59 protein-coding genes, 1 tRNA gene and 1 pseudogene (1 of these 61 only partly in view) are annotated in these 55,884 nt (G+C 50.6%); 49 read left to right on the plus strand and 12 right to left on the minus strand.

The window, feature by feature from the left end; genetic code table 11:
* Positions 1–293, plus strand: a 293-nt coding sequence (locus FYJ51_RS01370) for a zinc ribbon domain-containing protein (RefSeq protein ID WP_154502356.1), incomplete at its 5' end; no start/stop codon positions are given.
* A gap of 371 nt (positions 294–664) precedes the next feature.
* Here the strand turns inward: FYJ51_RS01370 and FYJ51_RS01375 are convergent.
* Together FYJ51_RS01375 and FYJ51_RS01380 are read right to left on the minus strand one after the other, a co-directional pair.
* Positions 665–1,090 (minus strand): flavodoxin, encoded by a 426-nt coding sequence (locus tag FYJ51_RS01375; RefSeq protein WP_154502359.1) that lies wholly within the window; start codon positions 1,088–1,090, stop codon positions 665–667.
* Positions 1,087–1,650: a DUF3793 family protein gene (locus FYJ51_RS01380; RefSeq protein ID WP_154502362.1), complete on the minus strand. Its 564-nt coding sequence runs from the start codon at positions 1,648–1,650 to the stop codon at positions 1,087–1,089. The genes FYJ51_RS01375 and FYJ51_RS01380 overlap by 4 nt, the downstream gene beginning before the upstream one ends.
* 126 nt (positions 1,651–1,776) lie before the next feature.
* Between FYJ51_RS01380 and FYJ51_RS01385 the strand changes: the two genes are divergently transcribed.
* The 28 genes from FYJ51_RS01385 to FYJ51_RS01520 all read left to right on the plus strand — a co-directional run bounded on the left by FYJ51_RS01385 (position 1,777) and on the right by FYJ51_RS01520 (position 27,181).
* The gene (locus FYJ51_RS01385; protein ID WP_205946103.1) at positions 1,777–3,723 is read left to right on the plus strand and encodes a BMP family ABC transporter substrate-binding protein; all 1,947 of its coding nucleotides are present in this window, start codon (positions 1,777–1,779) and stop codon (positions 3,721–3,723) included.
* Positions 3,720–4,391 (plus strand): metallophosphoesterase family protein, encoded by a 672-nt coding sequence (locus FYJ51_RS01390; protein ID WP_105304309.1) that lies wholly within the window; start codon positions 3,720–3,722, stop codon positions 4,389–4,391. Before FYJ51_RS01385 ends, FYJ51_RS01390 begins: the two co-directional genes overlap by 4 nt.
* Positions 4,392–4,431: 40 nt before the next feature.
* Positions 4,432–5,544 carry an alanine racemase gene (alr, locus tag FYJ51_RS01395; RefSeq protein WP_235897191.1) on the plus strand — a complete coding sequence of 371 codons (1,113 nt, stop codon included), beginning with the start codon at positions 4,432–4,434 and terminating at the stop codon, positions 5,542–5,544.
* Positions 5,545–5,687: 143 nt separating this feature from the next.
* Positions 5,688–6,161 carry a MarR family winged helix-turn-helix transcriptional regulator gene (locus tag FYJ51_RS01400; protein WP_154502368.1) on the plus strand — a complete coding sequence of 158 codons (474 nt, stop codon included), beginning with the start codon at positions 5,688–5,690 and terminating at the stop codon, positions 6,159–6,161.
* A gap of 216 nt (positions 6,162–6,377) precedes the next feature.
* A complete protein-coding gene (gene hisC, locus FYJ51_RS01405) occupies positions 6,378–7,454 on the plus strand; it encodes a histidinol-phosphate transaminase (protein WP_154502371.1) in 1,077 nt (358 codons plus the stop codon).
* Positions 7,433–8,026 carry an imidazoleglycerol-phosphate dehydratase HisB gene (hisB, locus tag FYJ51_RS01410; RefSeq protein ID WP_154502374.1) on the plus strand — a complete coding sequence of 198 codons (594 nt, stop codon included), beginning with the start codon at positions 7,433–7,435 and terminating at the stop codon, positions 8,024–8,026. The genes hisC and hisB overlap by 22 nt, the downstream gene beginning before the upstream one ends.
* A complete protein-coding gene (locus FYJ51_RS01415; protein WP_105304305.1) occupies positions 8,026–9,054 on the plus strand; it encodes an ATP phosphoribosyltransferase regulatory subunit in 1,029 nt (342 codons plus the stop codon). Before hisB ends, FYJ51_RS01415 begins: the two co-directional genes overlap by 1 nt.
* On the plus strand, positions 9,051–9,683 hold the full coding sequence (hisG, locus tag FYJ51_RS01420) for an ATP phosphoribosyltransferase (RefSeq protein ID WP_154502376.1): 633 nt from the start codon (positions 9,051–9,053) through the stop codon (positions 9,681–9,683). Before FYJ51_RS01415 ends, hisG begins: the two co-directional genes overlap by 4 nt.
* A gap of 2 nt (positions 9,684–9,685) precedes the next feature.
* Positions 9,686–10,969 carry a histidinol dehydrogenase gene (gene hisD, locus FYJ51_RS01425; RefSeq protein WP_205946104.1) on the plus strand — a complete coding sequence of 428 codons (1,284 nt, stop codon included), beginning with the start codon at positions 9,686–9,688 and terminating at the stop codon, positions 10,967–10,969.
* Complete coding sequence (hisH, locus tag FYJ51_RS01430) at positions 10,966–11,589, plus strand: imidazole glycerol phosphate synthase subunit HisH (protein ID WP_154502378.1); 624 nt, start codon at positions 10,966–10,968, stop codon at positions 11,587–11,589. The genes hisD and hisH overlap by 4 nt, the downstream gene beginning before the upstream one ends.
* Positions 11,586–12,308: a 1-(5-phosphoribosyl)-5-[(5-phosphoribosylamino)methylideneamino]imidazole-4-carboxamide isomerase gene (hisA, locus tag FYJ51_RS01435; protein WP_105304302.1), complete on the plus strand. Its 723-nt coding sequence runs from the start codon at positions 11,586–11,588 to the stop codon at positions 12,306–12,308. Before hisH ends, hisA begins: the two co-directional genes overlap by 4 nt.
* The gene (gene hisF / locus FYJ51_RS01440; protein WP_105304301.1) at positions 12,305–13,063 is read left to right on the plus strand and encodes an imidazole glycerol phosphate synthase subunit HisF; all 759 of its coding nucleotides are present in this window, start codon (positions 12,305–12,307) and stop codon (positions 13,061–13,063) included. The genes hisA and hisF overlap by 4 nt, the downstream gene beginning before the upstream one ends.
* Positions 13,060–13,395, plus strand: coding sequence for a phosphoribosyl-AMP cyclohydrolase (gene hisI, locus FYJ51_RS01445; RefSeq protein WP_154502380.1), 336 nt, complete (start codon positions 13,060–13,062; stop codon positions 13,393–13,395). The genes hisF and hisI overlap by 4 nt, the downstream gene beginning before the upstream one ends.
* Positions 13,383–13,907: an NUDIX hydrolase gene (locus FYJ51_RS01450; protein ID WP_154502382.1), complete on the plus strand. Its 525-nt coding sequence runs from the start codon at positions 13,383–13,385 to the stop codon at positions 13,905–13,907. The genes hisI and FYJ51_RS01450 overlap by 13 nt, the downstream gene beginning before the upstream one ends.
* 109 nt (positions 13,908–14,016) lie before the next feature.
* Positions 14,017–14,919, plus strand: a complete 903-nt coding sequence (locus FYJ51_RS01455) for a sensor domain-containing diguanylate cyclase (protein ID WP_154502384.1) — start codon at positions 14,017–14,019, stop codon at positions 14,917–14,919.
* 169 nt (positions 14,920–15,088) lie between these two features.
* Positions 15,089–15,301 (plus strand): FeoA family protein, encoded by a 213-nt coding sequence (locus tag FYJ51_RS01460; RefSeq protein WP_105304298.1) that lies wholly within the window; start codon positions 15,089–15,091, stop codon positions 15,299–15,301.
* Positions 15,302–15,320: 19 nt separating this feature from the next.
* The gene (locus FYJ51_RS01465; protein ID WP_105304297.1) at positions 15,321–15,539 is read left to right on the plus strand and encodes a FeoA family protein; all 219 of its coding nucleotides are present in this window, start codon (positions 15,321–15,323) and stop codon (positions 15,537–15,539) included.
* Positions 15,540–15,563: 24 nt separating this feature from the next.
* Positions 15,564–17,705, plus strand: coding sequence for a ferrous iron transport protein B (feoB, locus tag FYJ51_RS01470; RefSeq protein WP_154502386.1), 2,142 nt, complete (start codon positions 15,564–15,566; stop codon positions 17,703–17,705).
* Between the two features lie 64 nt (positions 17,706–17,769).
* Positions 17,770–18,033, plus strand: coding sequence for a metal-dependent transcriptional regulator (locus tag FYJ51_RS01475; RefSeq protein WP_205946105.1), 264 nt, complete (start codon positions 17,770–17,772; stop codon positions 18,031–18,033).
* A complete protein-coding gene (locus FYJ51_RS13670) occupies positions 18,030–18,407 on the plus strand; it encodes a heavy-metal-associated domain-containing protein (protein WP_235897192.1) in 378 nt (125 codons plus the stop codon). Before FYJ51_RS01475 ends, FYJ51_RS13670 begins: the two co-directional genes overlap by 4 nt.
* Complete coding sequence (locus FYJ51_RS01485) at positions 18,404–18,778, plus strand: heavy-metal-associated domain-containing protein (protein WP_154502688.1); 375 nt, start codon at positions 18,404–18,406, stop codon at positions 18,776–18,778. Before FYJ51_RS13670 ends, FYJ51_RS01485 begins: the two co-directional genes overlap by 4 nt.
* Positions 18,779–18,988: 210 nt before the next feature.
* Positions 18,989–20,329 (plus strand): ABC transporter substrate-binding protein, encoded by a 1,341-nt coding sequence (locus tag FYJ51_RS01490; protein WP_154502390.1) that lies wholly within the window; start codon positions 18,989–18,991, stop codon positions 20,327–20,329.
* Between the two features lie 107 nt (positions 20,330–20,436).
* On the plus strand, positions 20,437–21,279 hold the full coding sequence (locus FYJ51_RS01495) for a carbohydrate ABC transporter permease (RefSeq protein WP_105304292.1): 843 nt from the start codon (positions 20,437–20,439) through the stop codon (positions 21,277–21,279).
* Entirely contained in the window at positions 21,279–22,115 is an 837-nt protein-coding gene (locus tag FYJ51_RS01500; RefSeq protein WP_105304291.1) for a carbohydrate ABC transporter permease, read from the plus strand. Before FYJ51_RS01495 ends, FYJ51_RS01500 begins: the two co-directional genes overlap by 1 nt.
* Positions 22,116–22,258: 143 nt before the next feature.
* The gene (locus tag FYJ51_RS01505) at positions 22,259–23,281 is read left to right on the plus strand and encodes a LacI family DNA-binding transcriptional regulator (RefSeq protein ID WP_154502392.1); all 1,023 of its coding nucleotides are present in this window, start codon (positions 22,259–22,261) and stop codon (positions 23,279–23,281) included.
* Positions 23,282–23,296: 15 nt separating this feature from the next.
* On the plus strand, positions 23,297–24,814 hold the full coding sequence (gene malQ, locus FYJ51_RS01510) for a 4-alpha-glucanotransferase (protein ID WP_154502395.1): 1,518 nt from the start codon (positions 23,297–23,299) through the stop codon (positions 24,812–24,814).
* A gap of 60 nt (positions 24,815–24,874) precedes the next feature.
* Entirely contained in the window at positions 24,875–26,086 is a 1,212-nt protein-coding gene (locus tag FYJ51_RS01515; protein WP_105304288.1) for an ABC transporter ATP-binding protein, read from the plus strand.
* A 135-nt stretch (positions 26,087–26,221) separates the two neighbouring features.
* Positions 26,222–27,181, plus strand: coding sequence for an L-lactate dehydrogenase (locus tag FYJ51_RS01520; RefSeq protein ID WP_105304287.1), 960 nt, complete (start codon positions 26,222–26,224; stop codon positions 27,179–27,181).
* Between the two features lie 78 nt (positions 27,182–27,259).
* Here FYJ51_RS01520 and yfcE read toward each other — a convergent pair whose 3' ends face one another.
* Positions 27,260–27,802 carry a phosphodiesterase gene (yfcE, locus tag FYJ51_RS01525; RefSeq protein ID WP_154502398.1) on the minus strand — a complete coding sequence of 181 codons (543 nt, stop codon included), beginning with the start codon at positions 27,800–27,802 and terminating at the stop codon, positions 27,260–27,262.
* A gap of 291 nt (positions 27,803–28,093) precedes the next feature.
* Between yfcE and FYJ51_RS01530 the strand changes: the two genes are divergently transcribed.
* The 7 genes from FYJ51_RS01530 to FYJ51_RS01560 all read left to right on the plus strand — a co-directional run bounded on the left by FYJ51_RS01530 (position 28,094) and on the right by FYJ51_RS01560 (position 35,967).
* Positions 28,094–29,695 (plus strand): isopeptide-forming domain-containing fimbrial protein, encoded by a 1,602-nt coding sequence (locus FYJ51_RS01530; protein WP_154502401.1) that lies wholly within the window; start codon positions 28,094–28,096, stop codon positions 29,693–29,695.
* Positions 29,696–29,715: 20 nt separating this feature from the next.
* Positions 29,716–30,267 carry a prealbumin-like fold domain-containing protein gene (locus tag FYJ51_RS01535; protein ID WP_105304283.1) on the plus strand — a complete coding sequence of 184 codons (552 nt, stop codon included), beginning with the start codon at positions 29,716–29,718 and terminating at the stop codon, positions 30,265–30,267.
* Between the two features lie 780 nt (positions 30,268–31,047).
* Positions 31,048–31,854: an ABC transporter substrate-binding protein gene (locus FYJ51_RS01540; RefSeq protein WP_456243029.1), complete on the plus strand. Its 807-nt coding sequence runs from the start codon at positions 31,048–31,050 to the stop codon at positions 31,852–31,854.
* A 245-nt stretch (positions 31,855–32,099) separates the two neighbouring features.
* Positions 32,100–32,723, plus strand: a complete 624-nt coding sequence (locus tag FYJ51_RS01545; protein WP_154502404.1) for an ECF transporter S component — start codon at positions 32,100–32,102, stop codon at positions 32,721–32,723.
* Positions 32,720–33,913, plus strand: a complete 1,194-nt coding sequence (gene coaBC, locus FYJ51_RS01550; RefSeq protein ID WP_154502407.1) for a bifunctional phosphopantothenoylcysteine decarboxylase/phosphopantothenate--cysteine ligase CoaBC — start codon at positions 32,720–32,722, stop codon at positions 33,911–33,913. Before FYJ51_RS01545 ends, coaBC begins: the two co-directional genes overlap by 4 nt.
* A gap of 3 nt (positions 33,914–33,916) precedes the next feature.
* A complete protein-coding gene (locus tag FYJ51_RS01555; RefSeq protein ID WP_105304281.1) occupies positions 33,917–34,702 on the plus strand; it encodes a type III pantothenate kinase in 786 nt (261 codons plus the stop codon).
* The gene (locus FYJ51_RS01560) at positions 34,699–35,967 is read left to right on the plus strand and encodes an alpha-amylase family glycosyl hydrolase (RefSeq protein WP_154502410.1); all 1,269 of its coding nucleotides are present in this window, start codon (positions 34,699–34,701) and stop codon (positions 35,965–35,967) included. The genes FYJ51_RS01555 and FYJ51_RS01560 overlap by 4 nt, the downstream gene beginning before the upstream one ends.
* A gap of 35 nt (positions 35,968–36,002) precedes the next feature.
* On the opposite strand, the gene FYJ51_RS01565 is transcribed toward FYJ51_RS01560, so the two are convergent.
* Both FYJ51_RS01565 and FYJ51_RS01570 read right to left on the minus strand, forming a co-directional pair.
* Positions 36,003–36,076, minus strand: a tRNA-Thr gene (locus tag FYJ51_RS01565).
* 36 nt (positions 36,077–36,112) lie between these two features.
* Positions 36,113–36,676, minus strand: a complete 564-nt coding sequence (locus FYJ51_RS01570) for a Maf family protein (protein ID WP_154502412.1) — start codon at positions 36,674–36,676, stop codon at positions 36,113–36,115.
* Positions 36,677–36,818: 142 nt separating this feature from the next.
* Between FYJ51_RS01570 and FYJ51_RS01575 the strand changes: the two genes are divergently transcribed.
* A complete protein-coding gene (locus FYJ51_RS01575; protein ID WP_154502414.1) occupies positions 36,819–37,730 on the plus strand; it encodes a sugar phosphate nucleotidyltransferase in 912 nt (303 codons plus the stop codon).
* Between the two features lie 36 nt (positions 37,731–37,766).
* Here FYJ51_RS01575 and FYJ51_RS01580 read toward each other — a convergent pair whose 3' ends face one another.
* Positions 37,767–38,636 (minus strand): YitT family protein, encoded by an 870-nt coding sequence (locus FYJ51_RS01580; protein WP_154502416.1) that lies wholly within the window; start codon positions 38,634–38,636, stop codon positions 37,767–37,769.
* A 174-nt stretch (positions 38,637–38,810) separates the two neighbouring features.
* Between FYJ51_RS01580 and cdaA the strand changes: the two genes are divergently transcribed.
* The 3 genes from cdaA to glmM are packed head-to-tail and all read left to right on the plus strand — an operon-like array spanning position 38,811 to position 43,124.
* A complete protein-coding gene (gene cdaA, locus FYJ51_RS13675; protein WP_154502697.1) occupies positions 38,811–40,373 on the plus strand; it encodes a diadenylate cyclase CdaA in 1,563 nt (520 codons plus the stop codon).
* The gene (locus FYJ51_RS01590; protein WP_154502418.1) at positions 40,370–41,794 is read left to right on the plus strand and encodes a CdaR family protein; all 1,425 of its coding nucleotides are present in this window, start codon (positions 40,370–40,372) and stop codon (positions 41,792–41,794) included. The genes cdaA and FYJ51_RS01590 overlap by 4 nt, the downstream gene beginning before the upstream one ends.
* Positions 41,787–43,124, plus strand: a complete 1,338-nt coding sequence (gene glmM / locus FYJ51_RS01595; RefSeq protein WP_154502420.1) for a phosphoglucosamine mutase — start codon at positions 41,787–41,789, stop codon at positions 43,122–43,124. The genes FYJ51_RS01590 and glmM overlap by 8 nt, the downstream gene beginning before the upstream one ends.
* A gap of 36 nt (positions 43,125–43,160) precedes the next feature.
* Here the strand turns inward: glmM and FYJ51_RS01600 are convergent, their stop codons facing one another.
* Positions 43,161–44,363 (minus strand): metallophosphoesterase family protein, encoded by a 1,203-nt coding sequence (locus FYJ51_RS01600; RefSeq protein WP_205946107.1) that lies wholly within the window; start codon positions 44,361–44,363, stop codon positions 43,161–43,163.
* A 181-nt stretch (positions 44,364–44,544) separates the two neighbouring features.
* Here FYJ51_RS01600 and FYJ51_RS01605 point away from each other — a divergent pair, with 181 nt between their 5' ends.
* Genes FYJ51_RS01605 through FYJ51_RS01625 form a run of 5 tightly spaced genes read left to right on the plus strand, consistent with a single transcriptional unit; the run spans position 44,545 to position 49,959 of the window.
* Positions 44,545–45,207 (plus strand): response regulator transcription factor, encoded by a 663-nt coding sequence (locus FYJ51_RS01605; RefSeq protein WP_105304934.1) that lies wholly within the window; start codon positions 44,545–44,547, stop codon positions 45,205–45,207.
* Positions 45,207–46,631 (plus strand): HAMP domain-containing sensor histidine kinase, encoded by a 1,425-nt coding sequence (locus FYJ51_RS01610; RefSeq protein ID WP_154502424.1) that lies wholly within the window; start codon positions 45,207–45,209, stop codon positions 46,629–46,631. Before FYJ51_RS01605 ends, FYJ51_RS01610 begins: the two co-directional genes overlap by 1 nt.
* Positions 46,632–46,682: 51 nt before the next feature.
* A complete protein-coding gene (locus FYJ51_RS01615) occupies positions 46,683–47,447 on the plus strand; it encodes an alpha/beta fold hydrolase (RefSeq protein ID WP_154502425.1) in 765 nt (254 codons plus the stop codon).
* Entirely contained in the window at positions 47,444–49,033 is a 1,590-nt protein-coding gene (locus tag FYJ51_RS01620; protein ID WP_154502427.1) for a Mur ligase family protein, read from the plus strand. The genes FYJ51_RS01615 and FYJ51_RS01620 overlap by 4 nt, the downstream gene beginning before the upstream one ends.
* Positions 49,033–49,959, plus strand: a complete 927-nt coding sequence (locus tag FYJ51_RS01625; RefSeq protein ID WP_154502430.1) for an isoaspartyl peptidase/L-asparaginase — start codon at positions 49,033–49,035, stop codon at positions 49,957–49,959. Before FYJ51_RS01620 ends, FYJ51_RS01625 begins: the two co-directional genes overlap by 1 nt.
* A gap of 183 nt (positions 49,960–50,142) precedes the next feature.
* On the opposite strand, the gene tsaA is transcribed toward FYJ51_RS01625, so the two are convergent.
* The 5 genes and pseudogenes from tsaA to FYJ51_RS01645 all read right to left on the minus strand — a co-directional run bounded on the left by tsaA (position 50,143) and on the right by FYJ51_RS01645 (position 53,251).
* Positions 50,143–50,793: a tRNA (N6-threonylcarbamoyladenosine(37)-N6)-methyltransferase TrmO gene (tsaA, locus tag FYJ51_RS01630; protein ID WP_154502433.1), complete on the minus strand. Its 651-nt coding sequence runs from the start codon at positions 50,791–50,793 to the stop codon at positions 50,143–50,145.
* Positions 50,794–51,121: 328 nt separating this feature from the next.
* On the minus strand, positions 51,122–52,003 hold the full coding sequence (locus tag FYJ51_RS01635) for a tyrosine-type recombinase/integrase (RefSeq protein WP_235897194.1): 882 nt from the start codon (positions 52,001–52,003) through the stop codon (positions 51,122–51,124).
* Positions 52,004–52,033: 30 nt separating this feature from the next.
* A pseudogene (locus FYJ51_RS13900) lies at positions 52,034–52,162 on the minus strand (Arm DNA-binding domain-containing protein); the annotation flags it as partial.
* A gap of 19 nt (positions 52,163–52,181) precedes the next feature.
* Positions 52,182–52,634, minus strand: coding sequence for an HIRAN domain-containing protein (locus FYJ51_RS01640; RefSeq protein ID WP_205946108.1), 453 nt, complete (start codon positions 52,632–52,634; stop codon positions 52,182–52,184).
* 14 nt (positions 52,635–52,648) lie between these two features.
* The gene (locus tag FYJ51_RS01645; protein ID WP_205946109.1) at positions 52,649–53,251 is read right to left on the minus strand and encodes a LexA family protein; all 603 of its coding nucleotides are present in this window, start codon (positions 53,249–53,251) and stop codon (positions 52,649–52,651) included.
* A 143-nt stretch (positions 53,252–53,394) separates the two neighbouring features.
* On the opposite strand from FYJ51_RS01645, the gene FYJ51_RS01650 reads away from it, so the two are divergent.
* The 4 genes from FYJ51_RS01650 to FYJ51_RS01665 form a co-directional block, all read left to right on the plus strand.
* Positions 53,395–53,601: a DUF739 family protein gene (locus FYJ51_RS01650; RefSeq protein ID WP_154502445.1), complete on the plus strand. Its 207-nt coding sequence runs from the start codon at positions 53,395–53,397 to the stop codon at positions 53,599–53,601.
* A gap of 299 nt (positions 53,602–53,900) precedes the next feature.
* Complete coding sequence (locus FYJ51_RS01655; protein ID WP_205946110.1) at positions 53,901–54,095, plus strand: helix-turn-helix domain-containing protein; 195 nt, start codon at positions 53,901–53,903, stop codon at positions 54,093–54,095.
* Positions 54,096–54,542: 447 nt separating this feature from the next.
* Complete coding sequence (locus FYJ51_RS01660; protein WP_154502451.1) at positions 54,543–55,571, plus strand: ParB/RepB/Spo0J family partition protein; 1,029 nt, start codon at positions 54,543–54,545, stop codon at positions 55,569–55,571.
* Positions 55,571–55,884, plus strand: the 5' portion of a protein-coding gene (locus FYJ51_RS01665; RefSeq protein ID WP_154502454.1) for an ORF6C domain-containing protein. The gene runs 145 nt beyond the window's last position; 314 of the gene's 459 nt are visible here — the first part of the coding sequence; its start codon is at positions 55,571–55,573; its stop codon lies beyond the right edge, outside the window. Before FYJ51_RS01660 ends, FYJ51_RS01665 begins: the two co-directional genes overlap by 1 nt.

The following is a 55,884-nucleotide window of genomic DNA, read 5'->3' on the forward strand; positions in this document are numbered from 1 at the left end:
ACCTTGAAACAAAGCTGACGTATAAGGCAAATGAATCTGGCTCCAGTGTGCTGAAGGTAAACCCGCAGTACACTTCTCAGCGCTGTCCGAGATGCGGTGCTGTCGTAAAGGGAAACCGTGATCACAGCGAACACTTATACAGGTGCAGGCAATGTGGCTATACCAGCAACGACGATCGTATCGGGGCAATGAACATCTACACGCTTGGCACGCTCTGGGTCAGCGGAAATGAAAATCCGCAGTTCGATAAGATTAAGCTGATCGAGCCTGCGGAATCAGTATCAGTAAATTAAGCTAAGGCTTCGGTATACCGGAGCGCTATCAAACGGGTGTTGTCAATCATCCGGCGATGTGACGCCACAGGAGGTATAATCCTCGCTAGCAGAAACCAGGAGGCTTATATGAGCACGCTTGTACTGGTGGAGGCAGCCACAAGCCTCGGCCCTTTACGGGACGGGGTAATTGACTGGAGAAAAATCTGATATCGGAACACGAGACTGAATCTTCAGAGTTCAGTCTTTCTTTTTCTGCTCTGCAGCCAGACTTCTGATTCCTGCATGCAGGAACTTCATCACTTCTTTTCCAGTTCATGACCAGAGCATTCATGCATGCAAAAACCGGTCTTTCACAGACCGGTTTCAGGAATGGATTCATTCAGAACTGCTCAGCCGGCAATCGCCTTGCCGAGTTCTTCGCACGCAGATAATGCATCTGCGTCCGGGGCGTTGTTGGCGATGACGCCTTCAGAGACTAAGGCGATTCCATAGTTTCCGCATTCTGCTTCCCAGTTCTTCATCCAGGTGCCATCACCCCATCCGTAAGAACCGAACAGAGCGACTTTCTTTCCTGCAAGGGAAGGAGCGATGGAATCGAAGAACGGACGGAATTCTCCTTCTTCCAGTTCTTCAGAACCCATTGCCGGGCATCCCAGGGCAACGCCATCCGCATCGCTTACTGTGGATGCGTCTGCAGAATCAACGCGGACACATACCGTATCAGCGCCAGCCTTGCGGGCTCCGTCTGCGACTGCTTCTGCCATTGCTTCAGTGTTGCCTGACTGACTCCAGTAGATAACTGCTGCTTTGCTCATAAGTGATCTCCTTTTCTTGTTTTTCCAGCTGCCAGCTGGCATAAGGACACTCCGCGCTCCAGCTGCAGGATGCACGCATGCGTGCATCTGCGGTAGGCTTCAAAGCAGGCGATTGCTTCATCGACATTGCTGTAGACCTGCCACACGCCGCAGTACATATATGCCCTGTGCTCGAGGAATCCCCGGACATCTTCCGGCGGATAGCCCAGGAACAGTCCGATTTCATGAGGAAATTCCTTCTGATCAGAAAGCCGTTCCTGCAGTTGGATGAGACATTGTTCCATCTGCTCGGGGTCATAGCCAAGCGGTTCGAGGATTTCTCTGGCTTCTTTCCTGCTGAGGTCTTCGCGGAGGTCGTCAGGACGGTACATATAGATGAGCGTGCGGTCTTTCTTCTCCCCGAGCGGGCAGACCCGGACACTGTGATTCAGTTCCTGATTCAGCTGCCTGAGATCCGAGATCATTCCGGCGGAATCAGAAAACGGGAAGGAAAACAGATTCGCAGTCTTGAGCCCGGTCAGGACCGGAGCACAATACTGCACGACCATCTCATCCGGCATATCGTCCTCCTCAATTAGTTAGATTGCTCTAACTACAGCTAATGTACCGGAGGAATGTTAGGCTGTCAATGCTTCTGATCAGCGCTCATTGATGCTAAGATGGACGCGGGAGGGGACTTTCTGATTATGGATTTTGAAGAATATCTGAAAGCGAAGAAACTCGGGGATCGGGCCATGCATCGGGCAGCAGCAGCCGGACAGTATCCGTATCTGCCGGCTCTGGATGAAATTCTCGGAAAAGAAGGAAGCACACTATCGCAGGTGTCGCTGGGACTCAGGGATATTCCGATTTCATCGATTGCAGGCACGAAGACGGCCGGCAGGCAGATTGCCTTTGCATCGGATTTCATGCCGATTCTGGATGCGGATACGGAATTTGCCGGCAAGTGGATGCGGGTCTATCAGTATCAGATGACGGAAGGAATCAGCGATCCGATCATCGTCTATGAGTACATGATGAAGTTCTATGTGCGCGAGGGAAACAAGCGGGTTTCAGTCATGAAGTATCTGAAGATGCCGGAGATCGAAGCCGAAGTCACCCGCATCATCCCAGCCCGCACCAATGAAAAAGATGTCCGGATCTACTATGAATTCATGGACTTCTTCAAGGTATGTCCGATCTATGAGCTTTCCTTTACAAGAGAAGGAGCTTATTCAGAATTCATCGACCGGGTCGGAGAGTCTCATACGGTGCCATGGAGCAGCGATACGGTTCATATGGTAGAGGGGGCCTGCTATCGGTGGGAGACCTTATATGAATCTGTGGTCGGAGATAAAGTCCGGAACCTGACGGCTGGCGATGCATTGCTGGTTTATCTGAATTTCTATTCGCTGAAGAGCCTGCTCGATCAGCCGAGAAACGTGCTGGCCAAGCGGCTCGAACGCATGCTGAAGGAGTTCAGGCTGACGGCAGAAGACCATCCGCTTTCTCTGCAGGAAAGTCCTTCGGAGAAGCAGCCTGCATCGGGCAATTTCTTACAGAATCTCCTGCGGAGACCGACTGTCTTTACCGAAGAGAAACCGCTTCATGCGGCCTTCATCTATGATCAGGATCCGGATTCCAGCGGCTTAGTCAATGATCATGAGATCGGAAGATTCTATGTGTCTAATGCCCTGGAGGGAAGACTGATTACTAAGGCGTATTTCAATGCAGACAGCGATGAGGAAGTAAGAAAGGCGATTGATCAGGCAGTGCAGGATGGTGCGGAGGTGATCTTCACCGTTTCGCCAGTCCAGATGCCGGAGACGCTGAAGGCGGCGTTCCATTACCAGAATATCCATTTTCTGAACTGCTCCGTGAATCTGCCGCATAAGTCGGTAAGAACGTATTACGGAAGAGTCTATGAAGCAAAGTTCCTGATGGGAGCACTGGCGGCTTCGTGTGCAGACAGCCATCGAATCGGCTATGTGGCAGACAGTCCGATCTATGGCGAACTGGCGAGCATCAATGCGTTTGCGATCGGGGCAGCGATGATCGATCCGAAAATTCAGATTTCGCTGAAGTGGTCTTCAAGCAAGGCGCATGACTGGCGCCGGGATTTCCAGGATGAAGGTATTTCTGTGCTTTCTGGTCCGGATCTTGCCAAGCCGGAAGAAGATAATACGGAATATGGCGTATACCGCATGGAACCAGATGGGAGTGTGCTGAATCTGGCGGCTCCTTCCTATAACTGGGGAAAGTATTACGAGCTGATTCTGAAGACGGTGATCAGCGGAACATATGATGAAGATCTGAGTGTCTCTTCTCCGGCAGCCCTGAATTACTGGTATGGCATGTCTGCGGGTGTGATTGATGTCGTGCTGTCGGATCAGCTTTCATACTATACGAGAAAGATGGTGCAGTTATTCCGGAAGAGTGTCATGGAGGGAAGCCTGAATCCGTTTGCGGGAGAGCTGCGCAGCCAGGAAGGGCTGATCCAGGATGCCAGGGCCGGCAAGCTTCCGAATGAGAAGATCATTGAGATGAACTGGCTCAATGATAATATCCGCGGGTCGATCCCTGATCCTGACGAGCTGAATGAAAGGGCAAAGCGGGTCATGGAGATCAGCGGAATCAGGAAAGAAAGATCATGAAGATTCTGGCGGTAGCAGATGAAGAAGAAGCTTCCCTCTGGGATTACTATTCGCCTCGTATGACGGAGGGCGTGGATCTGATCATCGGGTGCGGAGACCTGAAGGCAAAGTATCTGGAGTTTCTGACGACGGTGGTCAACCAGCCGCTGCTGTATGTCCCGGGGAATCATGATCAGCGGTATGTCCAGGATCCGCCGGAAGGCGGCATTGATATTGACGGACAGGTCTATGACTTCCACGGCCTCAGAATTCTGGGTCTTGGCGGAAGCAGGAAGTATCGGAATGGTCCGTTCATGTATACCGAAGCAGAGATGAAGAAGCGGATTGCGAAGCTGGATCGTTCGATCCGGTTCATGAATGGCATCGATGTGGTCGTGGCCCATGCGCCGGTGAAGGGTTACGGAGATCTGGAGGATCTGCCGCATCAGGGATTTGACTGCTTCAATGATCTGCTGATGAAGTATCATCCGCAGGTATTCCTGCATGGTCATGTGCATCAGGCATATACCTCAGAGTTTCAGCGGGAGCGCGAACATCCCTCCGGTACCAGGCTGATCAACTGCGGCGGGCATGTGATCATCGATATTCCGGAGGGGTCTTATCCGGAAGAAGGACATACCGGTTCCCGGTTCTATGACTGGTATGTGGGATGGAAGAAAAAACGCTGAAGATCGATCGTGGTATACTGAACAATTGCAGGATAAGAGGATGAAAAGAATGTACAGAGATACCTGGATGGAAGTAGACCTGGATGCGATCGCAGATAATGTGCGCTCGATCCATCAGATCTGCGGCAAGCGGATCATTGCGGTGATCAAGGCAGATGCTTATGGATGCGGAGATATCCAGGTGGCTAAGGCATGCCTGGATGCCGGAGCAGAGATGCTTGCGGTGTCTTCTCTCGATGAGGCGATGATGCTTCGCAATGAGGGATATGGCGGCGAGGTGCTGATTCTCGGTGCGGTGAATCCGGAAGATGCTCTGGTGCTTTCAGAGAACGGGATCTCTACGGCTGCGTTCTCCCTGGATTGGGTGAAAGAAGTCGTGAAGCATGATTGTTCGGGCATGAAGGTGCATCTTGCGGTGGATACCGGCATGAACCGGATCGGCTTCCGGGAGATCCGGGAAATGGAAGAAGCGAGAGATATCCTGCTCCATGCAGGAGTAAAGCTGACTGGCATCTTCACGCACTTCTGCTGCACGGATACGAGCAGGGAGATGACCGACCGGCAATATCTGAAGTTTGCCGAAGCCGTCAAAGCACTGGATTATCCGTTTGAATGGATTCATTGCGATAACAGCGATGCGACGATCTTCTTCCGGGATTCTCTCAGCAATGCATGCCGGGTAGGCATCTCGCTGTATGGCATCTCCGGGTTTAAAAAAGATCTGAAGCCGGCACTCGGGCTGTATACGAAGCTGGTCATGTCGAAGCTTGTTCCGGCTGGTGAGACCATCGGCTATGGGGCAACCTATGAGACAAAGACGACCGAACGGATCGGAACGATTCCGATCGGCTATGCAGATGGCTTCATCCGAGCGAACCAGGGCAGAAAGGTCTGCATCGATGGCTGCTATGCTGAAGTTGTGGGCCGGGTATGCATGGACCAGACGATGATCCGTCTTCCAGAGGAGAAACAGATCGGCAGCGTCGTCGAAATCTTCGGATCGCATATTCCACTGGAGCAGATGGCTGCGGAACTGCATACGATTCCGTATGAGATCATCAGCCTGATCAGCGGCAGAGTGACCCGTCTCTATCGGAAGAACGGAAAGATTTCTTCAGAAAGCAATGAGCGGATTCTGAAGTCGGAGATCTGACCTTCAGAGATTGTTGCTTCTGGCAGCACTTCGGTGCTGTTTTATTTTTGCCCGAAAAATAATAGGTACCTATCGATTTGAACAGGAGATGGTGATCGGATCCCCTCTGTAATTAAATAGGTACCTATAGAAATGAAGGCGCTATGGAAGAAGAAAGACATCAGGGACACCCAATGAAAGAGGAATCGCCGCGGAATCTGCTTCATGCGATGTGTTTGTGCGGAGACTTTCTGAGCTACCGCAGAGGGCAGCGGCCTGGGCAGAACCGGGTGATGCTCATGCTGCATCGATATGGATCGATCACGCAGAAAGAGCTGCAGGAGATCCTGCAGATTCAGCAGGGATCTTTATCTGAACTGCTTTCGGAAATGGAAAGCTCCGGATTGATTGAACGCAAGCGGAATCCGGAAGACCGCCGGCAGGTTGTGATTTCACTGACCCCGGAGGGGAAAGAAGTCGAGCATGCCAATCATCAACTGGTCGCGCGGGAGAATATGGAACTGTTTTCTTCGCTGAGCCAGGAGGAACAGGACGAACTGTACCGGATGCTGAGGGTTCTGCTGGAGGACTGGAAAGCGAAGAATCCGCAGGCATTCCCGGAAGAAAAGCGAGGCTGAGAAGATGAAGAAATATGTGCTGCGCTACTGGTATCTGGGACTATTGTGCATGGCTGGCTAAGCCCTGGAAGTGCTTGCAGATCTGATTCAGCCGCAGTTTACTGGTCTGAATACGTAATGAAAGAATTTACAAATGCTGTAAGCTTTTCATAAATCAGTGAAACATGTTATGATAAGCCCACATTGATTCGTATTTTCAATGCGAGGAGAGCAGTCATGTCTGAATATCTGAATCAGCGCTATCGTAATCTCAGCCCTTATACCCCGGGCGAACAGCCCCTGGATAAGGACTATATCAAACTCAATACCAACGAGAACCCGTATCCGCCCGGATCGGGAGTTCTGAAAGTCATCAATGAAGCTGAAGTGAAAGATCTGCGGCTTTATGAGGATCBGGACAACCGGCTGGTCATCAGGACCCTTGCGGAACATTACGGGGTGAAGCCTTCTCAGGTCTGCGTGACCTGCGGCAGCGATGAGACCCTGGATCTTGCCATCATGGCCTTCGGCGAAGACGGGTTTGCTTTCCCGGATCTGACCTACAATTTTTATAAGGTATTCTGCCAGCTGCACCATACGGACATGCAGGTAATCCCTCTGAAGGACGACTTCACGATTGATGTGAAGGACTACCTGGGACTTGGAAAGGGTGTCATCCTGGCCAATCCGAATGCGCCGACCGGCCTTGTGCTTCCCAGAGAGAAGATCGAAGAGATCCTGAAAGCAGATCCGCATCATGTCGTGGTCGTCGATGAAGCATATATCGATTTCAATGAGGGCGGTTCCATGATTCCCTATGTCAACAAGTATCCCAATCTGCTCGTCGTGCAGACGTTCTCGAAAGCAAGATCGCTGGCCGGGGCCCGGGTCGGCTACGGCATCGGGTCAGAAGCACTGATATCCGATCTGGAGCGGATCCGCAATTCGATGAATCCGTATGGTCTTTCAAGACTCAGCCAGCAGGCTGCGATCGCTGCCGTACAGGAGCAGGAATACTATGATGAAAACTGCCGCAAAGTCATTGCCACGAGAACCTGGTTCATCCAGGAACTGGAAAAGCTCGGCTTTTCGGTGCTTCCTTCGCATACGAATTTCGTCCTGGCACATTCGGATCAGATTCCGGGAGAAGTGCTGTATCAGAAACTGAAAGACCATGGGGTTCTCGTCCGCCATTTCTCGGATCCCCGCATCGCAGATGCCGTGCGCATCTCGATCGGGACAGACGAAGACATGCATCAGGCGGCTGAAAAGATCAGGGAGGTTCTAGGTGAATGGAACGCATCGCAGAAGTAAAACGGACAACCGCAGAGACGGATATCTCGCTGAAGCTGAATCTGGATCCCGGACTGGCGGAGTCTTCGATTGATACCGGCGTCGGCTTCCTCAATCATATGCTGACCCTGTTTGCCAAGCATGGTTCCTTTGAACTGCAGCTGACGTGCCATGGCGACAATGAAGTGGATGATCATCACAGCACCGAAGATATCGGCATTGCCCTAGGAAAAGCATTTGCTGAAGCATTAGGAGACAAGCGGGGCATTCATCGCTATGCTTCGATCATCCTGCCGATGGATGAAGCTCTGGTATTATGTGCAGTGGATCTTTCCGGAAGAGGCGGATGCTATTATGACGTGCCGTTTCTGACGGAAAAGATCGGAACGTTTGATACGCAGCTTGTCGAGGAATTCATGCGGGCATTTGCGGTCAATGCCGGGGTCACGCTGCATCTGAAGAAGCTTGATGGAATCAACAGCCATCATGTCAGCGAGGCATGCTTCAAGGCATTAGGACATGCAATGAAAGAAGCAGTCGCGATTGATCCTATGCATGCGGAAGAAATCCCCTCCACGAAAGGAACCCTCTGATGCTGGAACAGAAACTCAATGCGCTTTTCGAAGCCTCCGGCTACCGGAAATTCCGGATGTCGAAGTTCGAGGAATATGACCTCTATGCAGAAAACCGCGACTTCCTGAAAAGCAGCCAGATCATCACGTTCACGGATCTGGACGGAAGCCTGCTTGCCCTGAAGCCGGACATCACGCTTTCGATCATCAAGAACAACCGGGGACAGGATGAGAAAGTCTATTACAACGAAATGGTCTACCGGCCGAAGAATCATCACTACTGTGAGATTCCCCAGACCGGCATTGAATGCATTGGGTCCATTCATCCGTATGAAGAAGCAGAAGTGATTTCGCTTGCGGCACATGCCCTTGCCTGCATCACGCATACGTATGCCCTGCAGATCAGCGATGCGGCGTATCTTCCGTTTCTATTGAAGCAGGCAGAAGTTCCGGAGTATCTCGGCGAGGATCTTCAGATGGCAATCCGCACAAAGAATACCGGGGCCATCCGGGAATTGAAACTGCCGGCGGAGATCACGGACAAGCTCTGTGCTTTCACGGAACTGCATGCATCCCTCAGTGATGGCATCCATGAAGCAGAACAGATTGCCGGTGCCTCAGAGATCACCGATCATCTGAAGCAGCTGGCCGGCATTCTCGAAGCGTTCGGAGTGCTGGATCACTGCTATTTGGACTTCTCGCTCGTGAATTCGATGGACTACTATAACGGCGTGATTTTCCAGGGGCTTGTTCCGGAAGTGCCTGCGGCCATTCTTTCGGGCGGCAGATATGATCGTCTGCCGGAGAAGATGGGAAGACACGTCGGGGCAGTAGGCTTTGCCATCGATATGGATGCGGTGGAAAACGCCTTCCCGGAGAAGCCTGCCGAACGGAAACGGATCCGCATCAGCTATTCGGAAGCAGATGATCTGAAGCAGCTGGCGTCTATTGTGACGTCTCTTCAGAAACAGGGATACCAGGTAGAAACCGGAACTTCGAAGAGCCCTGAAGCCATCAGTCTTGCGGAAGCAGAGGAGATGCTGAAATGATCAATGTAGCACTGCCGAAGGGCAGACTTGGAAATCAGGTATATAAGATTCTGGAAGCTGCGGGATATGAATGCCCGGAGCTGCTGGATTCTTCCAGCCGGAAGCTGGTATTCGAGAATGCGGACCGTGGTGTCCGGTATTTCTGCGTCAAGCCGACGGATGTGCATGTGTATGTCGAACGAGGCGCAGCAGATGTCGGCATTGTCGGCAAAGACGATCTGCTGGAATATGCACCGGAAGTCTATGAACTGCTGGATCTGAAACTCGGGAAGTGCCGGATGTGCATCTGCGGACCGGCCGGGTTTGAGGAAGACCGCAGCTGCACGCTCAAAGTTGCAACGAAGTTTCCGCATATTGCCCGCCATTACTACGAAGAACTTGGCCGGGATATCGATATCATCAAGCTGCATGGCTCCATTGAATTAGCACCGATTCTCGGATTGTCTGATGTGATCTGCGACCTCGTGGAAACGGGGACAACGCTGCGGGAGAACAATCTCGTGGTGCTTTCTGAAGTAGTTCCTATCAGTGCCCGCTTCATCTGCAATCCTGTTGCCTGGCAATTCCGGCATGAGGAGATCGGCCACATGAAACATGCACTGGAAGAAAGAATCGGGAAAGGAGAATGATCATGACGATGAAAATCTATGAACTCGGAAAGATCAGGGATGAAGAGATCTTCGCCCGCAGCACTGCCATGTCTGACGTGGAAGATGCGGTCAGCGAAATCATCCGGATGGTCCGGGAAAAGGGTGATGAAGCCCTGAAGGAGTACAGCCGGAAGTTTGATCATGTCGAGCTCTCAGAACTGAAGGTCACGCCGGAAGAAATCGGAGAAGGCGTAACAAAGGCAGGAAGTGATTTTCTCGCAATTCTGAAAGAAGCTGCTTCGAATATTGAAGCCTATCATCGTCATCAGGTCAGATCGGATTATCTCGTTGCCGATAAGCCCGGCGAGATTCTCGGCCAGCGGATTCTGCCGCTAGAGAGAGTCGGCGTCTATGTGCCGGGCGGAACGGCCGCATATCCTTCCACGGTGCTCATGGATGTCATCCCGGCAAGAATTGCCGGAGTAAAGGAAATCGTGATGACCACGCCACCAGGAAAAGATGGCAAGGTCAATCCGTATATTCTGGCAGCTGCTCAGGTGGCCGGTGTCACGACGATCTTCAAAGTCGGCGGCGCACAGGCAGTCGCAGCGCTTGCCTATGGCACGGAGTCTGTTCCGAGAGTCGATAAGATCATCGGACCGGGCAATGCGTTTGTCGCGGAAGCGAAGAAACAGGTATTCGGCCAGGTCGGCATCGATATGATTGCCGGTCCTTCGGAAGTCCTGGTCATTGCCGATGGCAATTCGAATCCTGCCTGGGTTGCGGCAGATCTTCTGTCTCAGGCAGAACATGACCGCAATGCAAGTGCCGTCCTCGTGACTGATTCGAAAGAACTTGCAGAAGCAGTCCGGAAGGAAATCGAAGTGCAGCTGCAGAAGCTGCCGCGGGAAGAGATTGCCCGGACCAGCATTGAGCATAATGGCAGGATCATTCTGGCACATTCGCTGGAAGAAGCAGTGGAGACGTCCAACCGGATTGCCCCGGAACATCTCGAAGTGTGCACGGATCATCCGTTTGATCTCCTGCCGCTGATCCGCAATGCCGGATCGGTATTCCTCGGCCGCTTTGATCCGGAACCGCTCGGTGATTATTTTGCCGGCCCGAATCACACGCTTCCGACCGGCGGCACGGCAAGATTCTACAGCCCGCTCGGCGTGGATGATTTCGTCAAGAAGATGCAGTTCACGTATTTCACGGAAGACGCATTGAAGAAGGATTATCAGAAGGTCGCAGCCTTTGCGGAAAAGGAAGGCCTGGAAGCTCATGCAAGAGCGGTGAAGATCCGCTTTGAGGATGACCTATGATTGCGATTATCGATTACGGAGCAGGAAATCTGTTTTCCCTGAAGTCTTCGCTTTCTTCCATCGGTGCCCAAGCAGTCGTGAGCCGGGATCCGGATACGATTCATGAAGCAGATGCCGTGATTCTCCCGGGTGTCGGTGCCTTTGGAGATGCGGCAGATAAGCTGGCAGAAACGGGCATGAAGCAGGTCGTCCTGAACGAAGCAGCCGCTGGAAAGCCCCTGCTTGGCATCTGCTTAGGTATGCAGCTGCTGTTTGATTCCAGCACGGAATTCGGCATGCATGAAGGGTTAGGCCTGATTTCCGGCCAGGTGGATGCCATTGAGCCGAAGCTGACCAGAAAGCTCGATATTCCTCATATCGGCTGGAATCAGCTCCATTTCGTGAATGAATCTCCTCTCTTTGCCGGAATCCGGGAAGGAACATATGTGTATTTCGTGCATTCCTATGCCGCATTCCATTGCGAGGACCATCTGATTGCTGAGACGGAATATGAGATCCCGCTGACGGCTGCCGTTGCCAGCGGCAATGTCTATGGCACGCAATTTCATCCGGAGAAGAGCGGACCGACGGGTCTTCAGATTCTGAAGAATTTCTGCCGGATCGCCGGAGAGCAGTTATGATCATCCTTCCGGCAATTGATCTCTATGAAGGAAAGGGAGTCCGTCTGACCCAGGGAGACTATTCCCGCATGACGGTCTATCTCTCTGATCCGGTCTCTGCCGCAAAGCAGATGGAAGCCGATGGGGCAGAATGGATTCACTTAGTGGATCTTGAAGGTGCGAAAGCGGGGAAGCCATGCAATGGACCAGTGATTGTTCAGATCCGGAACCAGACGCATCTGAAGATTGAAGTCGGCGGCGGCATCCGCAGTCATGAAGTGATTGCGTCTTATCTCTCTGCCGGCATCGATCGCGTGATTCTCGGTACGAAGGCATTGGAAGATGATGCATTTCTGAAGGAAGCAGCCCATCAGTTCGGAACCCATATCGCAGTCGGGGCAGATGTCAGAAACGGCATGATTGCCACCCATGGCTGGCAGCAGACCACCGGCACGAATCTGAATGAATTCCTCGATTATCTCGAAGAGATCGGGATCGATACCGTGATTGTCACGGATATCTCGAAAGACGGAGCCATGCAGGGAACCAACCGCTCTCTGTATTTATCTCTGAAAGACCGGAAGAACCTGAACGTCATCGCGAGCGGCGGCATCTCTTCGCTGGATGATCTCAGGGCATTGAATCAGATGAACCTGTACGGGGCAATTCTCGGCAAAGCGATGTATACGGGTGCAGTAAACCTGAAAGAGGCACTGGCACTCGGAAAGGAGGACGCATGATCACCAAGCGGATCATTCCCTGCCTGGATGTGAAGAACGGGCGGGTTGTCAAAGGAGTTCAGTTTGAATCGCTGAAAGATGTTTCTGATCCGACCGAGCTGGCGGCATATTATTCCTCCGGCGGAGCGGATGAACTGGTGTTCTATGACATCACGGCTTCGGCAGAGGGAAGAAGCCTGTTCACGGATGTGCTGCGCAGAACTGCTTCCAGGGTCTTCATTCCGCTGACAGTAGGCGGCGGCATCTCTTCGCTGGAAGACTTTGAGCGCGTGCTCAGCTGCGGTGCTGACAAGGTCAGCGTGAACAGCGGTGCGATCCGCAATCCAGATCTGATCAATCAGGCTTCCGAACGCTATGGAAGCCAATGCGTTGTGCTGTCTGCAGATGTCAAGCGGGTAGACGGAGCATTCCATGTATTCCAGAACGGCGGCAGAATTGATACCGGCATGGATGCGGCTGCCTGGATCGAAGAAGGCGTGAAGCGCGGCGCTGGCGAAGTGGTAGTCAATTCCATGGATACCGACGGCGTGAAGGAAGGCTTTGATCTGGAGCTATTGAAGGCAGTCAATGACAACGTGAGAGTGCCGGTCATTGCTTCGGGCGGTGCCGGTTCCATGCAGGACTTCGCGGATCTGTTCCATGAGATTCCGGAAATCAGTGCAGGACTTGCGGCATCAATCTTCCATTTCCATGAAGTGACGATTTCCGGTCTGAAGCAGTATCTGAAAGAACAGGGGATTGCAGTCCGCATATGATCACGCTCGATGATGTGAAGTGGGATGAACGGGGCTTATGTCCCTGCATCGTCCAGGACTATGAAAGCAAGCGGGTACTGACGCTTGCTTATATGAACCGGGAGTCTCTGCAGATTTCCCTGGACAGGCAGCTGACCTGTTTCTGGTCCAGATCCCGGCAGGAGCTCTGGCTCAAGGGAGAGACTTCCGGCAATTACCAGCATATCGTTTCGATGGAGCTGGATTGCGACCAGGATGCGATTCTCGTACAGGTCATCAAAGACGGACCTGCATGCCATCTCGGCCATGACAGCTGCTTTGATACGGAGTACCGGATGACATGGAAGAAGTAGAATACATCGATGTCTATGACATCCATCATGAACCGACCGGTCTGGTGATGCCTAGAAAGCATCTGGCTCTGAAGTCCGGTCAGTACATGCTGTACGTGCTTGCGATCCTCGAAGATCCCGAACATCGCTTTCTGATCACCAGACGGTCGCTGACCAAGAAATGGGCAGCCGGGGCCTGGGAAGTGCCGGGCGGCGGCGTGAAGAAGGGCGAGACTTCGAAGGAAGCACTGATCCGGGAAGTCCATGAAGAGACTTCTCTGGATGTCTCTTCGATCGTCTGTGATCCGATCTGGAGCTATGTCAATGATGATCCGGAAGGAGGAGACAATTATCTCGTCGATATCTATCATCTGCATCTGCCGATTCCGGAAGAATCCGTCAGCCTGCAGAAGTCTGAAGCGATTGACTGGAAGCTGGCGACGAGAGCAGAGATCGATGCGATGAATGAGAATTCAGAGTTCCTGCATTATAAGCGGCTTGCGACAGCACTGCAGCAGGAGAAGCAGCAGTGAGGGGACAGTTCGCTGTCTTCTTTTCTTTTTCTGAATCAATGATGAAAGCTGATCAGAACGATTACTTTTCCGGTCGGGATGTGCTTTACTACAGTTGCGGAGAAAACAGATGATCATACTGAACAGAGAACTGAAGCAGATTCTGGATGATTCGATGGTCGGAGTCTATATCGCGGATTCAGAGAGAAGAATCGTGTACTGGAATGATGCCGCCGAACGCATCAGCGGAAGAAGCAGAGAAGATATGATCGGAAAGAACTGCTTTGAAAGCGGTCTGGACCATATCGATCAGGAAGGACAGCGGCTGTGCACGTCGCTCTGTCCATATCTGAAGACGTATCAGGATGGCAAGATACGATCCGAGAAGGTCTTCTTGCGTCATCAGAACGGAAACCGGGTCCTGGTTCAGACGAAATTCATTCCGGTCTTCGATGAGACGCATCAGCTGGAGTTTGTACTGGAAGAGTTCTGCGAAGTCGGAAGTCCGCAGGTTGCGGATCAGATGGTGAGCCAGCTCAGCGATGTGGCTCTGCATGATCAGCTGACCGGCATCCCGAATCGCAGATCTCTGGACAATGCGCTGTCCTACCGGCTACTTCTGAGAAAGGAGACCGGGATGCAGTTTGCAGTGCTGTTCATGGATGTCGATAATTTCGGAAAGTTCAACAATGTCTACGGACATGAAGCCGGAGATCTCGTTTTGAAGAAACTTGCAGAAACCATCAGTGCAGTGAATCGCCGCAAAGATGTATTCGGCCGCTGGGGCGGGGAAGAATTCATGGGCCTCTACCGGATTCATGATCCTGCTGATCTCAAGGTCATCGGCGCCAAGTGCCTGGAAGCAATCCGCAGCATGGATGTCCTGTTTGAAGGTTCTCATCTGCATGTGACTGCTTCGATCGGCATCACCTGCATCCGTCCGGAAGATACGCTGGAAACTGTCACGGAACGAGCAGACTCGCTGATGTATCAATCCAAGACGCAGGGCAAGGATCGCTGCACGTCCGACTAAGAAAATTCCATGCATGAATACGAAGTCCGATGGAGAATCGGGCTTTTTTCAGCGCTGAAAGGATCAGAAATAAGTCTTCTGTTTGTCAAGAGATGTGCATTGACAAATACTGTTAGTCAGCATAAACTAACTCATGTTAGAAATAGCTAACACATGAAGGGAGGCACAGATGATGCCGCTGACATTTGCTCCGCAGAACGAAGTTCTATGTATTCAGAAGATCGGCGGGAACCCGGAGATGAAGAAACATCTCGAAGATATGGGGTTTGTCGTCGGAGGAAAAGTGACGGTCGTTTCCACGATCAGCGGAAACCTGATCGTCAGCGTGAAGGAAACACGGGTTGCGCTGGATCGTTCGATGGCTTCCCGGATCATGGTTTAGGAAAGGGGATCCTGAAAGTATGACACTGAAAGACGCAAAGATCGGTTCCACCGTCAAGGTACTCCGCCTGAATGGCGAAGGTGCTGTGAAGCGCAGAATCATGGACATGGGTATCACCAAGGGGGTTGAGATCTATGTCCGGAAAGTTGCTCCGCTGGGAGATCCGATTGAGATCACGGTCCGCAATTATGAATTGTCTATCCGCAAGAAAGACGCGGAAATGGTAGAAGTAGCCTGAGTCTGAAAGGGGAAGTAGAAGAATATGGCTGAATTGAAGATTGCCCTGGCAGGAAATCCGAACTGCGGCAAAACGACGCTGTTCAATGCCCTGACTGGCGCAAATCAGTACGTCGGCAACTGGCCTGGCGTTACGGTAGAAAAGAAAGAAGGAAAGCTGCTCGATCATAAGGATGTGATCATCGAGGACCTTCCTGGAATCTATTCGCTTTCACCATATACACTGGAAGAAGTTGTATCAAGAAACTACATCGTCAGCGAGAAACCGGATGCGATTCTGAATATCATCGACGGAACGAACCTGGAACGCAACCTGTATCTGACGACGCAGTTAGCAGAAACAGGAATTCCGATGGTCATCGCGCTGAACATGACGGACCTGGTCCGCAAAGCTGGTGACAAGATTGATCAGAAGAAGCTGAGCGAACGCCTGGGCTGCGAAGTCGTCGAGATCTCTGCTCTGAAAGGCGAAGGCATTCAGAAAGCTGCTGACGCTGCCATCAAGGCTGCCCAGCAGAAGACGAAGCCTGCCAAGATGATCTATACCGCTGACGTAGAGAATGCGCTGAAGACGATTGAGGGCCGCCTGAGTGTCGATGAAGATCAGAAGCGCTGGTATGCAGTCAAGGTCTTCGAGCATGACTCCAAGATCCTCGAAGAACTGAAGCTTTCAGAAGCAGATGACAAGGCATGCAGAGCAGCTGCCGAAGCCGTCGAAAAGAAAGAAGACGATGATTCGGAATCTATCATCACCAATGAGAAATATGAATACATCGCAAAGATCCTGAACGGGGTCTATAAGAAGGCTCATGCCGGCGAGATGTCCGTCTCTGATAAGATCGACCAGATCGTGACCAGCCGCTGGCTGGCTCTGCCGATCTTTGCGCTCGTCATGATGGGCGTCTACTACATCGCAGTTTCGACGGTCGGAACGGTCGTGACAGACTGGACGAATGATACGCTGTTCGGCGGCATCATTCAGCCGGCTGTCCAGACCTTCCTCGAGAATGCGGGTGCTTCTGAGTGGGTCGTTAGCCTCGTCGTGGATGGCATCATCGGCGGTATTGCAGCCCCGATCGGATTCGCACCGCAGATGGCAATTGTGTTCTTCTTCCTGTCATTGCTTGAAGACTGCGGCTATATGGCTCGTGTTGCCTTCATCATGGACCGGATCTTCCGTCACTTCGGCCTTTCCGGAAAGAGCTTCATTCCGTTCATGATTTCCTCCGGATGCGGCGTGCCGGGTATCATGGCTACGCGTACGATTGAAAACGAAAATGACCGCCGCATGACGATGATCACAACCACTTCCATTCCGTGCGGCGCTAAGCTTCCGGTCATCGCGATGATTGCCGGATATCTGATGGGCGGCGTCTGGTGGTTCGCTCCGGTCATGTATTTTGCCGGCATCGCAGTTGTCGTCATCATGTGCATCATCCTCAAGAAGACGAAGATGTTCGCAGGCGATCCGGCTCCGTTCGTCATGGAGCTTCCTGCTTACCATATTCCTTCCATGAAGGGTGTTCTGATGCATGTCTGGGAACGTGTATGGGCATTCCTCAAGAAGGCCGGAACGATCCTGTTCCTGTGCTGTGCTGTCATGTGGTTCCTCGCTTCCTTCGGATTCGCCGATGGAACATTCGGTCTTGTCGAAGAAGAGAATTCTCTCCTTGCAGTGATCGGCGGTGCCATTTCCTGGATCTTCGTTCCGCTGGGATTCGGTACCTGGCAGGCAGTCGCTTCTTCCATCGCAGGCTTCGTTGCGAAGGAAGGCATTGTCTCCACGATGGGCGTGCTCTCCGGTGTCGGTGAGATTGAAGAATATGAAGTCAGCATGCATCAGCAGTTCGCTGCCTTCTTCCCGACCAGCATCGCTGCGGTTTCATTCCTCGTATTCAACTGCTTCGATTCTCCGTGCCTCGCTGCAATCTCCAGCATGCACAAGGAACTCAACAACCGGAAGTGGTTCTGGTTTGCCATTGCGTTCCAGAATATCAATGCTTACTGCTTGTCTCTGATGGTCTATCAGATCGGCGGCTGGGCGACTGGCGAACTGGCATTCAGCTTCGGAACGGTATGCGGACTTCTTGTCCTGGCATTGTATCTCTATCTGCTGTTCCGTCCGAATCCCTATGCTAAGACTTCCGAAGCAGTTTCTGCTGCGTAATTGAGCTGAGATGAACTTAAGCGCAGGTACTGCCTGCGCTTTTTCAAGAGAAAGGATGTTTCAGATGAACAGATTATCTTCTGCCCAGGTTCGCTATCTGGCTGCTCTGGTCCATCTGGACCCCGATGCGAAAGGAGTCCGATCCGTTAAGCTTGCCACCCGCCTGGGCGTCACGAGACCAAGCACGCATGCCATGGTCGCAAAGCTTGCGGAAATGGGCTATGTCACCAAGGAACATTACGGCATTATCTACCTGACCGAAAAAGGACTCGAAGCAGGAAAGAAATGCCAGGCATATGAAGATTCGGGAAAGGAGAAAAGGATATGAAGACAGATGTGGTACTGAACCAGACCGATGTCATCGTGCTGGTGGTGATCGGTCTTCTGATGATTGCCGGAATCAGACTGATCTATGGATTCTTCCATGAAGGAAAGAAGAACCTGAGCTCTTCCGGTGATACGTATAACGGCAGAGGAAAAGTGAAGCTCACCGTGGAAGTCAGCGGCATGATGTGCAATATGTGCGAAACGCATATCAACGATATCGTCCGCAAGAACTTCAAGGTAAAGAAGGTGACTTCTTCTCATACGAAAGGCGAGACTGTCATCGTGGCAGATCACATGCTCGATGAGAAAAAGCTCAAGGACTCCATCGAAGCACTCGGATATACTGTCACGGACATTCAGGCTGCTAACGCATGAACGCCGCAGACTGGATCATTCTTCTGGTGATTATTGCGGCAGTGATTGCTGCAGTGCGCTCCGTGAAGAAGAGAGGATCCTGCAGCTGCGGCTGCGGATCCTCGGATTCTCCGGCACCAGTCCGGGTACATGACCGCAATCCGAATCATTACTCCCATGAAGCACTGATCAGGATTGAAGGCATGCATTGCAGCAATTGTGCAGTGAAAGTCGACAACGCGCTCAACCAGATCGAAGGTGTCTGGTCCAGAACAAGCCTTGGTGAGAAGCAGGCAGATGTCCTGATGAAAGAGCCGCTGGAAGAGAACCTTCTGAAACAGAAAATACGGGAAGCAGGGTATATCGTCTCTTCCATTACCTGGAAGTCATAAAACCCTCGGCTGCAGGAAAACCTGCAGCTTTTTTTGCCTGGAAATCTTTTCAGATCATTCAAAAAATTCATGAAGATTTTTTTAAAAATCCTGTTGACAACCGGTAAGCGTTTACATATAACATAAGTGTAGCCTGTAAACGTTTCCGGTAACGTTAACGGAACCGTTGCCAACGCTTATGGGACAACGTGATCTGAATAGGAGGAAAATATGAACAGCAAGAAGTTATTCACGATCGCATTATCAGCAGCAATGCTGGCCGGCTGCGGCAGCTCCGGTTCGGCAGCAGCATCGTCTACTGCTGCGGCAGCCAGTGCTGGTGCAAGCACAGCAGCAACAGCAGCATCCGGTGCTTCCGGAAAGGTCTATTACCTGAACTTCAAGCCGGAAGCAGATGAGCAGTGGCAGGAGGTGGCTGCTGAGTACACCAAGGAAACTGGTGTTCCGGTTACCGTCCTCACAGCAGCAAGCGGCGAGTACGAGTCCACTCTGAAGTCTGAGATGTCCAAGGAGGAAGCTCCGACTCTGTTCCAGGTCAATGGCCCGGTAGGACTGGCTTCCTGGAAAGACTACTGCTATGACCTGACTGGTTCTGCGATCGAAGGCGAACTGACCAATGATGCATACAACCTCAAGGATGGCGATCAGATTCTCGGTATTGCATATGTCACTGAAGCATATGGTCTCATCACCAACAAGTCACTGCTCGAAAAGGCAGGATATACTGTTGATGATATCAAGAGCTTCGATGATCTGAAGAAGGTTGCTGAAGACATCACCGCCCGCAAGGATGAACTCGGATTCAGCGCATTCACTTCTGCTGGTATGGACAGCTCCTCTGACTGGAGATTCAAGACTCACCTGGCTAACCTGCCGATCTACTATGAATACAAAGATGCAGGCGTAGGCGATGAGGATGAACTCAAGGGAACCTACCTCGATAATTACCGTGCAGTCTGGGATCTCTACATCAACAACAGCACGATTGATCCTTCTCAGCTCTCCACTGCTACCGGCGATCAGTCTGAAGCAGAATTCGTCAACCAGGAAGCAGTATTCTTCCAGAATGGTACCTGGGAATATGGTGCAGTTTCTGCAATCGGCGATGACAACCTCGCGTATCTCCCGATTTACTTCGGAGTTGATGATGCAAATGAAGGTCTGTGCATCGGTACTGAGAACTACTGGTGCGTCAATGCCAAGGCTTCTCCGGAAGACATCCAGGCTACGCTCGACTTCATGAACTGGTGCGTGACTTCCGACTATGGTGTCAAGATGATGACAGACGGCACGGAGGGCATGGGCTTCAACATTCCGTTCAAGTCCAATCCGGAAAGCACCAACGTCCTCGTCAACCTTGCTAATGCCAACACTGGAACTCCGGTTTCCTGGAACTTCACCACGATGCCTTCTGAGGAATGGAAGAACGTCCTCGGCCAGGCTCTGACGGTTTATGCAGCAGATCAGACAGATGCGAACTGGGAGCTTGTCAGACAGGCATTCGTAGACAACTGGGCTACTGAAAAGCAGCTTGCAGCATCCAACGGCTGATTGCTGAAGCAGCGATCTGAATCATGAAACAAGGGCGGCAGATGCGGACTTGTCCGCTGAAGCTGCCCTTTCTCTCTGTATTCTGAAACACTAAGGAGGCGTATTCTGTGCAGAAAAACGTAAAGAAATACTGGGGAATCTTCACGCTGCCGACCATGCTTGCATTTCTGATCGGCTTCCTGGTTCCCTTCATTCTCGGAATCTATCTGTCCTTCTGCAAGTTCACGACAGTCACGGATGCCAAATTCGTCGGCTTCAGCAACTACATCACTGCATTCAAGGACACCACATTCTCTCATTCCTTCTGGTTCACGCTGGCGTTCACGATTGTGACCCTGGTACTGATCAATGTCATCGCATTTGCGCTGGCAATGGCACTGACCAAGGAATACAAAGGAACCAATATCTTCCGTACGATCTTCTTCATGCCGAACCTGATCGGCGGCATCGTGCTCGGCTATATCTGGCAGCTGATCTTCTCCGGCGTTCTGGTCTACTTCAGTACGGCGCTGAACCTCAATGCCAAGCTCGGCTTCTGGGGTCTTGTGATCCTGGTATGCTGGCAGCAGATCGGATACATGATGATCATCTACATTGCCGGCCTGCAGTCAATTCCGGGCGATGTGCTGGAAGCAGCAGAAATCGACGGTGCCAACAGCAAGCAGAAGCTGTTCAAGGTGACGATTCCGATGATGATGCCTTCCATTACGATCTGCACATTCCTGACTGTGACGAATGGCTTCAAGCTGTTTGATCAGAACCTCGCTCTGACTGGCGGTGCTCCGATGAAGCAGACAGAAATGATGGCGCTGAATATCTACAACACGTTTTACAGCCGCGTCGGATTTGAGGGCGTCGGCCAGGCCAAGGCAGTGATCTTCTTCCTGATCGTTGTCGTGATTGCTGGCCTGCAGCAGCACTTTACCAGAAGCAAGGAGGTTCAGCAGTGATGAAAAAGAAGTCTTCCAATCATGCCGGTGCGATTGCCGGGCTATCCGTATTGTCTGCAGCCTGGATCATGCCGATTCTGATTGTGCTCTGGAATTCTTTCAAGGACAAGAACTCGATCAACCTGAAACCATTCCAGTTACCGAATTCGCTGACCAGTGTCGGAACTGAGAACTACATTACCGCAATTGAGAAATACGGGCTGCTTGATTCAGTCGGCTGGACCGTGTTCATCACCGTCGGCTCCGTGGCTGTGATCCTGATCTGCACCTCGATGTGCGGCTGGTATATCACCCGCGTGAAGACAAAGTGGACGAAGCTGATCTATACGCTGTGCATCTTCTCAATGGTCGTTCCGTTCCAGATGGTCATGTATACGCTGTCCTTAGTTGCAAATAAACTCGGACTCACAACTCCGTGGGGGATTATTGTCATCTATCTCGGATTCGGCGCAGGCCTCGCAGTGTTCATGTTTACCGGATTCGTGAAATCTATTCCGATTGAAATCGAGGAAGCAGCGATGATTGACGGATGCACGCCGCTGCAGACGTTCTTCAAGGTTGTTCTTCCGATCATGAAGCCGACGTATATCTCGGTGGGTATTCTGGAAACCATGTGGATCTGGAACGACTTCCTGCTGCCGTATCTTGTCCTCGATCTCAAGAAGTACAAGACGATCTCAATCATCATTCAGTACATGAAGGGTTCTTATGGTTCTGTCGATATGGGCGCCATCATGGCTTCCCTGATCATGGCAGTCATTCCGGTTATCATCTTCTATCTCAGCCTGCAGAAGTACATCATCAAGGGTGTGGCGGCTGGCGCTGTGAAGGGATAATGGGCTTGATATTCCTCTGATCTCTTCTTAAGGTGCAGGACCTTGATTCCAGGGTACTGCATCTCTAAAATGATCTTGAGTTGAATCGTTTCCGGAAACGTTTCTTGGGGTATCCGGAAGCATGAGTTAGAAAGGCAGCGCATATGACAACAATCAAAGATATTGCCAGGCTGTCCGGCTACAGCATCGGGACGGTCTCCCGGGTGATCAATCATCATCCGGACGTTTCGGAAGAAGCCAGGGTGAAGGTGGAACAGGTGATCCGGGAACAGAACTTCCAGCCTAACAGCAATGCCAAGCAGCTGAAGCAGCAGTCCAATTCGGCAGTCACCATCATCGTCAAAGGCTATGAGAACATGTTCTTCGAAGGCATTCTGGAACAGGTTCAGGCGATTCTGCGTGATTCCGGAGAAGAAGTGGCAGTAGCGTTCCTGGATGAATATGCGAATGAAGTTCAGGCGGCAATTCAGCTGAGTGCTGCCCGCAAGCCTAAAGGTTTCATCTTTCTCGGCGGAAACCTAGAATTCTTCCGCCAGGATTTCGGAAAGATCGATGTTCCGGGGGTCATTCTGACCAATACGGCAGAAGATCTGCATTTCAGCAATCTGTCCAGCTTCACGACAGATGATGCCAAGGCTGGCTATGAAGTGATCAATTATCTGATTGAGAACGGTCATCGCGAGATCGGCATCATCGGCGGCAGCGCATCCAGAATCGGCAGCCAGGTCGGCTTCCGGCGCATGCATGGCTGCATTGAGTCTTTTGAGAAACATGGACTGCAGTTCAATGAAGAAATGCAGTATGAACCAAGCAGATTCTCCATGGGCGGCGGCTATGAAAGCACGCAGAAACTGCTGAAGAAGAATCCGAAGATTACTGCGATCTTCGCAATCGGCGATACCATCGCCATCGGTGCACTGAGAGCGATCAAGGATATGGGCCTGAGATGCCCGGAAGATATCTCTCTGATCGGCTATGACGGCATCGAGAGCGGGAAATATACGATTCCGCGTCTTGCCACAATCCGCCAGGATACTGATACCCTGGCCCGCAAAGGCGTGGAAGACATGCTGCTGCGGATGAACTATCGGCACGCAGCTGTACACGAAGACATCCCGTTCGAACTGGTCCGGGGAGAAAGTGTATCAAGGCCTCGGAACGATTGAGAAAAGGGGTATTTTATGGAAACAAGAAGTGCCGGAATTCTGCTGCCGATCACTTCGCTGCCATCCAGATATGGAATCGGCACGATGGGCAGGGAAGCCCGGAAGTTTATCGACTTTCTGGAGAAAGCCGGTCAGTCGTGGTGGCAGATCCTGCCGCTGGGACCGACCGGATACGGAGATTCTCCGTATCAGTCCTTCTCCACGTTTGCCGGGAACCCATATCTCATTGATCTGGATGATCTGGCGAAGGAAGGCTATCTGAAGCCTTCGGAATACCGGAAGATCAGCTGGGGTGATGATCCGAAGCGCGTCGACTACGGTCTTCTGTATGAAAAGCGCTTCGGCGTGCTGTGCAAAGCTGCTGAAAGACTCGAGCTGAATCCGCCGGCTGATTACGCATCATTTCTGAAGAAGAATGCATTCTGGCTGGAAGACTATGCTCTGTTCATGGCTGAGAAGTATGAACATGGAGGCATCTCCTACCAGGAATGGGAAGAACCGCTCCGCCTCCATGAGGAGAAGACGATTCAGAAAGAAAAAATCCGCCTGAAAGAGGAAGTCTCCTTCTGGAGCGCATTGCAGTATCTGTTCTTCCATCAGTATTCCTCCATGAAGAAGTATGCCAATGCGCATGGCATCGGCATCATCGGCGATGTGCCGATTTATGTCAGTCCGGACAGCTCAGACATCTGGGCAAATCCGGAACTGTTCCAGCTTGGAAAAGACCGCCGTCCGAAGATGGTCGCCGGAGTGCCTGGCGATGCCTTCACGCCGGATGGCCAGCTCTGGGGCAATCCGCTCTATGACTGGAAAAAGATGAAGGAAGATGGCTATGCATGGTGGACGGAGCGCATCCGTTATCAGAGCAATCTGGTAGATTTGCTGAGAATTGACCATTTCCGCGGATTCGAATCTTACTTCGCGATCCCTGCAGAAGATCAGAATGCCCGCCGGGGCGAATGGAAGAAGGGACCGGGCATTGAATTCTTCCGCACCGTGGAAAAGAAGCTCGGCAAGCTGAACCTCATTGCCGAGGATCTCGGCTTCCTGACTCCGGAAGTGATTCAGATGGTGAAGGACACCGGCTATCCGGGCATGAAAGTCCTGCAGTTCGCATTTGATCCGAGAGATACGGGCGGCGGCTATCTGCCGCACCAGTATCCGCGCAATTGTGTGGTCTATGCCGGAACGCACGACAATGACACGATTATGGGCTGGGTACATTCCGCCCCGAAGCCATTTGTGAAACGAGCAGAGAAGTATCTTCACCTTGATGAGAAAGAGGGGTATAATTGGGGTGTCTTAAGAGGCGCTTATGAAAGCGTTGCCAGTCTCGCTGTGATGCAGTTTCAGGACATTCTGGGACTGGGCAGCGAAGGCCGGATCAACACACCATCCACAGTCGGCGGAAACTGGACGTGGCGGTGTGAGGAAGGCGCATTCACAGGCACTCTTGCCAGAAAGCTTCGCAGCTGGATGGAACTGTACGGAAGACTGCCGAGGGAAAAGAAGGCAGCCGGATCATCTGATTGACAGTCCTGCACGCGGGAGCTTCAGAATTCTTTCTAGAAAGGAAAGGGGCAGACAGGTTTTATGGCTACAGTCAGTTTAAGGCACATTGAGAAGGTTTATCCGAACGCAGAAGACGGCAGGAAAAAGAAGAAGGGAGAATCCGGGCACAAGAAGACGAACCTCAAGGTAACTGAGGAAGGCGTTCTTGCAGTACAGGATTTCAACCTCGAGATCGCTGATCAGGAATTCATCGTTCTGGTCGGTCCTTCCGGATGCGGCAAATCCACGACCCTGCGGATGGTTGCAGGACTGGAAGAAATCACGAGAGGCGAGCTGTATATCGACGGCAAGCTGATGAACGATGTCGCACCGAAGGATCGCGATATCGCCATGGTCTTCCAGAACTATGCTCTGTATCCGCACATGACCGTGCGTCAGAACATGGAATTCCCGCTGAAGCTCCGCAAGGTACCGAAGGATGAAATGGATCGCAAGGTCAACCAGGCAGCAGAGATTCTCGGCATCACCCAGTATCTCGACCGCAAGCCGAAGGCTCTCTCCGGAGGCCAGCGTCAGCGTGTTGCCATCGGCCGTGCAATTGTCCGTGAGCCGAAAGTTCTTCTGATGGATGAACCGCTCTCCAACCTTGATGCAAAGCTCCGCAATCAGATGCGGGCTGAGATCATCAAGCTTCGTCAGCGGATCAAGACGACGTTTATCTATGTCACGCATGACCAGACCGAAGCTATGACGCTGGGCGATCGCATCGTCATCATGAAGGACGGTGTCATTCAGCAGATCGGCACTCCGCAGGATGTCTATGACAACCCGATTAACATCTTCGTTGCTGGCTTCATCGGTGTTCCGCAGATGAACTTCTATGATGGCAAGCTGCTGAAGAACGCAGATGGCAAGTATGCGGTTCAGGTTGAGAATGCAGTGATCGAACTTTCTCCGGAGAAGCAGAAGCATCTTTCAGAACGCAATGTTGCACCGCAGGATGTCACCGTCGGCGTACGTCCGGAGCATATCACGCTCGAGGGTGCTGCTGACAAGATGATCCAGGGCACGATTGATGTCTCCGAGCTGATGGGTTCTGCAGTTCATCTGCATATCAATGCGATGGGCAAGGATGGTGTCATCATTGTTCCGACGCTGGATCTCAAGGGCAGCAAGACCTTCACGATGGGTTCTGAGATCAGCTTCACGTTCGGCGGCAATGTCGTTCACGTCTTCGGCAAGGATTCCGGCAGGAACCTTGAATACGCAGACGGAACTGAACTCAGCAGATAATCAGAATCATTCAGGGCACTCCCGGAATTCCGGGAGTGTCTTTTTTTCTGCCCGGTCATATTTGTTAATAATCTGTCAGACATATGCTATATTGAACCTGGAGACGGAGAAAGTCCGTCGGAAGGAGATAAGAACATGAGTGTGAATCTTCGCAAAGTAGCCGTTGTCGGCTGCGGGTTTGTGGGCTCAGCAAGCGCATTTGCTCTGATGCAGTCCGGTCTGTTCACCGAGATGGTGCTCCTGGATGTCGTTCAGGAAAAGGCAGAGGGAGAAGCCATGGATATCATGCATGGCACGGCGCTGATGAATCCGATGCGGATCTATGCCGGTACCTATGACGATATCGCCGATGCAGCAGTAATTGTCGTCACTGCCGGTGCTGCTCAGAAACCTGGTGAAACCCGCCTTGACCTCATTCACAAGAATATATCCATTCTCGGCTCCATCATGGCTGAGATCAGAAAGCGCAGCTGCCAGGGAATCATGCTGGTGGTATCCAACCCGGTTGATATCCTGACCTATTACGCAGCCAAGACATCCGGCATGCCGGAAAACCGTGTATTCGGCTCCGGTACCGTTCTTGATACTGCCCGCCTGCGTACGCTGCTCGGCACAAAACTGGATGTCGACAGCCGTTCCATTCATGCAGTCATCGTCGGTGAGCATGGCGATTCTGAAATCGTATGCTGGTCCAATGCCAACGTCTCCGGCGTTCCGCTGGCTGACTTCTTCGCACTCCGCGGGATGGGTGACCAGGATCTGACTGCGGCTGAGAAAGAAATCGGCGATGACGTCAAGAACAGCGCTTATCAGATCATCCAGAAGAAGCGGGCTACGTATTATGGCATCGCAATGTCAGTCCGCAGAATCTGCTCGGCAATTGTCAAGGACGAGAAGTCCGTCCTGCCGGTATCCACGGTCATGCATGGTGCCTACGGCATCAGCGACTGTGCTCTGTCTACCCCTGCGATTGTCGGCCGCAATGGCGTAGAAGGACTCGTGCCGGTCACGATGAGCGAGAAAGAGCGTGAAGAACTGCTCAGCAGTGCCAAGGTTCTCAAGCAGAACATGGAAGGCATTGATTTCGGCTGCTGAAGTCCTTATTCCGCCAGGAACTGTCCTAAACAGAAAAAAGAATGGTCCGCATCCTGTACAGGTCTGCGGACCATTCTTTTAAAATCTGATATTCAGATAAGGCTTGCGATCGAGCGTGCAGATCGTGAACTCATCTTCTTCCAGTACTGCATAGGTCTTCGGATGGCCTCCCTTGGGAAGGGAAACAGAACCCGGATTCAGCAGCAATACTTCTTCCGTGACTGCTGCCATCGGAATATGCGTATGACCATAGAGGAAAATATCTCCCGGAACAAGCTTCGGCAGATGATCCGGACCATAGACATGTCCATGCGTCATGAACACTTTATGGCTTCCGAGCAGGAACTCATTATAGTCAGCAGTCAGCGGGAAATTCAGCACCATCTGATCGACCTCTGCATCGCAGTTTCCCCGTACTGCAAAGATATGGGGAGCCAGCGGATTCAGGATTGAAATCACTTCTTTCGGTGCATAGTCTTCCGGGAGATTATTTCTTGGCCCGTGATACAGCACATCGCCAAGACACAGAATCGCATCCGCATGCAGTTCATGGAATAGCTCCGGAACCAAGGCTGCACCGCTGCGGCTTCCATGAATGTCTGATACTACCAGATATCTCATAACCATCCTTCTTTCTGCCGTTATTGTAGCGGATTCCATGTTTCAGGGAAATGAAAATGGTATCTTCAGGTTCCTCTGCTTGTATCAAGCCGGAAACCTTTCGCATACCCATTGTGACAGAGATTCTTCTCGGCTATAGTCTCATTGCAGGCCGAGTCATGATTGACTCGCCATCATAGCTCTGCATCATAGAAATATAACTCCGGAAACCGAATGGCTGAATGAACTGCATTCAGAGTCTTTTTCCGGAGTTTTTCTGTTCTGCAGGGAACACGAAGGAGGACCGAAACAATGCTTTCACTCACACGCTCATGCAGAATTCTGCTCGCCTTTGCGGCCGCCATGATCCTGACCATTCTTCCTGCTTATGCAGAAGATACGGAAAAAGGATCTCTGACCATCGTCAATGATCAGGACGTTCCGCATACGTTCGAACTCTACCAGATTCTGACTGGCCAGGTTACCCTGCAGGAGAACACCAGAATCCTCAGCAATCCCGAATGGGGCAGCGGGATCGCTTCTGACTCACAGCTCAGCAAGCAGGACCCGGTAGTCTGGGCAGAAGGATTAAACGCTTCCCTTTCAAGCACGAATGCAAAGAAAAGAGAGGTAATGGCTGAAATCAGCCAGAGCCTGGGAGATGCAATCGCATTTCAAATGGTTGCTCCAAGTCAGACATATAAATTTTCAAATCTTGATCCTGGCTACTATCTGCTCAAAGATCGTGATGGTTCCCAGGAGGGGAAGGAAGGCGGAGCTTCGACGGAGTTCATTCTGAGAATCTTGGATGAAGATCTGGAACAGCAGCTGAAGATCCGGGTGCCGGAACTGAAGAAGACGGTATCGCATCTGCAGGCAAATGGAGACAGCAGGAATGAAGAACTGAGTACTGCCGACTTCTCGCTTGGAGAGAAGATGGAATTCAGACTTCTTGGCACTCTGCCGGAAAACTATGACAGCTATAAAAGCTACCAGTATTCCATTACGGATATTCCTTCGGCTGGAATTCGGATTGATCCGGAATCGATTGAAGTGCTCTGCTACAGTGACGGACATCTGCTGAGCACGAAGGACTGGTATGAGGTGTCTCTTGCAGATGGAGAAGAAGGACAGAAGCTGGTATTCACGGTAAAGCCTGGAAAAGACAATCATTATCTGAAGAATGTCTTCTTCCGCCATGCGGAGGGAATGGATTCTTCCGGAGATCCGAAAGACCGGATTGAGATCATCTATCGCGCAGTTCTGACAGAGCAGGCAGCGATCGGAGGAAGCGGAAGCCGCAATGAAGCGCAGCTCACCTATTCCAGCAATCCGAATGGGACCGGAGATTCTGTCAGTATGACTCCGAAGGCTGCGGTAACGATCTATACTTACCAGATCGATATCAATAAGTACAAGGACAGTGTCAGAGAGAATAACCGTCTGGAAGGAGCAGAGTTTGAGCTGTATCGTCTCGAAGAAGGAGCACTGAAGAAGATCGATGTGCTGAATTACGAGGAAGGGTATCACTTCCATGCGGATCGGCTTGGTTCAGGAACCTATATTCTGAAAGAAAGCAAGTCTCCGGTCGGCTACAACAAGCTGGAAGGAACTGCAAAGGTTTCAGATACAGAACAGATGAAACATGCATTGCGCTTTGAGATTCAGGCAGAATACGGAACGGACCCGGGAGATCATTCACTGAAGAATCTGAAAGGCGTTCAGGATGGAACCGGAACCGTCTGCAGCGGCAGTACCGTCAGCGGAATTCTTACCATCAACGTGATTGATAAGCCAGGCATTGTGCTTCCGGAAACCGGCGGAAGCGGAACCCGTGCCATCATGATTGCCGGAAGTGCATTGATCCTGATCGGCATGATTTTGACTGGTGTGAAGCGTCATCTCGGTTCGTGAAGCATAGGTGTTTTCTGATCATGATGATCCTGATCCTGCAGGTATGCATTTCTTCTCTTGCAGAAGAGGCAACCTGCTCGATCACGGTCTGTTCAGAACTGGAAGGAGCAGAATTCCGGCTGAGCCGGATAGATGCTTCTTCGGAACAAAGCTTTCTCACAGCTGGCTTGAGTGAGGATGCGGGCAAATCTGTTCAGCCTCAGATCCGCAGAATCCATTCAGGAAAGGCAGAATTCCGGAATCTGCCGCCTGGCTGTTATGAACTGGAAGGACAGGGAACCCGTGAGGACCAGGTACCGGTATGGTTTCAGCACGTAACCCTTGAACTTCCCGGGAAAGATCCGGTGAGCAAAGAATCGGTCTATCAGCTTGTGCTGTATCCGAAATTCTCAGAAGGAACAGTATCTGCCCGAAGTACGGTCCGGAGCGTGAATTCTCCGTCTTCAGCACGATCTGTTCCTCTCACCTCGGATGAGCTATCAAGCAGGAATGCAGGCATGTTTCTGATTTCCGTGACGGCAGCAGTCTTCAGTCTGAAGATGCTCCGGAATCAGACAGGGGAAAATGCCTGACTGACAGAGATTTCCTGGAGGAATAACTGATTCCTGAATAGGCGGCATCATTGATCTGCTCAGCAAATTAGTGATGCCGCTTTTCTATGCAGGATCGTCGATCTTCTCTGTGCTTTTCAGAATTGCGGTGGCATAACGAAAAGCCGGAGCCGTTCGCGCTGCACCAGTTTCCACACCACACTTGGTGATTCTGAATGATCCGGGAAAAACAGGAAATCTTCCTGAATCAGAATATTGATGGATGCGGAAAAGATACGGAAATCCAGTTTCTGATCATAATAGGAAAACGCTTTTGTTTCTGAAATTGCAATCTGGGATTAAACTGATACAATCGAGTGGCAGAAAATACTGCCAATGAGAAGCAAACAATAGAAAGGCTGAACAACCATGATGAATCAATTCTTCAGAACAAGCGGAAAGCTCCTGCTGGCAGGAGCACTTTCCATGGTGATGCTGAGCGGNTGCGGGTCTTCTTCAGAGACGCCATCAGCTTCCGCATCAGCAGTTTCAGAGAGCGCATCAGCAGAGTCATCACCTTCTGCTGCTGCATCAGAAGACGGCTATGTCACGATCACGGATCATGCTGACCGCACGGTAACAGTCAAAGCAGATCCTGAAAGCGTCGTGATCACGGGCATCCTGCCGCTGGCATCGGTTCTGACGGTATATCTGGATTCTCCGGAAACGATCAAGGCGATGGAACCTGCGAGCATGAACGCTGCCAGGAATGGAATCCTTTCTGAGATCTATCCGGATATCGTCAATATTGATACCGATATCATGAATGGCGATGATCTGAATGTGGAAGCTGTCGCAGCTCTGAATCCGGATGTCGTTTTCTACAATGCCAACAATACGGCCGAAGGGGAACGTCTGGAAAATGCGGGGATCACAGCAGTGGCAGTATCTCCGACCAAGTGGAACTATGATTGCATCAGGACATATAACGAATGGATTGCACTGCTGAATCAGATCTATCCAAGCCGCGCAGCAGGCCATGAGACGCTCGTCGATACCTACAGCAATGAGATCTATGACAAGATCCAGCAGGCTGTCAGCACGGTATCAGACGATGAGAAACAGAAGGTTCTGTTCTTGTACCAGTATGATGAAAATACGATGGTCACTTCCGGCTCCAGCTTCTTCGGCCAGTGGTGGTGTGATGCGGTCGGCGCTCTGAATGCGGCAGAATCCGTTTCGGCTGATAACAGCAATGCCACGATCACGATGGAACAGGTCTATGAATGGAATCCGGATGTCATTATCATTACGAATTTCACGAAGACCCAGCCGGATGATCTCTACAATAATGCCATCGGCGATGATGACTGGAGCACGGTGAAAGCTGTTCAGGATCATCGTGTATACAAGATGCCGCTTGGCACTTATCGCACCTACACGCCTGGTGTCGATACCCCGATGACTCTGGAGTGGCTTGCTCAGGCAGTTTATCCGGATCTGTTCCAGGATATCAATATCACGGCTGATGTCAAAGCGTATTACAGTGAGCTCTATGGCATCACGCTGACCGATGAGCAGATTCAGAAGATGTATAATCCCAACAGTGCAGCTGGCACCATGAACTGAATCAGAAGCACTGAGGCTGTGAAGAAATCTCCTGGATCAGGATCTGATTTCTTCACAGCTTTTCATATGTCTGCAAGGATCAGAACATCAGAAAACATGTGAAAGACTGTGAAAAAACTCTCAGAGTCGTATAATAATAATACCGGAAGAGAAACCGGGATCTTCGGACTCGGATTTCTGAATGACCGGCAGATAGCAGTTTCATGATTCGCTGCATCCTTGATGGAGCGGCAGGAGGAAAAGACATGAACAGATCACAGAAAACACAGAAGCTGACTCTTGCGGCTTTTTTTGTCGCAATTGAGATCCTGATGGCAGTTACACCGATCGGTTTTATTCCGGTCGGTGCCATCAACATCACGACGATGCATCTGCCGGTGATTCTCTCCGGCATCGTGCTCGGGCCGGGGTTCGGAGCGATGACCGGTTTCATCTTCGGATTATCCAGTATGCTGAAAGCAACGTTTCAGCCCGGCATCACGAGTTTCTGCTTCAGCCCGTTCATCACGATCGGGGGAGTGCATGGAAACTTTGCCAGCATTCTGATTGCCTTCGGACCGAGAATGTTTCTCGGGGCATTCTCCGGCGTTCTGTATCGGTGGATCCGGAAACATCATGGAAGTGTGGTGAAAGCTGCCAGCATCTCGGCAGCGGTCAATACGCTGCTGCACACGCTGCTGGTCATGGGACTGATCTGGGTCTTCTTCGGAACTCAGTATGCCAATGCCGCAGGAATCACGGTCGGAGCAGTGATTCTGGCAGTTCTTGCCAGCAACGGAATTCTTGAGATCATCCTGGCTGCAGCAGTCATTCCTGCTCTGGCCAGAGCGCTGAATCCTCAGATGGAAAGGATGGGAATTGCATCATGAGCGAAGAGAAGAAACCATGCGTGATCGTCGGCGTGACTGGCGGCATTGCCGTATACAAGACGTGCGGGCTGGTATCAAGCCTCACGAAACAGGGCTATGAGGTCCATGTGCTGATGAGCGAGGCAGCCGAGAAGTTCGTCACGCCGCTGACCTTTCAGACCTTGTCTCATCAGCGGGTGATCACCGACATGTTCTCCGTGGAATATGAACCGGATGTACATCATGTCAGCCTTGCCAAGAAGGCAGACGTATTCGTGATTGCGCCGGCAACGGCAGATGTGATCGCGAAGGTGGCCAATGGGATTGCCGATGATATGCTGACGACGACATTCCTTGCGGCAGAATGCCCGAAGCTGCTGGTGCCGGCGATGAATACGCACATGCTGATGAATCCGGCTACCCAGGACAACCTGGAGAAGTGCAGAAGATATGGCATGCATATTCTTGAAAGCGAGTGCGGGTATCTGGCTTGCGGCGATACGGGCAGGGGAAGAATGCCGGAAGCCGATGAAATCGAAGACGCTCTGAAGCAGCTGCTCGTGAGGGATCCGTACCTGAAAGGAAAGAAGGTTCTGATCACGGCCGGACCGACCCAGGAGGCGATTGATCCGGTGCGGTATCTCACGAATCACAGTTCCGGAAAGATGGGCTATGCATTGGCACTTGCTGCTCGCAATGCCGGTGCTGAGGTGACGCTGGTAGCTGGAAAGAATCATCTGAAAGATCTCCGCGGCGTGCATATGATTCCGGTGGTTTCTGCGGCAGATATGGCTGCGGCAGTGCTGCCATTGCAGAAAGACATGGATCTGATGATCCTTGCTGCAGCCGTGGCAGACTATACGCCGGCAGAAACTTCTGAAGAGAAGATCCATAAGCAGGAAGGCGATGCAATGCTCGAACTGAAGAGAACTCAGGACATTCTTGCAACACTTGGCGAACATAAACCGGTCGGGCAGATCCTCGTCGGGTTCTCGATGGAGACGGAGAATGCGGAGCAGCGTTCTCTGGAAAAGCTGAAGAAGAAGCACTGTGACTACATTGTCTCGAACAATGTGAAAGAACCAGGCGCAGGCTTTGCAGTGGATACGAACAAGGTCACGATCTTCAGCGCGGAAGGAAAGAAAGAACTTGGCCTGCTGAGCAAGGAAGAAACTGCTGAGAAAATCCTTGCGGCAGTATCCGGGAGGTAATGCATGAAATCCTATCTTCTTACGATTGATGCAGGAAATACGCACATCAAGATGCAGCTCATGAGAGACGGCATTTCAGAATCCAGCTTCCGACTGACCACGAAGACGCCGCGAACCAGCGATGAATACGGGATTGTCGAAAAGGAATTCCTGGATTCTCTGAATCTTTCTGCTTCTGATATCGAAGCCGTCATCATCTCCTCGGTGGTTCCGAAGATCATGTATGCGCTGACTTCTTCCGTGAAGAAGTATCTGAAGAAAGAACCGATGATCATCGGTCCGGGCATCCGCACCGGCATCCAGATCCGCAATGACAATCCCAAGGAAGTCGGTGCCGACCGGCTGGTGGATGTGGTTGCGGCATACTACACCTATCATCGCAGCTGCATCATTGTGGACTTCGGCACGGCAACGACGTTTGACTATGTCTCTGCAGAAGGAATCTTCCAGTATACGGTCATCGCTCCGGGTCTTGATATCTGTGCCCAGGCCCTGACCAGCAGCACCGCGAAGCTTCCGGAAATCGAGATCGAGAAACCTGCCAGCATTCTCGGCAGGAATACGATTTCCGGCATGCAGGCAGGGGTCGTATATGGCTATATTGGCTGCGTGGAAGGAATTCTGAAGCGCATGAAGCAGGAGCTGAAGGACCAGGGTGCCTATGTCATCGCAACCGGCGGACTTGGCAAAGTGATTGCCAATGAGACCTCCAGCATTGACCTGTATGATCCGGACATTGCCGGAAAGGGCATGTATATCCTGTATCAGAAGAACAAGGAGAACCTATGAAACCAGTTTCGATTTATCAGGTTTTCCCGCGGGACTTCGGTCCGCATGGAAACCTGAACGATGTTACGGAACAGCTTTCTCACATCAGAGAGATGGGCTTTGATTATGTCTATCTGCTGCCGATTCATCCGATCGGCATTGAAGGCCGCAAAGGAACGCTGGGAAGTCCGTATGCCATCCGGAACTATGATGCTGTAGATCCTGCTTACGGCACGATGGAAGACTTCATGAATCTGATTGAAAGAGCGCATGCATGCGGGCTGAAAGTCATGATGGACATTGTCATCCATCACAGCGCCTGCGATCATCCCTGGGTAAAGGAACATCCGGAATTCTATCACCGCGATGAAACCGGCCGAGTTGTCCGTTCGGTTCCGGACTGGTCGGATATCTATGACTTCGATTATTCCAGCACGGGATTGCGGAGAGAACTGCTGGCCATGCTGAAGAGGTGGGCAGAGAAGGGCGTTGATGGCTTCCGCTGCGATGTGGCTTCCCTGGTACCGCTGGACTTCTGGCTCGAAGCGCGCAGAGAAGTCGCGGCAATCAATCCGGACTTTCTGTGGCTGGCCGAATCCGTGGATATGCCGTTAGTGAGAATGGTCCGGGCACAGGGACTGGATGCCGTCAGCGACAGCGAGCTTTGCCAGGCGTTCGATCTCCTGTATCCGTATGATCTGCGTCCGGAATGGGATGATGCGGAGAATCATGGAAATCTGCTTCCGCTGCAGCGGATGCTGGACTATACGATGACGGAATATCCGAGAAATCTGTCCAGAATCTGGTGCCTGGAGAATCATGACTGCCGCCGCATCGCTTCAGCCGTGAACAAAGAATCCGAGAAGAACTGGCTGGCATTCACGTTCTTATTGCCTGGGGTTGCCTTCCTCTATGCTGGCGAAGAGGCTTATGAAACGCATCTGCCTTCTCTGTTTGAAGCAGAACCGGTAGGCAGGAAGAACCGTTCTATCGAACTGGAAAAATGGATTGCTGATCTGAATGCTCTGCGCAAAGAAACACTTCGAACAGTGTGGTCGGTTCAGGTATTTCCGAATGAGACAGGAATGGAATTTGCTGCCTTCGGACCGGAAGTCTATTACGGACTCTTTGCAGTCAATGGCAGCACCAGCCTGAAGACGGAACTGAAAGACGGATCCTACCGGAATCTTCTGAATCGGGAAGAGCTGGAAGTGAAGAACCATGAACTTCCTGCTTCGGCTGCGCCATTCTATGCAAGGATCCGGGAAGAAGATCTGGGGCATTGATGAAAAGAAAAAGACCCTCACAGGGTCTTTTTACATGGTGCCGCTTGGCAGAATTGAACTGCCCGTTCATCCTTACCATGGATGCGTATTACCACTATACTAAAGCGGCGAGTGCCCTAATATCATATCAGATCATCTGCACATTTCAATAGGAATTTCGGTTTTTGAGCTCTTCATAGACCAGCGATACCGGAAGACCCATAATCGAGTAGAAATCTCCTTCAATGGACTTCACATATCTGGCTGCTAATCCCTGGATTCCGTAGGCACCTGCCTTGTCATCTGCTTCTCCGCTTTCCACATACGAAGAAATCTCTTCTTCCGACAGCGGAAAGAAGGATACTTGATTAACCGTGACGGTCTGATAGTTCCGGCGATCCGACAGGATGCAGAGACCGGTGATGACTTCGTGCGTCGTTCCGGAAAGTTCTCTCAGCATGCGCTTTGCATCTTCATGATCATGTGGCTTGCCAAGTACTTCGCCATGGATGGTCACGATCGTATCGGAGCCGATGACGATTGCGTCCGGGTGTCTTTTCAGGACTGCTTCTGCTTTCCGGAAGGAAAGAGCCTGGATTTCTTCCTGCAGGGGATTGTCCGGATTGATGGTCTCATCGAGATCTGCAGCATCTGCCGTAAAAGGAATTCCGCACTTCTGCAATAGTTCTCTTCGTCTCGGGGATCTGCTGGCAAGAATCAGTTCTTTCATAACGGCCTCGTTTCTGCTTTCTATCTTAACCGAAAAAAAGAAGAATTCGAAGGAACATTCAGCAATCCTGTTTCAGACCTTCTGTAAGCCCTTCCGGATGGTATAATGAACACGTCAAGCAAAAAGGAGATAAAAAAGGATTATGTCAAAAGAACCAGTGCTTGTGATCCTTGCGGCCGGAATGGGAAGCCGCTACGGAGGCATGAAGCAGATCGATGGCGTCGGCAGCCATGGTGAACCGATCATTGATTTCTCAATCTATGATGCCTATCAGGCAGGTTTCCGCAAAGTCATTCTGATCATCAAGAAAGAACATGAGGAACTCTTCCGCAAAGCGCTGACCGATCGCGTGGAAGCAGGCGGAATGGAAGTGGCTTTTGCTTATCAGGATATGCAGAATATTCCGGAGGGTTTCTCCGTTCCGGAAGGAAGAGTCAAGCCATGGGGAACCACGCATGCACTGCTTGCATGCAAGGGTATCGTGGACAGCCCGTTTGCGATCATCAATGCGGATGATTTCTATGGGCGGAATGCCTATCAGGTGATCTATGACTACCTGAAGAATGAGATCTCAGATGATCATTATGCGATGGTAGGTTTCCGCTGCCTGAATACGCTGACCGAGAACGGAACCGTCACGAGAGGTCTCTGCGAGGAGAAGGATGGATATCTCTCCCATATCGTCGAGATCCAGAAGATCGCTTTGAAAGACGGCCATGCGGTCTATGAAGACGGCGACAGCTGGAAGACGATTCCGGACACTGCTCTTGTTTCGATGAACTTCTGGGGCTTCACACCGAAGATCTTCGACGAAGCAGAGCCGATCTTCACGCAGTTCCTGAAGGATCATCTGGCTGAGAACCCGATGAAGTGCGAGCATGTCATTCCGACGATGATGGGACAGCTTGTCACGGAAGGAAAGTGCTCCGTGAAGATGCTTTCCAGCACGGACAAGTGGTTCGGTGTCACCTACAAGGAAGATAAGCCGGATGTGGTCGCAAAAATCCAGGCCCTGAAAGATACCGGTGTCTATCCGGACGTTCTCTGGAAATAAGGAAGTATAGCTGGTTCAGTTAAAGGAGCCAGCTTTTTATGTGCGGTTCTTGTACTGCTTGCTGAGGGTGAAGCCGCGGCCGGCGACTTCCGTGACTCTGCTCACGATCAGGAAAGACTCCGGATCAATGGCATGGATGAGTTTCTCAACCTTCGGGAGTTCCCGGTCGGAGATGATGCTCAGCAGCATCTCTTCGGGTTCTCCGCTGTATCCGCCTTTTGCCTCGAGAATCGTGACGCCGCGGTCGACTTCGGAAAGAATTGCCTGACGGATTTCCGCAGAGTGCGCACTGATGACTTTGACTTCTGTCCGGGTGGTCCCCATCAGAAGCAGCTTATCCATCGTCATCGTGTAGATCAGCACGACGATGATTCCGTAAAGTGTTTTCTCAGGCGTATGGAAGAATGCCTGCAGCAGCAGGATGCAGAGATCCATCGCATTGAGCGAGAACGAAACCGGAATCCGGAAATAATGGTTCAGGACCAGGGGAGGAATATCCATGCCGCCGGTGGAGGCACCGGAACGGATGACTAATCCAAGCGAAACTCCGATGCCCAGCCCTGCGAATACCGCATTGAGCATCGTATTCTCCGTCAGCACGACATCCTTCAGAACGACTTCGAAGAAACTCAGCGCAAGCGGATAGGAGAACGTGGAAAGGATGGTTGTCATCGCGAACTTCTTTCCAAGTGTCTTCCATCCCCATACCAGCATGATCGTATTGAAGATCAGCAGAAACGGAGACACCGGAATATGCCAGATCCGGTTGACGAACAGCGCAATTCCGGTTGATCCGCCGGTGATCAGATCGGCCGGCATCACAAACAGTTTCACCGCCAGCGCATAGATGATATTCCCGGCAATCACGATCAGCATCGTGCCGAGTTCTGAAGTCTTCTGTTTCATGAAAATTCCCCCTGCAGATTCTCATCATATCATCTTTCCAGACCCTGGGGATTTTCCCGGAGCCATGTCGGGATGGCGGAGGTCATGATATAATATTCACCGCGAAGGGAGATCACGACTTTGTCGAGTTATAACATCAGCCTGACCCTGNAAAATATCCGGACTATCACTGTGATGTTCCTGGATATCTTCATCATGTGGCTCGTTTTATATTATGCAATCCGTCTGGTTCGCTCGAACACGAAGACGATCCAGATTTTCAAAGGTATTCTGCTCGTCATCATCATTGACGGCATTGCGAAATTTCTTGGTCTGAAGACGGTTCAGTATCTGACCGACATGTTCATCAACTGGGGCTTTCTTGCGATCATCATCATCTTCCAGCCGGAAATCCGATCTCTGCTTGAAAGATTAGGCAAGACGAATGTGTTCTCGAGAATCACGACCCTGACTGGCAATGAGAAAGAAAACCTGGTCGATCAGATCGTCACTGCGACAATGCTGCTGTCAAAGGATCAGACCGGTGCTCTGATCTGCATTGAGCAGAATCATCCGCTTGATGATTTCATCGCTACCGGCACGAAGCTGAATTCGGATGTGACAGCAGAACTGCTGACCTCGATCTTCGTGACTTCCACACCGCTTCATGATGGTGCAGTCATCATCCAGGGTGACAAGATTGCCTGCGCAAGTGCATACTTCCCGCCGACCAATCTGGAACTTCCTGGCAGATACGGTGCCCGGCATAGGGCAGCGATCGGTATCAGCGAGATCACGGATGCCGTGACGATTGTCGTCTCCGAGGAAACCGGAGCAGTCTCCATTACCGAAGGCGGCAAGATCATTTCCGTGAACCGCCGTCAGCTGAGAGACTATCTCTTACGAGTCATCTGCGGAGAAGAAACTGAAGTCCACGGCAGCGGCCGCAAGCTGAACAACGAAAAGCCGAGAGAAGTCATCATCGATGACACCCAGGAACTGAAGAAGGAAGGAAAGACCGGCAATACCGGTGTCCTTTCCAGACTCGCGATCAAGAAGCAGGAAGCCAAGGAACAGAAGCCTGAGAAGATCGAAGCTGAAGAAGTCATCCCGGCAGAGCAGCCGGAAGTGATCATCTCGGATGAAGACGAGAATATGAAGAAGCTCGATGAAGAGGCAGCGGAGATCAAGCTTCCGCACAAGAAGGCAAGACCTGCCCCGAGCTATCCGGAAAATGATTCCGTGAAGCGGTTCGAGAAAGAACGTCAGCACGAAGAAGAACTGAGAGAAAAAGAAGAAGCCATCCGTCAGGAACAGCTGGCTCAGAAGAAAGCAGCGGAAGAAGCAGAACGCAGACGGAAAGCGGCTGAAGAAGCCGAGCGTCAGCGCAAAGCTGCTGAAGAAACCGAACGCAAGCGCAAGGCAGCGGAAGAAGCAAAGCGCCTGGAAGCTGAAGCAAGAGTTCAGGAACCAGTCGAAGCAGCTCCGCGCATGACTCCGGAACAGGTCAGGGCAGCAAGAGAAGCAGCGTATCAGAAATTCTCTTCGGCCAGGAAGCCGGAAGTGAAGAAGGAATCAGAGAGTTCTCAGAATCAGGATTCCCAGTTTGATACGACGAAGCTCGACCTCGGCGAGCTGATGGGCATGAACGAGGATCTGGACAAGACGTTCGAAGTGATCGACTCGATCGACAGCAAGAAGAAGTCCAGTAAGACTTCTGATGATTCTTCTCAGCAGGAAGGAGGCAGCCGGAAATGAGCGAACTCGACAAGAACGGCCAGGAAGAACGCGGAACGAGCGAGCATAAGACGGAAATGGCGAATCAGATCGCCAGTCAGTCGCGCAAAGTTGCCAGCACCTACCAGCATGTTGAAGATGGTCTGGTCCGCATTGTGCGCTGGTTCTCAGCGTTTCTGGACAAGACGCTGTTCAGCCGCAAGTACAGCAAGCTGGTCTCGCTGATCCTGGCAATTCTGTTCTATGTGATTGTCAATTACAACAGCCAGTCTTCGCTGTATACCAATGCGATGCAGAATTCCCGCACGCTCAGTTCCGTGACTGTGACGGCAAAATACAACTCGGATACCTTTGAGCTTTCCGGACTTCCGGAAACGGCAGATATCACGATTTCCGGAGACGCGTCCAGCGTCACTGCGGCAGTGAATTCCCGCGGAGTCGTGGTAGCAGACCTGGAAGGTCTGACCGAAGGAACCCATGAAGTCGAACTGACGACTGAAGGCTTCGGCGACAGCGTTACGGTTACCGTCAAGCCTACGAACTGCTATATCACGCTGAGAAAGAAGACGACCCAGACATTTGATCTGAGCTACGACTTCATCAATACGGATAAGATGGACAGCATCTATTCGCTCGGTACTCCGGTATTCGAATATACGAAGGTCAATGTCCGTGCTTCCAAGGAAACGCTGAACACAATTGCCTTTGTCAAAGCACTGATCGATGTCAGCGGCCAGACAGCAGAGTTCACGCAGGATGCGAAGCTGATTGCCTATGATTCAAATGGGCAGCCGGTCGATGCAGGTATCTATCCTTCCACGGTCAGCGTGACGGTACCGGTCACTTCCCCGAACAAGACAGTGCCGATTGAAATTGAAGTCAGCGGAGATGTGCCGGACGGGCAGGCCATTGCCAGCATTGAAACGGATCAGCAGGCAGTCACGATCTACGGACCGGAATCCGTGCTGAGCCAGATTGATAAAGTAGTCGTTACCCTGAATGCAAGCACGATCACGAAGGATTCGACGATTCTTCGCCCGATCACCCTTCCTACCGGAGTCAATTCCAGCGATATCAACCAGATCACGATGACCGTGACGCTCGGGGAAGGCGTAAGCAGAACGATCGATGGCGTTCCGATCAAATACCGCAACAATACGAATAACTACAAGGCAGCGCCGGTCGACAATGTCACGACGACCAGCGTGACGGTATTCGGAACGGAAGAGAATATTGCAAACATCACCGCAGATGACATCGATGTCTACATCGACATGAAAGACGCAGTGCCGGGTCTCCAGGAATTCCCGCTTGAAGTCGAACAGCCTTCCGGCGGCCTGGTGAAGTACACGCTGAATCAGTCGACGCTGACGCTGAATGTCCTCGGTGAAACCGTAGATGATTCCAGTACATCGGAAGGAACAGGAGTGAACAATGGGTAGATATTTCGGAACAGATGGAATCCGGGGCAGAGCCAATGAAGGGCTGACTGCGTTCAAGGCATTCCAGGTCGGGCGTTATCTCGGCTATTACTTCGCAAAGGACGGCAAGCAGAGCATTCTCATCGGGAAAGATACCCGCCTGTCTTCGGACATGCTGGAATCCGCACTGGCAGCAGGAATTGCTTCAGAAGGGTGCGATGCATACCTGGCAGGATACTGCCCGACGCCGATGATCGCTTATCTGACCAGAAAAGAAGATTTCGCGGCAGGCGCGATGATCAGTGCGAGCCACAATCCGTTCTATGACAACGGCATCAAGATCTTCTCCAAAGAAGGCATCAAGCTTTCGGCAGATATTGAAGGTCTGATCGAAGATTATATCGACGGTCTCACGACCATCGAGTACCGCACGGACGGAGAGATCGGGAAGGTCATTTCCTATCCGGAAGGAATCGAGCATTATCTGAAATGGATCACGACGGAATTCCCAGTTGATCTTTCCGGTTTCCGCCTGGCAGCAGACTGTGCAAACGGATCTTCTTCCTTCACGGCTGAGCGTGCCCTGAAAGCCCTTGGTGCAGATATCACGATGGTGAACAATCATCCGGACGGTATCAACATCAATACGGAATGCGGCAGCACGCATCCGGAGCACTTCGTGGAATTCATGAAGCATGGCAATTATGATCTCGGCCTGATGTTTGACGGCGACGCTGATCGTCAGATCATGGTCGCCCCGGATGGCAGACTCGTCGACGGGGACTTCGTGCTCTATATCTGCGGGAAGTATCTGCGCGATCACGGCAAGCTGACGAACAATACGATCGTCACCACTGTCATGGCAAACCTCGGCCTGTTCAAGGCAATGGAGCGCGAAGGTATCCAGGTAGCCAGCACTCAGGTCGGTGATAAGTATGTCTATGAGAAGATGTGCAGCGATGATGATCAGGTTGGCGGCGAGCAGAGCGGCCACATCATCTTCAAAGCCCATGAGACCACCGGCGACGGTCTGGTCACTGCTCTGGTCATCCTTTCGATCATGAAGGAAACCGGCAAGACGATCAGCGAGCTGATGGAAGGCCTCAGAATCTATCCGCAGCTGCTGGTCAATGTCAGAGTCACTTCCAAGAACGATGCGATGGAAGATGCAGAAGTCCGCAAGGCGATTGAAGAAGTCAATGCAGAACTTGCCGGAAACGGCAGACTTCTCGTCCGTCCTTCCGGAACAGAACCGCTGATCCGAGTCATGGCAGAAGCAGAGACGGATGAGATCTGTGCAGAAGAAGTCGGCAAGGTTGCCGATGTCGTGCGCAGGAAGTTCGGGGCATAAAGGAATCAGGCCCAGGCAGTCACGCCTGAGCCTTTTTTACTGCTGTTTCAGGGAAATGGTGACATCCCTCATGTTATCCGGATATTCATTCAGATTATCCAGGAATAGCGCCTGATCTTTTCCTGGCAGAGACTTTACCAGAGCTTCGTCCTCGCTTCCTTCAAACATCGAACGGAACGTTCCCATCTGCCCTGAGAACAGGTATTCTCCTTCTTCTCCGAAGAGATCGAGAAGCTTTTTCTGAGTTTCTTCATCAAGGCCGGTATCCGCAAAGAGATCCGTGAGCCGCTGCACGACGCGGGTTCGGAAGACGGCAGAAGAATTGGCATCGAAGTCTTCGAAGAACGGATCATTCAGCTGATGCTCTTCTGCATATGCCTTCATGTCCAATGGTTCTGCGTGGTATTCCAGCGATTCTCCGGTGGTGAGCTTCACTGTGCCATACAGGTGCTGATAGACATCAAGACTTCCGGTCATGAGATCTGTCTCTTCGATGCCGGATACTTCAATGCTCCGGCAGGCCTGGAAATGGGTATGACCGCAGAAGTTGACCTTGACATGATACTTTGCATAGAGCTTCTGAACTTCGTCTGCGTTTTCAATCTGATAAGCATCGCTGGAAGGAACCAGATCCGTCAGCGAATGATGCATGGCACTGAGCACGGTGATGCCGCTTTCCTCTGCTTCCTGCAGAATCGGTTTCAGCCATTCAATGGTTTCTTCCCGGATTTTTCCGCCGGAATAGCTCACCATGCTGTTCTTCTCGTATTCCGCGCTATCCAGCATCAGAATCCAGCACGTTTCGCTGAGGGCAGAGACATAGCTGAGACTGGAAGGGTCGGTATAGATTGCATCGGCATAGCCATCATTCTGATAGATCGAACGGAATTCATCTGGCGTAATGCCATCAGCCTTGACTGCTTCGTCCCCGGACCAGTCTGCCGCATTCGGATTCTCAATATCATGATTGCCAGGCAGTACCAGCACCCGGATTCCCTGATCGGCCAGCTGCTTTAGTTTTTCAGCCAGCAGCATATGGCTCTTCTTCTCGCCGTTGAACGTCAGATCACCCGTCAGGATCAGCGCATCCGGACGGTCTTTTTCCGCCTGCTCAATCAGCGCATCCGTGAGCACATCGGCATATTCGGTCAGCTTCATGTCGGACTTCGCGAGCATGTTCTGAAAAGAGATTCCGCCCATGTATTCCGGCGCCAGCATATGCAGATCCGTAGCGGTCATCAGCGAAAGAGCTTCCGGTTCTGAATGGACTGATGCAGCAGAACACCCCGATATCAGGAGGCTGCACGAAGCGGCCAGAGGAAATAGTTTATTCATGAGGTTATTGTAGCGCACAATCCCATCTGATGGAGATAAGAGGCTCTTAGAAGAATGTGATATGATTACAGCGGAGCAAGTGTCCATGAAGAAAGTAATCAGCATTGTTGAAGACGAGAAAGATCTCAATGAGCTTGTGAAGCAGTATCTGCAGAAGGAAGGCTATGAAGTCCGTTCCTACCTGACCTTTGATGAAGCTCAGCTTCATACGGGAGATGATGACGTTCATCTGTGGATTCTCGATATCATGCTCGGCGATAAGAGCGGCTTTGATCTGATCGAGGAAATCAGACGCGTGAACCCGGAAGTCCCGGTGATTTTCATGTCGGCCAGAGATAAGGAATTCGATCGCATCATCGGCCTGGAAAAAGGCAGCGATGACTACATCACGAAGCCGTTCTCCCCGAAGGAGCTTGTGCTGCGCGTGAATAATGTCATCCGCAGAACGTATAAAGACGAAGAGACGAGACTGGAGACGGATGGCTATTCGATCGATGAATCCAAACGCACGGTCTATGACCGCGACGGCAATGTGATTGACCTCACGACGAAGGAATTCGAACTGCTGATGCTGTTCGTGAAGAACAGAGGCACGGCCTTCTCGAGAGATCAGATCCTTGAGAAAGTATGGGAAACCAACTACTTCGGCAGCGACCGGGTAGTCGACGATACGCTGAGAAGACTGCGCAAGAAGATGCCTGATCTCAGCATCCATACCATTTACGGCTTCGGATACCGGCTCGGCTGATGAAACGCTTCCGGATGTGGCTGCGCGAACTGAATCTGACGCAGCAGCTGATGAGCATTCTGTTTCTTGTCATCTTCACCCTGACGGTGTTCATTTTCACGTTTCTTTCGCCGACCATCAACCAGTTCACCTGGAATGAGATGTATCGGACGCTGCATGTATCGCAGACCACGCTCGTCACGTATCTGAACCAGAATCCGGACACGCTGCCGCCAAGAGCGAAAGAATCAGAAGGGGACATCCTGAGCGCGATCTATGATCTTGATCAGGGATCGTTCTATTACCTCAGTCCCGAAGAATTCACGGAAGCAGAACAGACCAGTATCCTGGCCAATCTTCCTTCTCTTTCTGATACCCGCGGGGATTATATGTTCTCGGAAACCGGCAAGCGTTCTCAGCAGGTGCTCTATACGATTACGAAGCTGACTGACGGCAGATACATGATCTCGCTGATGCCGAGTTCCTATGAACTTGAATTCCGCAGTCTGCTCGTCAACAATATCGTCAATCTGAACATGCTGGTGGCACTGACTTTGTTCATCCTGCTGACGATCTGGATTGCGAGCCTGATCTACCCGCTCAATCAGATCCGTACCTATATCACGAAGATCAAGAATGATGAACCGGCCGTTCTCACTGTGAACCGCCGGGATGAAATCGGCGAAGTCGCCGATGCCCTGCGGGAGATGCAGGCGGAACTTCAGAAGCAGAATGAAGAGAAGCAGGAGATGATTCAGAACATCTCGCATGATCTGAAGACGCCGATCGCAACGATCAAGTCCTATGGCGAATCCATCAAGGATGGCATCTATCCGTACGGGACGCTTGAGAAATCCGTTGATGTCATCATCGAGAATGCCGATCGTCTTGAGAAGAAAGTCCGTTCTCTGATCGCTCTGAACAAGATGGGATATCTGCTCGATGACTGTCCGGAAGGGGATACCCTCGACATGAATGAGGTCATCGATAAAGTGCTGCTCGGACTCAAAGTCATCCGTCCGGAAATTTCGTTTGAGACAGATCTGGATAAGGGTGTCCTGTTCCACGGCGATGAGGATCCATGGCGGATTGTCGTTGAGAACCTTGTAGATAATGCATTGCGCTATGCAAGAACCACGATCCGCATTGAGCTTCATCCTGGAGAACTGTCGGTCATCAATGACGGCAGTCAGATCTCTGAAGACCGCATGGGGAAGCTCTTCAAGGCATATGAGAAAGGAACAGACGGACAGTTCGGCCTCGGCCTTTCCATTGTCTATAAAGTATGCTCAACCTATGGCTATCACATCGAAGCTGAGAATCTTGCCGATGGCGTGAAGTTCCATATCTGGAAAGAACTCCCTGCCAAGGCCCGCAAGGCTCTCGAAAAAGAGAAGAAACAGGAAGCCCGCGAGAAGGCAAGGTCTTCCCGCAAGGCTAAGTAAGCGCTCTTATGCTTAACGCAGGAGCGTTTTTACGATAAAATAGCAACGCATATGACGCAATACGGGATATTCAGAGGGGTCAGAACCTCCTATCGCAAGAGCGGGGAAGGAAAAGATGTCATCCTGCTTCATGGCTGGGGACAGAACATGCAGATGATGGAGCAGATCGAGCATCATCTCTGCACGATGTTTTCCGTATGGAATCTCGACTTTBCAGGATTCGGCGAGAGCGATCTTCCGCCGGAGCCATGGGGCGTAAGCGACTATGAAGATTTTCTGGCCGATTTCATTGCTCAGAATCATATCGAGAACCCGATTCTAATTGCCCATTCCTTCGGCTGCCGGGTGGCGATCCGCTATGCGGCAGATCATCCTTCTGAAGTGCGGAAGATGTGCCTGACCGGCGCCGCTGGCATCAAGCCGAAACCAACCGAGAAGCAGAAGATGAAGACTTCTCTGTACAAAGCGGGGAAGTGGTTCCTGAAGATAACCGGCCAGACAAAGAAGCTGGAAGAGCTTCAGAACCGTTCCGGATCTGAAGACTACCGGAATGCAAAAGGCGTCATGAGACCTACCTTCGTCAAAGTGGTCAATGATGATGTCAGCCCGATTCTGAACAAGGTAGTCTGCCCGGTATTGCTGGTATGGGGAGAATATGACACTGCCGTTCCGCTGGAAATGGGAAGACAGATGGAACGGGAAATGCCGGATGCAGGCTTAGCGATCTTTGAAGGCGATGACCATTTTGCCTACTGGCATCAGCCGGAGCGCTTCAACCGTGTACTCGATATCTTCCTGAAAGAGGACCATGCATGATCGAAACCGTTACTAAACTGCTGTACTTTCTGGCTGTCATCCTGGCAGCCCTGGTGCCAGCCAAGCATGCGCTGCATATGTTTCAGCAGAATCGCTATGAACTCGGCCGCTATGTCAGCTGGATCGAAGAAAACCTCGAAGGAGGAGCTAGAAGGGCACTGATTCCGACCCTGGTCATTGTTGCAGTTGCCTTCTCCTGCATGAAGCTTTCCACCGAAGCAGTGCTGATCGTATGCATCCTGATTGCCGCAGCCCTTGCAATCGTGCTGTTTCGCAGAGAGAAGCAGCAGCAGTACATCAAGCCGCTTGTCTATACGGACCGTGTGAAGCGCCAGATTGCGGTGCTTGTCATTCTGTACGCAATGATCCAGATCATCCTGCTGGTCCGCTACCGGAGGCTCAACACGTGGCTGATGCTTGCAATGTCCTACTTCGGACCGTGGCTGCTGATCTTCCCGATGGCGCTGATCACGTCCCCGATCGAGAACGCAGTCAAGAAGTGGTATATCAATGATGCCAAGAAGAAGCTGGCCGAACACGATACGATGATCCGCATAGGCATCACCGGGTCCTATGGCAAGACCAGCACGAAGAATGCGATGCAGGCAGTGCTCTCGGAGCAGTTCTGCAGTCTCATGACGCCGGCCAGCTACAATACCCCGATGGGCATTACCCGCACGATCAGGGAATATCTGAAGCCGATCGATCAGATTTTCATCTGCGAGATGGGTGCCGATCATGTCGGCGACATCACGGAGCTCATGAATTTCGTCCATCCGACGATCGGCGTTGTCACCTCAATCGGCCCTCAGCATCTGGCAACGTTCGGAAGCCAGGAGAACATCATCCATGAGAAGATGCAGATGATCGAGATGCTGCCGGAAGACGGCTTCGGAGTCCTGAACTATGACTGCGACTTCATCCGGAATTATTGCATTCATAATTCCGTGAAGACAGTATCCTATGGCATTGATAATCAAGACGCAGATTACCGGGCAGAGAATATCCGGTATTCCGAAAACGGCACTTCCTTCACGCTCGTTCATGGCGAGGAACGCGTTCCGTTTGAGACAAAGCTGCTCGGCAAGCTCAATATCCTGAATATTCTCTCGGCAATCGCTGTATCCAGATATCTGCAGGTCAGCTGGCCGGTGATCCAGAAGGGCGTGAAGTCCATGAAGCAGGTGGAACACCGCTTGGAACAGAAGATCATCAACGGCCGTCACTTCATCGATGATGCATTCAATTCCAATCCGAGCGGTTCCCATATGGCTCTGGAAGTCCTTTCCGGAATGCCGTCAAAGAGGTGGATCGTGACTCCGGGCATGATTGATCTCGGCCCGAAGCAGAATGAATACAATCATGCGTTCGGTGCCCAGATGAAGGACTGTGCCGACCGCGTGATCCTGGTTGGCGAAACTCAGACAAAACCGATCTATGAAGGACTGAAAGAATCCGGGTTTGACATGGATCAGGTATTAGTCATGCATACAGTAAAGGAGGCATTCGCATATCTGTGGCAGAATGCCGCAGCGGAAGACACCATTCTGCTTGAGAACGATCTTCCGGATGCGTTCAATCACTGATGAAAAACTGGTCGATTATAGGTACCTGGAAGCTCTCCCTGAATGGTACTGCAAAGGGAGCAGAACTTCTGAAGAATCATGGAACAGCAGGCGATGCTGCCCTGACGGGATGCCAGGATGTCGAAGACAATCCGCTCTTCAGCTGCATCGGCTATGGCGGTCTTCCTGATGAAGATGGCCATGTGACACTTGATGCCGGATATATGGACGGCACGACAATGCGCTTCGGGGCTGTGGCAGACCTCGAAGGCTATCGTTCTCCTTCAGCCATAGCAAAGTCTCTCTCCGAACCGGAATTCAATAACTTCCTGGTCGGTACCGGCGCAGCCGCATATGCGGAAGAACATCACTTCGAGCGCCGCAATAACCTCACACCTGAATCCGAGCAGAAGTATCTGAAGGAAAATGCCGCAAAGAAAGATCTGTCTGCCTATAAGGAAACCCATGATACGGTCTGCTTCCTGGCAAAAGATGAAACCGGAAATCTCTGTGTCTGCACCAGCACTTCTGGTCTGTTTCTGAAACATGCAGGCAGAGTCGGAGATACCCCGGTCGTCGGGTGCGGTTTCTATGCGGACAAGGAAATTGGTGCTGCTGCCGCAACCGGAGTAGGCGAAGAGATCATGAAGGGAGCCCTCAGCTCTGAAGTCGTCCGCCGTATGAGGGATGGCGAATCGGTGCAGAAAGCAGCAGAAGGCGCAGTCGCTGATCTGACTTCACTTCTGAAGAAACGCAAAGGCTCCTGCGGAAATATCTCTCTCATCGCAATGGATCATGAAGGAAATGTCGGTGTCGGAACGAATATTCCGTTCCCGTTTACTACGGCGGAGCCAGGTCAGCCAGCCAGGTTGTTCCTGGCTGAACCGGATGGCGATCATCTGAAGATCCGGGAGGTTCAGAATCCAGACGAAATCAGAATCGACTGAGAAAGCTGCTGTGTTCTCTGCAGCAGTGAAGACGGACAGAATGTGCGAAGATCATGTTCTGTTTTTTTTCTGTCTGCCTGAGTGAAGGATATTCAGAAATCATGTAAGAGATTGTGATTCAGATTTCATGAGAATCATGCGGTTCTTTGCCTGTTTCTGTTTCTGCACATGCATGAATCCCGGCTACTTCCAGAATGTATCATGAACCTGAAAAGAGAGATCCATGCCTGCATATTCCATGTGGTAGATGCCGTAAGGATCATGCTGGTAGGCGGGTCTTGGATCAAGCTGCAGAATACTGATCAGAACGGAACGTTTATCCGCAGGAATCAGTTCCTGCAGTGTTTCCGGAATCCGGACGCACAGATGGGGCAGAGGACCGGCACTGATGCCAGGCAGTGCACAGGGGATGCTGTCACAGTAAGGGAGGTATGGCTTGATATCATATAGCGGTGTACCATCTGCCAGATCAGCACCAAGTATCGAGATGGTAAAGCCAGCTTCATTGACTTCGCTGATTTTCACTGCCGTCAGTCCTAATGAGTTCGGCTGGTTCGGAGACCTTGTAGCAAATACGCCAAGCCGTTTCTTTCCGCCAAGCCTCGGCGGCCGGACTGTCACGGACCAGCCGGAGGATCTGCTGAAGCACCAGATCACCCAGAGATGCGAATACGATTCTAATCCGCGCAGAATGCCTTCCTTCCGATATTCCGGATTCAGAATGATCGTCCCAGGCAGGGAAGCAGCAATGGTCCCCTGATGGGGAATTCCGAATTTATCCGGAAAATCAGTTCTGACAATTCCGATAGGCTGCAGCAGCAGAGATTGAGACATAGCATCATTTTATCAATACGGATCCTGCAGTATGGACCAGGTTTCTCTGGACAATTGCGAAAAAATGCATAAAAGATATGAAAAAGATTACATGGAGAAAGCCGGCGGGAATATAAGGAATACCAGCTGTCTCAGAAACCATACGACCAGAACCAGACGAAAAAAAAGACCGCAGATTCATGCGATCTTCTTACACATGGAGCAGATGAGCGGAATTCATAATGCGATACTTGAATATACGAAAATGGCTTATTTATGCGGTTTTTATACGTTCAACACGGCACGAAAAATATGGTTTTTTGAAAAAAGTTGACCAAAAAGTTGACCACTATTTCTGCATGCATGAATGCATCTGCGTGATAGCATTGTTCATATAGTCTTCGGACTCTTTCATCATATGAGCATAAGTCTTCTCGACCTGAGCTACCGTGTCTCCGATCCTGTTCGCAACTGCCACAATATTCACACCGGAGGCGATCAGGTTGCTGACATGGCTATGCCTTAGATCGTGCAGCCTAATCTTTTTTACCTTTGACTTTCTGATTCCATTAGTAAATTCTCTCTGAATGTTTGTGATCGGAAGCGTTCTTTCACCAGCAAATAGGTATGGGCCTGGAGCATTTATCAGCGGTTCAAGGTCTTCCAACAAAACTGGATCAAGCTGAATGACACGGATTTTTCTGTTTTTGGTAGACTTTGCGCCGTTCTCAAAATGCTTGATGGATTCCTTTATGACAACCTTCCCATCCGGGGAGATTCTGTCTTTTGTGATCGCAAGTGCTTCTCCACGTCTGCAGCCGGTCCAGTATAGAAACTCAAAATATAGGCGGTATACCGGAAGATCTACAGCAGACAGAAACTGATTGAATTCTGCAGCAGACCATGTCTGCATCTCACAGTTGATTTCTGCATCTGTTTTCTTAAAGGTCTTCAGCATAACCGCATTGTTTTCAATCCCATAAACCTTCGACGCATAAAGGAAAACGGCTTTGACGTACTGGAGCGTTAGATTCTTCGTCTGAGTAGATAGTTTCTGATCTCCTAGATTGTTTCTCCATCTCTGAAGCTCAGGCTTGGTGATTTTATCAATAGGCGTATGCAGATATTCCGAGAAATATAGACGATATTTCGCTCGTTTCTGGTTTGCAGTATTACTGGAAGTATCCATCGACTTCAGGTACTCATCAGCAATAATACTGAACTCAGGCAAGCTGCTGCTTTCTGTACGCAATATATCTGCTTCCCATGCCTGTGCTTCTCTCTTAGTGGAAAATCCTCTCTTCTTCTTCCACTCAGTCTGCCCGGAATACGGATTCTTCTGTTTTACTACTGCATACCATTTGCCGGTCTTATCTTTAGAGACTGACATATTAATTTATTTAACCATACTATTTGGAAAACTTGCTCTTCCTTAGAGAAAGCTCCATGTCAGTGCCATTAATGATATCGAACCGAATATACAAGTTCCAATAATATTCCTTTCTTTCTACTAGAATATTGCCTTTTTTAGCATCCTCTTGTTCGTCTCTTGGAACATATCCAATCTGTCTCCATTCAGCGGTTCTATTATTGGGACATTTTGCCATAACCTTTATTGCGTTAGCGTCGTGCTCATTCGTTGGTTCCGGTTCAAGTTTACAAGGAAGTCTGAATGAAAACTTGTTATCAAAAAAATGTCCATCATCCATTAAATCCTTAACAAGAAGCATAATATCTACTTTGTGCAAACCTTGCCCAGTTATATGAATGTCTAAATTAAAATTATGATTCATATTTTTGTTCTCTACTACATTTACATTGCCTTTGACTTCTGAGCTTTTTAAAAAATTGAATAATCCCATAATTTTCATCCCCCTTACTGTTTTATTTCTTTATAAATTCCCTTTAATAATCCGAGAATCAAGTAATTATTAGTAATTATCGGAGAATACTTTGAATTACAAGGTTGCAGGATTGTAACATCTTTTGAAAAATATATTTTTTTCAATGTTGCTTCATTATCTTCGGTTAGTAAAACGGCTACGATTTGACCGTTTTGAGCAGTGCTTTGTTTTTTAAAGAAAGCAATATCGCCGTCGTGAATATTAGCTTCAACCATGCTATCCCCTTTAACACGTAAAGCAAAATCAGCTTTGAAATGTTCATCAATAGAAATATAGTCTTCATAATTTTCTTCACACCATATCCCATTGCCCGCACATATTGTTCCGATTACAGGAATATTAATTATCTTTTTTATAGAGATAAGATTCTCTATTGATGATAAGTCCATTAGCTTTTCAGGAGTTGTTCCAAGTGCTTTGGCAAAAGCAATTATTTTTGATTGGGTTAAATCGACCGAACCGGATTCAATTTTTGCAATAGAGCTTCTATCGTTATATCCTACTTTTTTTGCTAATTCTTCTTGGCTCATTCCCTGCATGGTTCTTAATCTTTTTATGTTGTCGTACAAATTCATAAATGATCTCCTGCGATCAAATAATAACGTCATAGTGAACTTAATTCAAATAATTTTAAATAAATTAAAAAAATGTTGACTTTAATTCACAAAACGAATAGATTGTAAGTGTGAATTGAATTCACTTATAGAAAGGAGATTACATGACAAATACTTTACAACTCGAAACAGAAATTCGAAGAAACGGATATACAAAGAAAGAAGTTGCCTCCTATTTGGGTCTATCTGAACAAGGATTTTTGCTTAAGTTAAACAATAAAAATGAGTTTAAAGCAAGCGAAATCGAAAAGCTTTGTCATCTTTTGAAACTTAAAGATAAGAATATTTTTTTCTCAAAAACAGTGAATTAAATTCACACAAGAAAGGAGGAATCATGATCAGATCAAAGCGGTCAAGAGAAGAATGCCTGGCACTCCCGTATCTCAGAAAAACTGAAATTGCGACTCTGCTGCAAGTTTCTCAGGAAACCGCATACAGGATCTACGCAGCAGCAGACAAGCTGGATCAGAAGATGGAGTTCAGGGTGGAACCTACAAAGGTCAGAATGCAATCTGTCATGAAGGTTACAGAAATGAACTACAACCTGCTGGCAAAGCAAATTAAAAGCGCCCCACCGGGTAAATAGAAAGGAGAGATCAATGTATTCTTGATGATCAAGCTTAAGGAGTTTCGCAGCAAGCAGCATCTCACGCCCTTAGAAATGGCTGAGCAGCTGAGTATCTCTTTATCTCAGTATTACAAGCTGGAAGAGGGATATAAAAAACCAAGCTATGAGCTGATGGAAAGGTTTGCAAAGTCATTTCCAAAAGCGAACATGCGCCTGGTCTTCTTCGATACAGAGTGACCTATCTGTTAGAGCAGACGGATCACCTGTCGGCATTTATTTACTTCACATGAGTTGCAGTGCATATGGCCACTATCACGAAACTGTCTCTAAACAGCTCTTCTATAACTCATTCAGCAACTTAGGCGGTGCCGTTCCGCGAGATGGAATCTGCCTGTAGCAAGCTGATGCTTACACCAGTGGAAAATCCCATTTTAACGTGTGGTATCACGGGTTCACCGGCGTAAGCAGTGAAGAACGGGCAGGATCAAAAGTTTTTCTGACACATTTACCTCCTGATTCTGCCTTATTCAGGTAACTAAATTCTATCACTGTTTAGCACTGATAGAGATAAACAAAAAGCGCTTTCCAAGCCGAAGGAACAAGCGCTCAAGATGGCTCACCAAAGCCATCTCCATTTTAGCAAACTAAATACCAAAAAGCCAAATTTTGCAGAAAAGGAGATTTATGAAAATTGACGAAATCATCGTAAAAGACAGGATCCGAAAGGATACCGGCGGAATGATGGAGCTGATCAATGACATCAAAGCGAACGGCCTCATCAATCCTGTGACGATCAACACGGATCATGTCCTTCTCGCTGGCTATCGCAGACTGACCGCATGCAAGGCGTTAGGAATGGAAGACATTCCAGTGCACATGGTATCGACTGAGAGCGAAGAACAGGACCTGAAAATTGAGATCAGCGAAAACGAGAACCGGAAAGAGTTCACCATGACGGAACGGCTTGACTACGCGCGGCGCCTGCAGCGGATTGAATCCATCAAAGCAGAACAGAGAAAGCAATCAGGACAGTTTGGAACGGATGTGCCGAAATCAGCACCACCGGAGGAACAAGGGAAAACCCGTGACAAAGTAGCTGCTTCTATTGGCATTGGCCACGACACTCTCCGCAAGGCTCAAGAAATTGCTGAGAACAAAGATAAGTTTGACCCGGAAGAATTCAAGGACTGGGATGACGGGAAGCTCAGCACGAACAAACTGTACACGCAGCTCAAGCAGCAGAAATCAGCGCTTTCAAAAGAAAACCAAATGCTGAAAGAAGACCACCATAGGCTCGAACAGCAAAACTCAAAGCTGAAGCATGAGCTTGAGCGTCAGCCGGTGAAGGAAGTAGTCCAGACCGTAGAGAAGCTGGTAACTCCGGATGACTACGAATTCCTGAAGAAAGATAATGTCCGTCTCTACAACGAGAATAAAAAGTACATCGAAGAAGCTCAGGAGTGGGAACGGAAGTACAAGGAATCCGGTAGAATCACGCCGACACTGGATGAGAAAGCAAAAAAAGATATGGACTGGCTGACCATCGGAATTCAGGAATTCCTGAGGACATACGGCGGCAAAGCCTGGGGGCTCGACCGGCGAGAATCAATCGACCAGTACCACACAGAAGATCTGGCTGCACAGGCTAAAAATCTTCTTGCATTTGCACAGAACCTTTACAGCATCGTTACCGATGCAGGAGAAAAATCATAATGACACAGATGAATCAGCTCCAGCAATCCGGAATGGACCAGCTGCAGAATATCGTCAATCAGACAGCGATTAATACTCGCTCAATCTCTCAGCAGTTAGGAATCATTGCTTCCGCAGTAACAGACTTGAAAGCACATGCCGATCAGACCGATCAGAAGATTGAAGACATGGGGAATCGGATGACCGGATGGGAAGAGCGCGAGCGGATCAACCGTGCACAGCAGAGGCGAATGAAGCATGCAGTAGTCGAGAGAGTCAACCGCATTCTTGGAATCAAGGTAGTAAACGGAGTAGTAGCGAAGGAATCGCTGAA

Source organism: Stecheria intestinalis, from assembly GCF_009696165.1.
Lineage (GTDB): Bacteria > Bacillota_I > Bacilli_A > Erysipelotrichales > Erysipelotrichaceae > Bulleidia > Bulleidia intestinalis.

Excerpts from the sequence above, each read along its gene's own strand:
- FYJ51_RS01385 (WP_205946103.1), top strand. The coding sequence starts at position 1,777 with ATGGATTTTGAAGAATATCTGAAAGCGAAGAAACTCGGGGATCGGGCC.
- tsaA (WP_154502433.1), bottom strand. The coding sequence starts at position 50,793 with ATGTCTCAATCTCTGCTGCTGCAGCCTATCGGAATTGTCAGAACTGAT.
- FYJ51_RS01415 (WP_105304305.1), top strand. The coding sequence starts at position 8,026 with ATGCTGGAACAGAAACTCAATGCGCTTTTCGAAGCCTCCGGCTACCGG.
- hisH (WP_154502378.1), top strand. The coding sequence starts at position 10,966 with ATGATTGCGATTATCGATTACGGAGCAGGAAATCTGTTTTCCCTGAAG.
- FYJ51_RS01610 (WP_154502424.1), top strand. The coding sequence starts at position 45,207 with ATGAAACGCTTCCGGATGTGGCTGCGCGAACTGAATCTGACGCAGCAG.
- FYJ51_RS01490 (WP_154502390.1), top strand. The coding sequence starts at position 18,989 with ATGAACAGCAAGAAGTTATTCACGATCGCATTATCAGCAGCAATGCTG.
- hisB (WP_154502374.1), top strand. The coding sequence starts at position 7,433 with ATGGAACGCATCGCAGAAGTAAAACGGACAACCGCAGAGACGGATATC.
- FYJ51_RS01600 (WP_205946107.1), bottom strand. The coding sequence starts at position 44,363 with ATGACCGCTACGGATCTGCATATGCTGGCGCCGGAATACATGGGCGGA.
- glmM (WP_154502420.1), top strand. The coding sequence starts at position 41,787 with ATGGGTAGATATTTCGGAACAGATGGAATCCGGGGCAGAGCCAATGAA.
- FYJ51_RS01650 (WP_154502445.1), top strand. The coding sequence starts at position 53,395 with ATGACAAATACTTTACAACTCGAAACAGAAATTCGAAGAAACGGATAT.
- FYJ51_RS01555 (WP_105304281.1), top strand. The coding sequence starts at position 33,917 with ATGAAATCCTATCTTCTTACGATTGATGCAGGAAATACGCACATCAAG.
- FYJ51_RS01380 (WP_154502362.1), bottom strand. The coding sequence starts at position 1,650 with ATGCCGGATGAGATGGTCGTGCAGTATTGTGCTCCGGTCCTGACCGGG.
- FYJ51_RS01515 (WP_105304288.1), top strand. The coding sequence starts at position 24,875 with ATGGCTACAGTCAGTTTAAGGCACATTGAGAAGGTTTATCCGAACGCA.
- FYJ51_RS01520 (WP_105304287.1), top strand. The coding sequence starts at position 26,222 with ATGAGTGTGAATCTTCGCAAAGTAGCCGTTGTCGGCTGCGGGTTTGTG.
- FYJ51_RS01645 (WP_205946109.1), bottom strand. The coding sequence starts at position 53,251 with ATGAATTTGTACGACAACATAAAAAGATTAAGAACCATGCAGGGAATG.
- FYJ51_RS01625 (WP_154502430.1), top strand. The coding sequence starts at position 49,033 with ATGAAAAACTGGTCGATTATAGGTACCTGGAAGCTCTCCCTGAATGGT.
- alr (WP_235897191.1), top strand. The coding sequence starts at position 4,432 with ATGAAAAGAATGTACAGAGATACCTGGATGGAAGTAGACCTGGATGCG.
- FYJ51_RS01540 (WP_456243029.1), top strand. The coding sequence starts at position 31,048 with ATGAATGGCGATGATCTGAATGTGGAAGCTGTCGCAGCTCTGAATCCG.
- FYJ51_RS01475 (WP_205946105.1), top strand. The coding sequence starts at position 17,770 with ATGAACAGATTATCTTCTGCCCAGGTTCGCTATCTGGCTGCTCTGGTC.
- FYJ51_RS01500 (WP_105304291.1), top strand. The coding sequence starts at position 21,279 with ATGAAAAAGAAGTCTTCCAATCATGCCGGTGCGATTGCCGGGCTATCC.
- malQ (WP_154502395.1), top strand. The coding sequence starts at position 23,297 with ATGGAAACAAGAAGTGCCGGAATTCTGCTGCCGATCACTTCGCTGCCA.
- hisF (WP_105304301.1), top strand. The coding sequence starts at position 12,305 with ATGATCACCAAGCGGATCATTCCCTGCCTGGATGTGAAGAACGGGCGG.
- hisI (WP_154502380.1), top strand. The coding sequence starts at position 13,060 with ATGATCACGCTCGATGATGTGAAGTGGGATGAACGGGGCTTATGTCCC.
- FYJ51_RS01450 (WP_154502382.1), top strand. The coding sequence starts at position 13,383 with ATGGAAGAAGTAGAATACATCGATGTCTATGACATCCATCATGAACCG.
- FYJ51_RS01660 (WP_154502451.1), top strand. The coding sequence starts at position 54,543 with ATGAAAATTGACGAAATCATCGTAAAAGACAGGATCCGAAAGGATACC.
- FYJ51_RS01485 (WP_154502688.1), top strand. The coding sequence starts at position 18,404 with ATGAACGCCGCAGACTGGATCATTCTTCTGGTGATTATTGCGGCAGTG.
- FYJ51_RS01505 (WP_154502392.1), top strand. The coding sequence starts at position 22,259 with ATGACAACAATCAAAGATATTGCCAGGCTGTCCGGCTACAGCATCGGG.
- FYJ51_RS01590 (WP_154502418.1), top strand. The coding sequence starts at position 40,370 with ATGAGCGAACTCGACAAGAACGGCCAGGAAGAACGCGGAACGAGCGAG.
- FYJ51_RS01605 (WP_105304934.1), top strand. The coding sequence starts at position 44,545 with ATGAAGAAAGTAATCAGCATTGTTGAAGACGAGAAAGATCTCAATGAG.
- cdaA (WP_154502697.1), top strand. The coding sequence starts at position 38,811 with ATGTTCCTGGATATCTTCATCATGTGGCTCGTTTTATATTATGCAATC.
- FYJ51_RS01530 (WP_154502401.1), top strand. The coding sequence starts at position 28,094 with ATGCTTTCACTCACACGCTCATGCAGAATTCTGCTCGCCTTTGCGGCC.
- FYJ51_RS01575 (WP_154502414.1), top strand. The coding sequence starts at position 36,819 with ATGTCAAAAGAACCAGTGCTTGTGATCCTTGCGGCCGGAATGGGAAGC.
- feoB (WP_154502386.1), top strand. The coding sequence starts at position 15,564 with ATGGCTGAATTGAAGATTGCCCTGGCAGGAAATCCGAACTGCGGCAAA.
- FYJ51_RS01390 (WP_105304309.1), top strand. The coding sequence starts at position 3,720 with ATGAAGATTCTGGCGGTAGCAGATGAAGAAGAAGCTTCCCTCTGGGAT.
- FYJ51_RS01640 (WP_205946108.1), bottom strand. The coding sequence starts at position 52,634 with ATGGGATTATTCAATTTTTTAAAAAGCTCAGAAGTCAAAGGCAATGTA.
- hisG (WP_154502376.1), top strand. The coding sequence starts at position 9,051 with ATGATCAATGTAGCACTGCCGAAGGGCAGACTTGGAAATCAGGTATAT.
- FYJ51_RS01460 (WP_105304298.1), top strand. The coding sequence starts at position 15,089 with ATGATGCCGCTGACATTTGCTCCGCAGAACGAAGTTCTATGTATTCAG.
- FYJ51_RS01560 (WP_154502410.1), top strand. The coding sequence starts at position 34,699 with ATGAAACCAGTTTCGATTTATCAGGTTTTCCCGCGGGACTTCGGTCCG.
- yfcE (WP_154502398.1), bottom strand. The coding sequence starts at position 27,802 with ATGAGATATCTGGTAGTATCAGACATTCATGGAAGCCGCAGCGGTGCA.
- FYJ51_RS01580 (WP_154502416.1), bottom strand. The coding sequence starts at position 38,636 with ATGAAACAGAAGACTTCAGAACTCGGCACGATGCTGATCGTGATTGCC.
- FYJ51_RS01545 (WP_154502404.1), top strand. The coding sequence starts at position 32,100 with ATGAACAGATCACAGAAAACACAGAAGCTGACTCTTGCGGCTTTTTTT.
- FYJ51_RS01620 (WP_154502427.1), top strand. The coding sequence starts at position 47,444 with ATGATCGAAACCGTTACTAAACTGCTGTACTTTCTGGCTGTCATCCTG.
- FYJ51_RS01400 (WP_154502368.1), top strand. The coding sequence starts at position 5,688 with ATGGAAGAAGAAAGACATCAGGGACACCCAATGAAAGAGGAATCGCCG.
- FYJ51_RS01570 (WP_154502412.1), bottom strand. The coding sequence starts at position 36,676 with ATGAAAGAACTGATTCTTGCCAGCAGATCCCCGAGACGAAGAGAACTA.
- FYJ51_RS01535 (WP_105304283.1), top strand. The coding sequence starts at position 29,716 with ATGATGATCCTGATCCTGCAGGTATGCATTTCTTCTCTTGCAGAAGAG.
- FYJ51_RS01455 (WP_154502384.1), top strand. The coding sequence starts at position 14,017 with ATGATCATACTGAACAGAGAACTGAAGCAGATTCTGGATGATTCGATG.
- FYJ51_RS01655 (WP_205946110.1), top strand. The coding sequence starts at position 53,901 with ATGATCAAGCTTAAGGAGTTTCGCAGCAAGCAGCATCTCACGCCCTTA.
- FYJ51_RS01465 (WP_105304297.1), top strand. The coding sequence starts at position 15,321 with ATGACACTGAAAGACGCAAAGATCGGTTCCACCGTCAAGGTACTCCGC.
- coaBC (WP_154502407.1), top strand. The coding sequence starts at position 32,720 with ATGAGCGAAGAGAAGAAACCATGCGTGATCGTCGGCGTGACTGGCGGC.
- hisD (WP_205946104.1), top strand. The coding sequence starts at position 9,686 with ATGACGATGAAAATCTATGAACTCGGAAAGATCAGGGATGAAGAGATC.
- FYJ51_RS01375 (WP_154502359.1), bottom strand. The coding sequence starts at position 1,090 with ATGAGCAAAGCAGCAGTTATCTACTGGAGTCAGTCAGGCAACACTGAA.
- FYJ51_RS13670 (WP_235897192.1), top strand. The coding sequence starts at position 18,030 with ATGAAGACAGATGTGGTACTGAACCAGACCGATGTCATCGTGCTGGTG.
- hisA (WP_105304302.1), top strand. The coding sequence starts at position 11,586 with ATGATCATCCTTCCGGCAATTGATCTCTATGAAGGAAAGGGAGTCCGT.